Genomic DNA, 56,309 nt, shown 5'->3' on the forward strand with positions numbered 1-56,309 from the left:
ATGGTGGGCTGCCACCGGCTCAGGCCGAGAAAAAACTTAACGTCGTGTCCGGGATCAGTTGACCACTACAAACCCCTCCATCGCGGCGCGGGTCAGTAGAAGCACGTCATCCGTCAGGTAGGCGGATAGCACATCATGAGTTCGCGTACTTCGGCCGTCGCCAAACGGTGATGTGAGCACAGCAACCCGGAACATGGCGGTCAGGGACTGTTGCTTGCGAAGCTTCCGGGTCGCCCGGTGCATGTAGCTGACCACCGCCTCTCGAATGGCCTCAAGACTCGTCACACGCTCACCAAATATTCGGGACGTGCTGATGGCGTGTCGGTCAGACTCCGCTTCCTGCTGCTCATGCACGGCTCACCGGTGCGCTCGAGCACGACGCCGTACCGCTGGCGAATCGTCTTGGGATCAGTGTCTGGGGGCTGCCAAGCTGTCGTAACCCCATCAGCTCCAAGTGTCATTGAGATCCGGCGCCCAACGCCCCAAGTTTCTTGCGTCGGTATCCGTTTGAGGAGCCATTCGACCGCGAGGTCTGCGCGTAAGTCGACCGCCCCGCCGGGGCGTTCCTTGTACAGTTTGCTCGCGTGTTGCGCCGCCTTGGCCAGGGTCTTGGTGTGGCCAATACTGATGCCCACTGGCATACCCGTCCAGCTCCGGACACGTGCCTGGATCTGCCGCGCGAAGTCCTCAAGCGGCTCTGCAATGCCAGTGAGATCCGCGAAGCTCTCACGACTAAGTAGACCTCGACACGTGCCCGCCGACGACATGCTGTAGCCTTCAGTTTCACCCAACCAGACTTGCGGGGCTCTGAGGTCTACCAAGTCGTCCAGGGAGATCGGGGCTTCATAGTGATCGGCCGCAGGACTGGGAAAGCCGCCCGACGCGCGACCTGAGAGAACCTGGAGGAGGGTAGGCAGCTCGGATTCGGTGATTTGACGTAGGAAAATGAGGTTCATATAAGCGTTTCTTGTAACACTGGATGTATATACAGCAAATAGTAAAATCGCTACCCGTCATATCCGAAGGACGACGAGACGTCCTGGACTCCATACCACGTCACTTCTACTAAGGGGTTGTACCTCGGAAGTATGCTGGCGATCTGGCCAAACTCGACCAGTTCCCCCCCCCGGGTGCTTCTAGGGCCAATGTTCCCGGCAGATCGGGCGGCGCATGCTCACTGACGCCCCCGGAATCTCTGCCCTGAATTCTTGGAGCTTTAACGGGATTCAATCAGCCATGCGGATCGCATACGTGCATACACAGGTGACCAGAAGCACGGCAAGCAGGTGTGGTTGATTGGTGAAGGAGTACATTTGTACTCATCTGCATAACTCGCTACAAGCTGAGCTGATAACACCCGCTTAATCTGCGGGCCTTTCAGGTACCACAGGAGGCTTAACGCATCGCATGATACCGGGTAGAGTGAGATGCCGCACAACCCGTCACCAGCAGAAACACGCGCTAACCGATAAGCAATCGATGGCATCGGATAAAAATCTGCGGGCGCACACAACTCACGATTTATTTGGGGCCTGTCGCCGGCAGCAGCGCTCACCATAACCATGCTCTTTGCGGAGAGCATTTGTAGTGAAAGATCGACGACGACCTTGGTGCCGTTTCGGATAAGGTGATCCATTCCATCTGCCCACGAGATCAAGTCTGGCGTGCCGCTAGGCGTGACAGGGGCGTATACGACCCCGAGCACCGGTCGGTTGTTATGGAGCAGTCCCACCGACACCGCGGAGCCTTTCAGGCCTTTCAAAAAATCGCTTGTGCCGTCGTTGGGGTCGACTACCCAACACCATGGATTTCCCGTGAGTACACGTCCAGTATCTTCACCCCACCAGTCGCAATTCAGTATGGCCAGTAGCTCGGCTCGGAGTTGAATCTCAATTTCGACATCGATATCAGCTTTGTCTCCAAAGCCTCGTCGGCCGTCTGGGCGGACGCATTCAGCTGCAAGGAGCGCGCCGGCGCGTTCGACGGCGGCGATCATGGCTGGGAGGATCTGCAGAAGGTTTGGGATGTCCATTGCGGTACCGTCAGGTTTGTAGGTAGTGCGCAGGGAAGGGGCATCGCAACTATGCATCGTAGCATCTTGGCGAACGCTAGAGAGGCCCTTGGTGAGAGCGGCGGTTCGGCATTGCTGAATAGGGGGACTGCATAGGCCCCTACCAACAGTGGGCTACATGACCGCTGCCTTAGCCGAACAGGATGTTGATCGATTTCTGTTGCAGCGGTACAACTGGCAACGGCCGCATCAGTTCAACAAAGGACTAGCGCCTGCGGTTGCTGAAGAAAAACTTAAAGGAGTGTCCGGGGTCTCTCAGGGTCAGAGCACCGGGCCAGCCTGGTCTTGCATGCTAATCCTGAACATCGTGTAGAGCAGGCCCACGAAGCGAACTTGCGATTAACATAAGCCAAATATTGTCTTCAGCGATGCAGTCATCTCGCGTCCTTTTCCCATAAGCACGTACACCGTGTTTCGCGTCTCGAAAAGGCAAACACCGTCGAACGATTTGCACAGGGTTGAGCGCACCCAGCCGCCTGGAGGAAACCGTCCCTGCTCGTCATAGACGACGCAGTGCGCGTACATGAACATCGGCTCCAAGCCTGTTGCTCGTACTTTCGCCAGCGATTCGGGAGACTCATCAACGTGAAAAATCAGCCAGTCTTCAACCAAGCAGTAGGCTTTATGGGGGAATCGCTCGGCCACCAATGCTTCTATCTCGACTCGAGTCAGGTCTGCACCGAACGACGAGGCCTGGCCCTCTCGATGCACTTCATGCTCAAAGGAATTACCCATAAATTGCAGCTCCTAAAGACAGCGGAGAGAACTGGAACGTCCTCCGGTGGCTAATCAGCCAGCGATTACGGCTAAACGGCCATTGCCATGACTATATACATTTGTTTGGCCTCAATCAAACCCGGCATACCGTCCTCTTTTTGGGAGGGAGTGGTCTGATGTCATTGCGCAAGGCTTACGCGGCGACGTTGCAGTTGCTGAGGGTGAGGCGTGGTTTATCGCAGGCTGATTTTCAGGATAAAGCTGATCAAGGTCACATCAGTCGGCTGGAAGCCTCGTCGGTCTCAGCCAGCGTCGATCTCAGTGCAGATCTAGCTCAGGCTCTGGGCCTTCGACCTCTGTCGTTTCTCACGCTTGTTGCTGCAGCGCATGAAGGTAAGACAGCGCGTTCCGCCCTGGACGAAGTGCTTGCCGAGTTGAACCAGCTCGGCATATTGGACGAGGTGCTGCCATGTGAGCCTCAATCGCTCGTTCCTCCCCAGACAACAGCGGTGGTAGAGAAGCTGCGACAGGTACAGGAACTGAAACGCGCAGGGCTCTCGCAAACTGAAATTAGCGAGCAGCTAGGAATGCCCAGAACTACCGTCCGGCGTCTTTGGCATGCTAGCGATTGATTGATGGGGGGCCAAATACATTCAGCTTGTCACTCCGTATCAAGGGGATGGGTACGACTGATGAGTGCGGGCAAAGACCTGTCACATCCTCCCAGGCGCCGTTGGATCCACTTTGTCGTTCCGATGAGCATCTGATCAAGAAACCTCTGTCCCGCCAGCCCGAGTGGGGATCGTCGAGCTCAGGCAACATCAATGTTCACGCTACACGGGTACCCGATGATGCCGAGTTGCACAAGATCTTTGCCAAAGCGTTCCAGCATCGCGCGGGGTAGTTCTGCCCATCCAAAACCTCGGCCAGCACATCGCTGCTTGGGATCGTCTGCCTTATCAGGTAGCTTAAGCGCCAGTTGATAGGTCAACGTCACCCAGGGATGAAAGATGGTCAAGTTAGCGTTCGTTATGGTTGCCGCACTCGGGTTAATGGCTTGTGCATCGCAGCCTGAACAGGCATTGCAAAGAGATCCAAACGCACCAAGGACTCTGCCAGGGAAGGACAACCCATACGCTCCTAATACCGTAATTGTGATTGCAACTCCTGGCTTCCTTTGGGCAGCGAAACACGTTGCGGACGTCGTGAGCGCAAACGCCGTATCACTTGACATCTCTTATTTCGCAGCGCGGAATCTTGTGATGTACAACGACAACGTAGTTGGACTCATGGAGGTCAACGTCGATGTGGACAACCTTTACGAGTCTGTCTCTGCAGTTTGCAGAGACAAGGAAACCAGAACGGTATGGCAAGAAACGCGGGTGCTCAATTTTGCTGGTGGACGCGAATCACTCGCACGCAGCATGGTAGGGGCGCTGGTAACGAAAGTGGTCGGAAAGACCTGTCCCTGAGCCTAGCGACTCCGCCATAAATGAAAACACTCCCTGACAATTCCGTCTGGCAAATCGGCAAGGCTGGCGATCAGCCAAACCATTGGCTTACCCGGTGTTTCGAGCTTCTTAAGCGACGAGAAGCTGCTTCCAGTATTCGTTCACATCATCGGCGGTCAACCGTACTCGATCGCACAATCGATGTATGTCGATGAGTTGAATAATTTTTTCTCTGATAACTACGGCCGAGATGCGCCGTTGAAGGTAACCTATATTCGGCGCCGTCTGGTGACAAGCATGTCTTCGTTCTCACGCTCGCTCAAGGCAAAGACTTATTCGCGAAAGACGGGAGCTTGCAGCACGACTGGTTCATCGCAAACTGGAAGGCTTGGGACAAGCGGGCAATGGCTCAAGCGTCCTCTTGTGACGATATCGTGAGGCATGATTGGTAACCATTGCCCAGCTAGGCATCGATAAATATCCCACAGCTGCCTTGTACTACCTAGGCTATCGGTGGTGTCGCGCTGGGCGGCCAATCTGAGCGCGCAGGCCTCGGGCCGCAGGCGTGAGGATAAAAATTCAGAGGTCGAAGGCGCCTAGCTGGGCTCGCGACAGCCTGTTCGTAGGCCACGCATTAAAACGACAGTAGCCTCACAGCGCTTTCAGTAGCCGCTCCAATGTGCTCCCACGTGCTGAGCAGTGCCACTGGATCAGTACCCATCCGATCACCTATGCCGAATGACCATCGCCTGCCATCGGGGCTGAAACATTCTTCGCAGTAATCGAGCTCATCACAATCGTTGTACAGAGTGATGCGCCAACCTTCCACATCGACGATGAAGTGACAGGCATAGACCTCATCCCACGTCTGCTTGCCGACCTTGGCAATTGTCCGACGCTCGAAGACGACTTCTCGAAGTATCTGGCACACGTCCCTAGCGGTAAGCGCGAGCACAGGCCTTTCCCATCCTTCGGCTTCATCCATTGGAGCCCCTCCGTATATCTCTCGCTCCATACCAATACCTCGTTTTCGTCGAGCTTTCCCATCACTGCCCGTAATGAACGCTATGATCCACATCAACCCATCAGCAAGGAGAGCCTCATGGATACGCTAGAAACGCTTGGAAGCACTGAGTTCGCAATGACCCGCGCCTTGATCCGAATAGACTCGATCAGCTCAGCCGGAACTGCCGCTGACGCCGTTTTTCGTTTTGCTTCCGCAGTAGGCTACGTCAACGCGTGCGCGGATATCAAAGCGATAAACGAGAATGCCTGGGCAAGGCTGCTTGATCTTGCTGACAAGGCCTATGACGCTCACCCCTTGGCCACGGGCCGGGCCGACGACTTCCAAGTATGAGCACAGACAGCCCCAGGGAGTGACGACGAAGCTGTTCTTAGATTGCGAGTTCACTCAGGTTGACCAAAATACAAAGCTGATCTCGGTTGCCTTGGTGTCTTAAGCCGGCGACGAGTTCTACGTAGAGCTCACAGAAACGTATCAAGTCGAGGACTGCAGTGACTTCGTCATCGAGAACGTGTTGCCACAACTGGATCTGCCAGAGCATGGGAAAACTATGGCCGAATCCTAGGAGTCGTTACTAACCTTCTTGGGCAACCTCAATGGTCACCTCGAGATCTGCTCGGACGCGCCAGGCACTGGAGTTTTTTCTGCCAGCTAGCGTGCGTAGATCACCGCTGGCCTTCAAATGTGATTAACCAGACCACGAATCTACCCCCGCTTGTTTCGGGATCTTGAAGCAGACGATATAGGCGACATGACCACTCCAGAGCTGCCGCACTACGCTGTGCTGGATGCGAGGCTGCTTAAGGGTCTTTATCGCGAGCTCGCACCTACTTTCGAACAATAAGGAACCATTGCCCTGGAAGGAAACAACGACATTCACAAGCGCGAAACCCATAGGAGGAGGGCGCTGTGGCGTCTCGCCACGCTAGCACCAATTGATACTGCTGCGTTCGAGCTGATCCAAGTTCTTGATAATATTCACCAAGCAGAGCTTGATGATGACTCTTTGGGAACGGACATTCTCGGTGTGGAGGAGGTTCTAGTTCAGGTACCAGTGGAACCCCATCCTTCGACCATCAGCATCGTCAGAGTTGAGAATATTCCGCAGCCTTAGCGGTCTCGATTTTAGGCTGCGAGCATTGGCTCGACAAGGGCGGCTGAAGGGTTCTACACGCACGACTGGCATAGTTTTCTCAAAAAATGGCAGGCAGAAATGCGACACGTCGTGGAGCATCGTACTGCTCGCGGTAAATAGTTGCTCGTTCACTGCGGGAAGGTACTCTGATTTAAGCTTCGGCTATGACGAAGCCAATCTGGCAGATGCGCACGGGATCGTCTGGTCGCAAGGTAACCTACCCCGGGCAAGCGAAGTGCCCGCTTCTATGACGGCTATCAATCGTCCAGTGGGGTACGTTTAACTCCACATCATCGCTCACGATGTTGATCATGCGAAGAATCTGCACGCTCAGCCTCAGGATCGCTAGCTGAAATCCGAACCGCACACAGCCCACGCTATCACCAAGAATAATCAACGCAAGGACAATCAGATGCTCCAAGCATTTTCTCGGCGTAAAAGCCGACTCTACGAACGCTATCAAGGTCACCGTGAGCCTGGTGAGCGCAAAGTATCTGAAGAAGACGAGATCACTGCGCTGATTATGGGCCCACTTGAGTATCTAGCAGCTGAAGCTCAAGCATTGGTGTGGCGCACCGTCCTCGAATCGAACCAGTCCGATGCTTCACTCCCATTCCCCGGTACGTTAGTGAAAGACGTTCAAATGCATTTTTGGCCACGTTGTACCGTCGAACCTGACTTACTCGTCGAGCTTGAGTGGGTTTGCGGCACTCGCAGGATCATTCTGATTGAGTTCAAATGGAATGCGCCGCTAAGTGGGCAGGATCAACTCCATCGACAGTGGAACGAATTCCTGTCAGACGAGCAGCGTAAGCACGCGATACATCTTTTTATTGCGCCCGAGACCAGCTCCGCTATCAACGCCATATCAGATTCAGACATCTGGTGCGGAAGGCTTATCCGCAGGTCATGGCCGAACATCATCTCGAGTTTGCTTGATCTAAGGTTTAGCCCTCACCGCGGTGTCAGCGTATGGAGCGTCCACGTCATCCATTTTCTCAAGCTGTTGCGGTTGGACGGTTTTCAGGGATTCAACCATCTGCAGGCGCCACCAAAAATCGACCAGGACAGCACCACCATTTTCTTCAGGGGGAAACGCGAATGACCAACCCGGCAGACCTCGGCGCATCCATAGCCGAAAGCTTCAAGTTCGTATCGAACGTTTCCACAGAATGTGAAGCCTTGCTCAAGCTCACTAAGGAGCAAGTGAGCCAGATGCTTTCGCAGCCTGACGTCAAACAGATTCACTCTGCTGCTGGGGAGTGGATGCTGAGTTACCAAGAGAACGATACGGGTTGGTTGAACACGGAGTTTGCAGCCTCGCTCGCGCTGAAACAGGGCCGAAAAAAGAAGCCCTCTGGCCACGTGTTCGTGCAGATCAGCCTGATGGGATGCGGGATCGACGCATTGAACAACTTCGAACCCTTGATTCACGTTGGTTGGTGGCACGACCCTATAGTTTTTGGCGAGACCTACATGGGGTTTCCGATCGAGTCTGGCGGAGACTATCAGCTCGAATTGGAAGATGGTGTGCTGTTTCGATGGACTCATCGGGCTGCCACGGACGAATGGTGCTACAGCCTCCGTCTAACAAACATAAGCTCCGTCAAGGACGTTCAGGATCTTATAGTAGTGCCCCTGAAACGATTGCTGATGGGTGAGACGGTGCTACGCGTACTGGGGAATCTACCCGTTGTGCGTTATTCGACCGTTGAAGGTCTCTCAGGTCAGTTCTCGTTAACGCCTGCCTAGGTCAAGTACACTGAGGTGGGCGGGACTTCTCAGATCCTGCATGATCGACCGCAGCTGCGATTGTCGGGATGGTATGGACTGCGTGTAGGAGGCGTAGGCTATAAAATCATAGGGAGGAATGATACGAGACCAAGTCTGGCTGCCCCCCAGCGCACCTAGCTACGGATCAGCATCGCATGCTGACCAGCTCACGCCACAGACCGTTTAAAGGTCTCGACCGCTTGTCCAAACGCGCGGCTGTAACCTTCACTGGAAAAGTGGTAAAGCTCATCCACGTCCCACCCCTTAATTCGCAGCTTGCCGTACCTGGCTATTGGGATCTGGTAATTGTCGATAAAACGCCGATCTGGTGAACCATCGTTGTTCTCTCTAAGCCAGCTGAATCCCTCAATGCTGGCGTCGCGAGGTACTGCAAGGGTCTCAACGAAGCGTGACGTACCCGTTGCAATGGTGAAGTCTTTGAGCGACAGAACCTTGAGGCCAGCCATTCCTTCGAGCACCAAAATTCCTGGGAAAAGGTAGAGCGCTTCACCATTACCCGTTGGAAGCTGAGGAACCGTAGAGTAGGGATCATCATCGCGGTAAAGGAAACAGGGCTTGGCCATCTCAAAACGTACTGGAGAACGTTCCACTGCATTCTGTGCGTTGGAGCGTTCTTTGAGTTGATCGACGGGGCTGGAGTTGGTGATGTTCCAGATCATCTCGCTGAGCGCAACGTCACGAAAGGTCTTCAGCAAGGTGTCATACGTCTGCTTCACCCCTGGGGGCAATGACCACTCTAGTCGCAGCTCATGGATGCAAATCTTGGCCTGGAGTTTTTTGATCTCGATAAGCTCCTGAGCTAGTCTATGGTCGAGTCGCGCTTTAGCTTTTCGCTGAAGTAGAACGGTGAGAATTGGCCGCAGCCACTCCGAACGCTTGCGCAGCAAGCTAATGTTACCTTGACGCTGAGTGAGCTCACCACGGAGTGCGATTCGCAGTTTGACGATGTAATTGATAATGTCCTGGAGATCTCGGACGGTGATCTCATCCGGCTCCATCCCTCGTCGATTAAGGTTTCTGACTACATTTCCCGAGATCTTGAATGTTGGACATAAGCAGTCGCTTGATACGAACAGGTATAAACCGCTCACAATCGTTATCCGCTTACGGTACCGCAACGACATAGCTCCCTCCCTCTGATTAATAACATTGCAGTCGACATTTACCCGTTTCTCGGAACATCCTTGTAGTAATTCCCACGGCCACGCCAGAGACCTCATCGATCTAAACACTAGAACTCGTCCTCGGAGATATTGTACGTGGCCATGTTGCCGTTCCTTACCTTATAAAGTGTAAGCGTGATCGTGCTGTACTCGATGCCTAGTGAGCTAGCGGTCTCGGTGAGAGTCATAGCCTCGGAGCGTGAGCGCCCACCCGAGAGCAAGTCTTGGTACCGAACATCGTACGGGCCTTGCTCCAGACTCTTCATCGTGAATTTGCCGTGTGCGGGGATAAAGATCTGGCGCGCTGGCCTTGCCACATTCCCAGAAAGCGAAACGAGCTTCACGAAAACGTCCGAGCTATTCTGGCTGTTGTCGACGGTGACCTCAGAACGGCCAGCTGTCCGGGCTTGCGGGACGCCCTTGAGGTAGCCAGCCGTTACTGGCCACGGTTTTCCATTGGGAGCATTCTTAGGCCGTACGTACACAGGTTGTTGAGCCACCTGCTCAGCTTTGGCCTGAGCAGGCAAGGTCTTCGGCGCATCTTCTGCGATGGGCTCAGCGGAATACGGCATCGGCTCCTTAGGCGGCGGGGAGCGATGAGATGAGACGTTGACTACCGCCAATGCGATAGCGAATCCAGCGACTGCAATCGCACCGAGATGAAAGGGGAACAGCTCATTTGTAAACCTCCAAGAATTCTTCAGCTTCACGAAGGAATCGCCGGGACGCTCCGCATCCAGGAAAGCTTTGAGCCTTTTTGCCAGGTCATCGCGCTCATTCATTAGCGCTGTTTGACGAGATGTCGGGCGAATTTTCTCACAAAACTTCAGCGCATCTGTGGCGATTGCGAATGCGATCTCACGACGTCCCATCGTGTAAAAACAGTAAGCTTGATAAGCCAGCAGCCGAGTATTTTCGAGGGGAGGATGGGTTCCACCGAACATGTTGTGCAGCAGTGCTTGGACTGTGTAAACCGGCCCCCAAGGGAAGCCCCACCATCCGAGCAGCCAAGTCGTTGCAGAGGCCTTCAACGACTTTTTATGGGCGCATTCACTGCAGAATACACCCGCAATTGGCTTGCGCAGTGTCACCAGAAGAAAGCTTTTAACAGATCGATAGACGGCCAGCCGTGGCTGAGCGGAGACTTTGCCACAGCTTGAACATTTTATCGGTTCCGGCGGTGGCTCATCGGGCTGCTCGGACGCCGCCTCGGGTGCGTTATGGTTATCGTATGCCGCACGGGCGATAGGATCGGATAGCACTTCAAAGGCCTCATTGAGCGCCTTAAATTGCTCCGTTGTGTCCAGATTTTGATTCCTATCTGGATGTAGAGCCATCGCCCTGCGCCGATAGGAGGTCTTGATATCCTGTTCAGATGCGCCCGGGGGCAGCTCAAGGATGGCGTAATACCCCAATGGATCGTGTTTCATCAAACTTCCTTGTCAGACCGTTCACGGCACGACTGATTGCTTAGCAGGCGGAGGGTGGTGGTGGAAAGTCTGCCACTCGGAGTATTGGCGCAAAAACCGCCGGATACCGGATAATAGCCATACGCCACCCATGTCGTCTATGAGACGAATCTTAGCGAGAGTGCTACAGCGCTCCTGTCTTGTGGGCGTAGGAGGTCGAAGCCCTTAGCCCCATATCGTGGATCACCACCCGCGATGTTGGCTCACGTTTTTGCCTAAGGATCTTGTGACTGATCAACCGCTCAAATTCGGTGGGGTGATTTGAAAGCCAAGGTTTGCCACGGGTTAGAAAATTGCCGCCCCACAAAAGGGAGATTGCGCATTTGGTGGAGCTTCACAAAAAGCTCAGTTCTGCCAATTGCTGCGGCAAGATGACTTTCGACATTGCACTACATGCTGTCGTCCTGTGCCCATTTCACAATCGTGTCCGCAGCAGCCCTGGAGTGGTCAGCCATAAACAGACGCCGGTCTTGAACTGTCCAGCTACGCTCACCTGGCTGGTTTGTGACTCCGATAATGCCAAGGTTGCCGAAGTATCTTGTGGTGTCAGGATAATGGATGCCTGCCAATGACACTTTTGCCACGCCCCTCTCCCGATCAAAATAGGAAAGGAAATGCCACCCACTCGTGGTGCTGCGCGGATGGGGGAAATTGATGGCAGCCTTACCTGTGATGTAATTCACGTGAAACACGTGCTTGAGGTCAAAGTCTAGGGGGTCAGAATCATGGCAAGCTCCCTGGATGGCATTCAAGCTCGGTCGAAACGGTTGGGCGCAGATAGATTTTTGAGCAAGCATTGATAAAACAGCAACAGTTTGAGAATCAGGATATCTCTTTCGAACGGCATTCTTGAATGTTGGACGAATCAACAGTGCTTCGTCTATAGTCGTTGGATAAGATGTGCCACTCAGAGCGCAGCTCTGGGTGCAATGAGCTGATGATCTACCCGGCCTGTACTGCATCCAGGACGCCCACCAAAACACTGAGTACACGGTCTGACCGGTCTGCAAGGGAGAGCATTGTGATCAAAGGCCTGAAACAGCTTCAACGTGATTTGAAAGACGCGGAAGTCGCGCTCAATGAGTTGAGCGGCAAGCTGTGCACTGTCAATTTCGACCCGTACGATCCTGGCAGCATCGAGCAAGCGATACAACTCGTCCACAAAACCATTGATGACCGTGTAGGTGGGTATGAATCCAATCCGGTAATTCGACCTCTAATTGAGGAAATGAAGGAGTACTATCGAACTCATATTCTTAACGAAGCGGCTGAGAAACGGTTGGTGGGGGACAGTGAATGAATTCGCCCGATATTTTTACGCAAATCAATAGCTGCATCCTCGACCTTCAGAACTCGCAACAACAGACATTTGAAGTACCTCTTAAAAAACTCGGGCGATTGCTAGCCAGTCAAGAGCTTGAAGCGGTGAACCGTAAGCTGACCGATAGCGCCAATCTAGAGGTGTTTTTGTTCGAAAGCGCTGATACTGGCGGGAGCTTTGCCGGCAGCCACAGCTTAGCTTGGCCCGAGGATGACTCAGTCAGGCTAGGCCTTACGATACTGCTTATTCACAAGCTCGCAGCAGAGCCGAGCTATGCGCTTAACTTTGGATATCACTATTTCAGCACCGGCAGCAGGAAAGTAATTGCAGGCTTTCATGCCTTCGTTTCTCAAGTACTGATTCCTTTCGCCCGAGATTACAAAGCTCATATCAAAATAGGGGACGCCGCATCCACAAATTCTTTGACGCCATCGAACAGGGTCTTCATTGTTCACGGGCACGATGAGGGGGCCCGGCACATGCTGGCAAGATTTTTGGATCGACTTGGGCTGGAGTCAATCGTGCTGCAGGAACAACCAGACCGCGGCAGGACGATCATAGAGAAATTTGAGCAGGCTGCTGAGGTGGGATATGCAGTCGTCCTGCTGACTCCTGACGATGTCGGTGCGTCGGCGAAGGTTGACGCTCCTGCGGCAAGAGCTCGCCAGAATGTAATTTTTGAGCTGGGATATTTCGCAGGAAAGCTTGGGAGGGGTCGGGTTTGCTTGCTTAGAAAAGGTGATGTTGAAATCCCATCAGATCTTTTTGGTGTGGTCTATACGGAGCTCGACCCTCATGATGGATGGCAGATGCGACTGGTGCGGGAGATGAAAGAGGCCGGGCTAGACTTTGATGCTTCAAAGCTATATTCCTAATCCTATGGACTGTGAAACGACTTTGATCCATGTACCTGTTGGGCGGAAAATGTTCGAGGTTATGGTAGAAGATCACTGCTAAGTTTGTGGCCATTTGTCTGGATTTTCGCCTGAGAGCGCCCCGTCGAGTGTTGGTGTTCTGAACGTATCGGTTACCACGGGCTTTGCAGGGTACCCCTGCAAACGGAGCGCTGGACGCGAGGATGGAAGCCAGAAGGGCGAAGGCGCCTGCGGCTTGGTTTACGACAGCCGGCCCCAATAAGGGCAGGCACAAGTAGTAATCTGCAGGTCTAAACTAATTGATGCTGAGAATCGGTATGGGCATACAAGATGATGACGACACAGTGTACTGCGACGTCCGGATGCCGCTGGCGGAAGGTCTTGAACTCTTCAGTCTTATCAGCACACTACGAGATTCTGGCTCTCATCCAGGCTTGGATCAGGTATTCAAAGACATCGAAGATGAGCTCAAAGCTTCGATAGACTGCATCGAGAATCCGTGCGGATGGTTCGGGCCGGGGCGTTTGAAGCACTGAGCGCTCAGCCCTCCGTGGCGAAAAGGTAGAAGCTACTGATGAAGCCTACGCACCAAATCCTTGTACTCCTCCCGGGCGGCGATGATCTGATCTCGAAACTCATCAGAGTCTGTCGACATGCCGCCATGATCGGTCACCCGCAATGTCCTGAGCTATTTAGTTGCCTGGATGAAATCCTTTTCCCCGGCGTATATCGCTCTCCGGCCTTCTGTCCATGAAGAGCTCATTTAGCATCGCGTTCAATCAGCGCATATTCCACCTTCGAAGATTCTAGACGCCGTGCATTGACGCAGTTCCTAGCCGTGAGCCTACAGCTTTTGTGGTGGAGTAATCCGATCCAGTAATCGCGGGGCGAAGGTCGCTGCCGAGTGGCCGGTTCGGTTGGGGACACTCCTGGTCGGCATAGTGGTTAGCCGAGTAGCCGGGTAGGTGCGGTACTCCTTAAAAGGAACAGTGGCTGTGCAAGCGGAGCGCGCAGGCCAAGGGCCGTAGGCACGAGGATGGAAGCCCTACGGGCCAAGACGCTTCGCGGCTTGGTTTACGACAGCCGGCCCCCTGGGGCGTGCCACTTGTGCCTGCGAGTCAATTCCCATAATAACCGGAGACTTCCATAAGCTTCTCAGCGAGCGCCATCGCTTGAGCCTGCGTAAACCTGAGCCGTATACCGTTAACTTTCATAGATACGACGTTACCCACCTCTCTGTCCATCATGATGGCGTAGCTGTTGTCATCTTCTATGGGATCAGTTTCAACCCACCCTGGATGGGTAAAGGTAGCAAACGACGTTTCGCATGGCCCATTCCGGAGCACAAAGAATTTATTAGGTTCGAGTTCTGTATCCACTGTTGGCGCACCCCGTTAAATTATCTACCTTGTAGTTAACTAAACGGAAGAAAATCGAGAAGCTTGAGGCTCAAAACAAAGATTTTTCACGAATACAATTCGTCGATCATTGCAGCTCTTGAAGGCGCGAATTCCAGATAGGCAAGAACGAGACCATCAAATGGCCCTAGCGGGGCGACTTCTCCGATCGATGCACCAAGGTCTTGTACTCCTCGCGCGCAGCGATGATTTGATCTCGAAGCTCCTCTGGGTCAATCGACATGCCGCCGCGATCGGTTACACGCAATGTCTTGAGCTTGTTAGCCGCCTGTATAAATTCGTTTTCTCTGCGTAGCTCGCTCTCCGGCCTCACGTCGGGAAAAAGACGTACCCACATCCCGCGTAGCCAATGCATGACACCTCCTGAAGAAATTCGCCGAAGCGCATGGAAACATCTGATACCCGTAGCTTACCTCACCGGCACGGCCACATGGATTCCCCAGTATCGCGTCAACGCTCGACCCCGCTTAGGTACGACGGAGCTGTCGGGGGGGTGACCCCCGAGCCCGGCAGCTTCCTTGTCCGCAAAAAGGCCGTATCGACAATCTTGTCCTAGCACTTGTAGCATCGCACCATGATGCCGCTACGGCAGCCGCCCGCAGAACTCGACAAAGGAATGCCGATCTTGATCACCAAAATACGTATCCGTGGCTACCGCATCTACAAGGATTTCGTGCTGCAGCCGAACCCAGGACTCAACATCCTTGTGGGCAACAACGATGCCGGTAAATCGACGTTGCTGGAAGCTATCTCGCTAGCCCTCAATGGTCGTACAGGCGGGCGAGGGGTACTTGAAGAACTCAACCCTTACTGGTTCAACACTGAGGTCGTTGCCGATTTCCTAGCGCGCCGCAAGTCCGGTGAGAGAGCGGCCTTGCCCCAAATTCTCATCGAGATCTATCTGCAGGATGAAGCAGAGTTAGCTGGCCTGCTCGGAGCGGTCAACGCTGACGTTCCCACCAACGCTTGCCCAGGTGTGTCGCTGGCGATTTTTCCTAATGAGGAATACCGGGACGAACTAGACGAGTGGCTTAGAAATCCGTCAGAGCTGCTTCCGGTCGAGTACTACACCTGCGAATGGCGATCGTTTGCTGACAAAGAGCTCACCAAACGGCCTCGCTCGTTGTCGGTAGCCACAATTGATTCGCGTACCGTCAGGTCTGCTGCAGGTGTCGACTACCACCTGCGCCAGATTCTAAGCGACCACTTGGAACCGCCGGAGAAGGCAGCTATCTCTTTGGGCTTTCGCGATATCAAAGCGACGATGACAGGTGGAGCCTTGGCGCCGGTCAATGGGCGGCTGGCCACGCTAGGCGCCGCGCTTCTGGAAGAACCGATGGCGCTCGCGATGGATCAGACGTCACGAACGTCTTGGGAAAGCGTGATCACCCCACATGTGGACGGCCTTCCGTTCACAATGGCTGGCTACGGTCAGCAGGCTGCAATAAAAATCTCACTTGCGATGAAGCGTCACGCTTCAAAAGTAAAAATCGTGATGATCGAGGAGCCGGAGAACCATCTATCTCACACTAGCCTCACGACCTTACTCAATCGCATCGAGACCCTTGCGACAGACGAGCAACAGCTGTTCATCTCGACGCACAGCACCTACGTGCTGAATAGGCTAGGGCTAGGTTCTCTGCTCCTGTTACACCGCAGCAGCGCTTCCAAAATCACGGAGCTTGAACCTTCGACGGTCAGCTACTTTCAGCGACTGCCTGGCTACGACACGCTCCGGATGGTATTGGCCAAGAAAGTCGTCCTGGTCGAAGGGCCGTCTGATGAAATCATCTTCGAACGTGTCTATAAGGACTGTTTCGGTCGCACGCCAATGTCCGACGGTATCGATGTCATCAGCATGCGCGGCTTGGCACTCGCTCGGTGCCTGGAGCTTTGTGCGGCAATCAGCAAGCCAGTGGCCGTGATGCGGGACAACGATGGTTTCAAACCGGTGGAGCTTCGTGAAACCGTTGATAAATGGCTTGATGGGTCAATTCGAGATCTATTCATTGGGCCGGTGGACGACGGCTATACACTTGAACCGCAGTTGATCACAGCCAACGGCGAAGCTCACCTACGGGAAATGCTCGAGATTACCGAGACGGCAGTACTGAAGACATGGATGGCGCGCGAGAAAACAGAAGGGGCGTTGCGGCTCGCGGAATCCAAGAAAGCTCTGACTCCACCAGCCTACATGAAGGCTGCGGCAGAGTTTATTCACCATGCCTAATCATCTTACCCTGGCCGTTGCCGGCGGCCGGAAGACTCAAGGATTAGTCGAGCACTGCAAGACTCTGCCTGCAGAGCGGCGTGTGGCGATTGTCACGTTCACCCAAACCAACCAACAGGAGCTTCTACATCGAGTGGGGGCACAGGTCGGTGATCGCCACGACCTCGAGGTGATGGGCTGGTACACATTCCTGCTGCGACATTTTGCGAAGCCTTTCTTGCCGTTCAAGTTTCCAGGAGAGCGGGTAGGGGGGTTCAACTTCGACGGCCGGCCTGGGCTATTCGCTAAGGCCCGGCATCGGTTCATGGACGGTGCTAACCAACTCTATGCCTGCGAGCTCGGCCGGCTCGCAAGGGAGCTGATGAACGAGACACCTGCGTTGCTGCGCAGGTTGGAGTGCCTCTTCGATGAAATATTGATCGATGAAGTACAAGACCTCAGTGCCCACGATTGGGAAATCGTCCATGAGTTACTGAAGTCGCGCATCGATGTGCGCATGGTAGGGGATGTGCGCCAGGCTGTGCTGTCTACAAACCCCCGGAGCTCGAAGAACAAAAAGTATGGCTACGCGGAGGCGCTCGACTGGTTTCTCCAGCGCGAAAAGGAAGGACTCCTGAGCATTCACTACGCCACAAAGACTTACCGTTGCCGCACAGAGATTGCTACATTTTCGGACACGATCTTTGACCAAACCTGGGCGTTCCCAAAAACAACCTCCGAAAACCATGTCGTGTCCGAACACGACGGGGTGTTCCTGGTGCACACCAAGCACGTACCAGAGTACGTCGAACGTTTTCAGCCGCAGTGCCTGCGAAATACGAAAGCCTCGGGTAAAGCATTCCCCATGGAGTTCTTGAATTTCAAGGTATCAAAAGGAGCCACCTTCGAACGTGTGCTGATTATCCCCACGGCGCCAATCGAAGCTTTCATCAGGAGCACCACGTATCTGGAGTCGACGTCCGCGGCAGCTTTCTATGTGGCGGTGACAAGAGCGAAGCAAAGTCTGGCGATTGTGATCGACAAGCCGGGCGGATCGGGGTTGCCGGTGTGGGTTCCCTAGCGAAGTTCCCAGCGTCGAAAGCGCCTGCAGGGTAATATTATCTCGCCCTGAAGGTTGGCATCGCAGTCGGGTCATCCACGATCTCTCATGCCCAGACGCTTGATGGAATATACCCGCTCTTGGTCATGGGAGTGATAGTAGGTATCTTGGGTCGTGCTCAAATTACTATGCCGAAGATCCAGCTGCAGATCTTTTGCTTTTCGGAAAGGAGCATCGAAAGTCGCTGAAGTATGCCTAAGCCAGTGCGCAGACGCTGCCCGCAAGCTATTTGTTTCATAACCTTCCCGACCTTCAGTCTTCATCTTGGCCAGCGCATTATCAAAGACAGATTGGAGGAGGGTGCGAACCTGCCTGCCTGAAAGTCCTGCCCGGCCGTCTAGAGTACACAGTAAAGGAGTTCTCTCATTTTCAGAGGGTAATTCAGATAGTCCAAGGAACACTCGATAGCGCTTTAAATATTGATCAATGTACTCATTCCGCACCGCAATCTTGCCGACCTTATCCCCTTTACCAATGACGTGATACCACCAGTTACCTTCTGGGTCTTGGCGAAAATCTCCCATGGTTGGCTGCCAATTAGCCCTTCCAACGAGGTCAGATATTCGTAGGTACATTGCGAAAAGGGTCGATAGCACGAAGAGAGTGCGTCGATGCTTCGACGGTTCGAGCGAAGCCATTTCCTCAGCGGTCTCAAGAACATAGTCCCACTGCAGAGGTGTAAGTGCCCGGTTTTGGATATCACCACCAGCGTTGCCTGTGTAGTGCTGCTTGTTCTTTACCATCCTGAATGGGTTGAGACTGACAAGACAACCTTCAGCCAAGAACTCATAAAAGCTGCTACATACCGAAAACACTTGGTTCATCGTTCCGGTCGAAGCTGAGTATGGTAAGTCTACATTTGAAAATGCCGGATTTTTCGGGCGCTTTTGGCTAAACGGTTTCCATTTCTCATTGGGCACCAGAGGGAAGTCGATCGCGGTCTCAGCATCTTTATTCGGAACAAACCGGCTACGAGTGACCGATCCAACCCAATTTATTGGCGGATTTCGGCAAAAACTCAGGTAAGCCTCGGCATCCTGGCGGCGCAGTTCAAATATTGATTTTTTCTGAACAATAGTAGCCCATAGCAGAAGCCGTTCCACATGAGTTCTATAGGAGGTATAGGTTTGTTCGCTTTGATCATAAGCGCGCAAGAAGGATCTAACCGCCTCATAGCCGGCCCCAGCCCTGAGCTCGGCCGGGAAAGCGTTAATATAATCTTGAACGTAATTAACAGATGACCCGGCACACAAGAAATCTTGATCAACAAATGACTCGAAGGTTTCGAAGAGCGGCTTAGGTTCACAAGTCATATAAAAGGTACCGTATTCAAGGAAGCTAGATTTCCAGTTCTGGGAGTTACTGGAAGTTGGACAGGGTAGCCGCTCGGCTTATTGCATTTTGATTGTGTGCATTTCATTCATCCCCCTCTGCCCAATTCGTTGACGATTGTCGATGGTAGCCCTCAGCGAACAGTGTTGCAACTACCCCTGGTTAACGTTTAAATTTTCGCAGTTAGCTTGACAACACCCTGCGGCATAAACTAAGGGTACTCCCATTGGTTTTTCCATTCATTTTTCAGTTAAACATTTCCGTGGGGGCGCGTAGGCGCTATTTATTTTGCCATAAATTGCCAAGGTACTTTTTGGGTTTCTTGGCATAGCCGGCCAGGTAGCTTGATTGCCCTTTATAAGAGTATTGCCGATCAACGTTAACACTTAGGTTTAGGGGTTTGTATCGGAGGTCGTTAGGAATCCGAATTGGCGTTCTTGGGAAAGGTTTTTCCCGGCCCAGGTTGCGCTTTCATGGACGGCTTGTTGTGGTTGATGGGTCTAGGGTTTCTGTTCAGGACGAATCGCAATTGCTAAGTAATTCGCAACTGGGAGCGCTCTGGGACACATGGACTGCTCAGGGTAAAGCCACACAACGCCTCAACGGCGGGCTCGCACCAAACCTTTACTTGAAGCGTGCAGTCACTCGCGACGACCAACCGAGCGCCTTAACTCTCAGCAAGCGATCCGCTGCGGTTTTTCCATTTAAATCTTTAAGTGGAAAAACACTCTGGAATGTCCACCTGTTTCTTAGAAAATCCTCTGATGCCCGGTTTTATCGGGTTTCACGGCGTTTGTGAAGGGATTCGAGATCGGAATTTCCATTCATTGTTTATCAGCAGGACTCGCAATCTCATGACTCTTCAGCCTGCGTCCAAGCCTCTCAGGCGCCGCCAAGTACGGTGCTGGGGCTTTACGGTTGAGTTGAATCAGAGACTCTCAGCCGAGCCTGGCCAGGGATTACAGGGGCCTCAACGGGGCCGGTGGTTCTTAGCACTCTCGGTTGACAGTTTTCTATCGACATTGGCTTGGGGGTCATACGGTTCCCACCGGGGCTGTGCCTTCGTGGATTTTCCACCCGTTTCGCCTCGGGGAAAGGCGGAGCGGAATGTCCACTCAATTCCTCAAAAAGGCTGAGGCCCTTGTTCTGTATGGGGTTGGAGCCGGTTGATGGTGCGTCCCCTGAAATATGATTCCACTGATTTCTCCTTGGCTGCGGGAGCTGTTCCGTTTAGACGTAACTTTTTAGATTCTTATAAATCAATAGGTTATAGATTGTTGCGTCGCACAGCGTTCCACTCATTTCGTCAAAAGCTGCGTCGAATCAAGGTGCCAGATAAGCTGGAGCCCGCGGAAAGCAAGGGGGTGAGGAGAAAATAGAGCGCTTTCCACTTAAAACGCGATTGGCGCAACAGGAGACTCATGACAAGTGGGCGCTGGACGGTAAGCCAGTTCCTCATAGAATGCCTACACTTAGTAGATTTAACATAATATACATTATGCGTAATGCCGTGTTGGGTGTGCCGGGTAGCCAGGGTTGGTGCTGCAAGCTGGGGATTCGGCCTTGGACTGGTAATCCTTCGGCCAGGTACATAGAACCTTGCCACCTCAGCACTTGGACTCGCGCCGCGTCAGCTTTTCCTCCTCACTGGTGCTCGGCTCGAATTCCTCGACGAAGACCTGATTGTCCGAAACGCTAGTGTTCACGTCTACGACGTTCATCAGCTTGATTGACTCGATCACTACCAAACCAAACCAAACCACATCGCGATCCGTCATCCAGAGCTCGACGTTCCACCACACCAGGTCGGCATGATCGCGTAGTCATCTACAAAATCAGCCTTTTTGGGGGGCTTACGATGCTCTGACGAACGTGCCCGTTGGCGATCGACGGAGCTGCGTTAGACTAGCATGACTCGGCAATTGCCGAATGAAGACCGCGCTGGAGAAATGCATCGCGCACGAGTAAGCGTGTGCCGTTATTCATCTGATTGTCAGGTACGCGATGGGTCCCGATGGGCACTGTTTGGCTGGAAAACTGCCTTGAGTGCTTGTCTGCAAGCTACTAGATCGATAGTCGTAGGCAGCATAACCCCAATACCGAAAACAGCCCTACTTATTCGCGAACGTCGCTCAAAATACGATAACTATACTAAATAAGCATTTAGTATAGTTATGCGGCCTGGTTGGATTTACCCAACGGCCTGTTGGTCTACTCCTACCTCCAAAATGCAGGTGCGACATGCAGTGCTAGACTCAACGCGAGTCAGTTGTTTGGATATCTGCTCAGCCGATTCTCTGGGCATGTCAGTAGTGCGTTGTTGATAATGTTGTCTCCACTGCAAATGGCTCATACCTTTTTCGAAGAGAGGAATGACTCATGAAAGTAATCTGCACCGCTGCATTAACTGCTTTATTGCTGGGCTGCGCCACTAGCGGAAGCAACCCGGCAATGGACGCGCACTCGCCCGCGCCGCCCAGCGCTGCAAAACTCAGCGGTAACGACGTTGCAAGCCAATTCATAGGACGCTCACATCAAAGTGTAACGTCAAGTGGGCAATCTTTTTCCGAGATTCTCACAGCCGATGGAGCAGCCAAAATCAATATAACTGGAATGCCTGAAGCTAAAGGGAGTTGGAAGATCACGGGCGATGTGATTTGCGTGACCTATTCGGCGTATGGCGAGGAATGCAACATTGTCAAAGCCGATGAACGATGGTTTTGGTTTGTCGACAGTGTCAAAGGGACAACGAATAATCGTTTTGCTCGCTGATAATGCCGAAAACCAGCTACCTCTGTGAAAAAAGGCCAAGTGCGAATGCGCGCTTACGTTATCCATCCTGCCTGGTGCGTCCTGGCACCGGGCATCCACCCTCCTACACGCTCAGCTTCCGGCTGAACTTGGTCTCCATCACGATGTGCGACGCCGTGTGCGCCACGCCCTTGATCATGTTGATCCGGGTCAGCTCAGCGTTGAGTTCGCCCAGCGTCCCGGTGGCCAGGTGAATGATGAAGTCCGACTCCCCGGACACCGCGTACACGGCCTGCACTGCCTCGATCTTGCGCAAGGTGGTCATGACGTCGGTGTAGCTCTTGTTGGTGCAAGAGGTCATGGTGAAGCAGTTGATGGTGGGCTGTATCCGGTCGTGGTCGATGCGCACGCTGTAGCCGGTGATGACACCGGCTTTCTCCAGCCGCTGGATGCGCTCCTGTACCGAAGAGCGCGACACTCCGAGCCTGCGCGCGAGTGACGCGGTCGGCTCGCGGGCGTTGGCTTGCAATAACGCCAGCAATTGCCGGTCGTTCTCGGTGAGGTTGAACAATGTGCCGGGTGGGTGTGCGTCCATGCCGTGTCGACCTTGCCTGTAAAAGAGTTAGCGCGGCCCTGCGCCGGCGTGTCGTTCCTGGAACCTGTCCATCATCTTCAACCCGGTATACACCAATTGTGCCGCCGGAGGGCCGAATGGGCCCCCGTTCCACTGCAGCCCGTAGCGGTCGAACAAACGGTAGCGGTCCGATTCGCCGCAGATGGCCTCGGCAATCACCCTCCCCCCGGCCGGCGCGGTGTTCATGCCGTGCCCGCCGAACGATGCGCAAGACCACAGTCCAGGGCCCAGGGGGCCGATGTGGGGCATTTTGTGCCGGGCGTAGCCCATCAGTCCAGACCAGGCCTTGTCGATTTTCAAGCCTTGCAGTTGTGGGTAGACATCGAGGATATCGGCGCTGAGCAGTTGCGCCAGACGTTGCTCGTCCTGCAGATTGTGGGTGGTGATGTGGCCGCCCCACAGCAGCCGATCGCCATCCACGATACGGTAATAGTCCGAGGCCCGCCGGGAATCACCGACGGCTTCAGAGGTGCGGACGGCCTGCTGCAGGCGCGTACCCAATGGCTCGGTGAGCACCACGTAGGTGGCGATGGGCAGAAAGGCACGGTGCAGTTTGCCGAATTCAGGACCGCCGTAGCCGCCGCAGCAGTACACCACATCGACACAATCGACGCTGCCGTGGGCCGTTGACACCTGGGAGCGCCCGGCTCGGCTGTCGACCTCGAGCATGGCGCACTGCTCATGGATCACCCCACCTTTTTGCTCGATCAGGTCGGCCAGGCCCAGGCAATAGTTCAGTGGGTGGAAATGGAAACCGTGGGTATCACGCAGCCCCTGGTGGTAACGCTCGGTGTCGAGCAGCGTGCGCAGGGTGTCGCGGTCGAGATACTCCAAGTTGAAACCGAAATCACGGTCCATGCGCTCGCTGAACCGCTTGAGGCTGTCGGCGTTGTCGAAGCGGCTGACGCTCAGCTTGCCCCGGCTGGGTGCGCAACCCGGCAGTGAATGCCGCTCTATGGTCTCGCGCACGCTGTCCACGCCTTCCAGTGACAGCTTGAACAAGGCTGCGGCGGTGTCCTTGCCGCAGCGCTGCTCGATGGCCGAAAGGCCTTCGGACCAGCCTTGCAGGACAAACCCGCCGTTGCGCCCGGAAGCGCCCCAGGCCACCCGCGCCGCCTCCAGCACCACCACCGATTTGCCCCGCGAAACCAGTTCCCAGGCGGTGCTTAGCCCCGCCAGGCCACCGCCCACGACGCACACGTCGACGCAGACCTTGCCGGCGAGCGGCGGCCGCACGGGTGCCTCGCGCATGGTCGCGGTGTAATAGTTGTCGATATAGCTGAACATGAGGTCCGTCATCCTTCATCGGGCGGGTGCGCCCCGTGTGCACGATCGAGCACACGGGGCGCTGGCAGGTCACTGCACCTTGGTGAGGTCGGCGCCGTACCATTTTTCGGAAAGCTGCTTGAGGGTGCCGTCGGTTTTCATCTCATCGACGATCTTGGTCAGCGCACCGTTGAAGGCGTCGTCGCCCTTGTCGACGGCGATGGCCAGGGGTTCGTAATAGGCCGGCTTGCCCTCGACCTGTACGATCGGGTAGCCATTCTTGATGGCGGCACTGATGGTCGGCAGCGCGGACAAGGTAGCGTTGAGGCGCACCCCGTTGCCCATGCGCAGGTCGTCCAGCGGGCCCATGCTGTCGCCGTAGGTTTTCACCTCGCCCGGCTCGACGTCGTAGGTGAACGACGGCACGTCGGCCGCATCGATGGTCAGCCGGCGGTTGATGTAGTCCTCGGACGTGGTACCAGCCTCGACGCCGATGATCTTGCCGTTGAGGTCGGCGGTCTTGGTGCCGGCGGCGGCCTTGTGCACTGCGAACACGTACGGCGTGTAGTAGTAGACCGCAGGGAAGTCGAGCACCCTGCCCCGCTCGCGGGTCGGCGTCATCGACCCTACCGAAATGTCCCAGCGGTTGGACCAGCGCCCGGCGGTGATGATGCCATACTCGGGTGTGACGAACGCCACCTTGCTGCCCAGGCGCTTGCCGATTTCGGTGGCCACGTCGATGTCGAAGCCCTGCAGGGCATTGTCCGGCCCCAGAAACGATTGCGGTGGCCAGTTGGCCGCTGTGGCCACTTTCATGACCTTGGTCGAGTTGATGCGGTCCAGGGTGGTGCCTGCCCAGGCAACCCCGGCTCCGGCCGTGAAGACGCCGGCCAGTGCGGCGGCGGTGAACAAGCGGGTCAGCGACGTCATGGTGAACCTCCAGAGAGCAGCGGTACGCGGTTATCGTTCTTGTGGCGTGTGCAGCATGGGTGAATCCGTGACAGGTTCCGGCACGTGGCTCAGGCGATCAGTGGCTGAGAATCTGCGAGAGGAACTCGCGCGCACGTTCGTGTCGGGGGTGGTCGAAGAAGTCCTGCGGTTTGGCCTCTTCGATGATGCAGCCCTGGTCCATGAAGATGATCCGGTCGGCCACGCGGCGGGCGAAACCCATTTCATGGGTCACGCAGAGCATGGTGATGCCGTCCTGGGCCAGCTCGCCCATCACGTCGAGCACCTCCTTGACCATCTCCGGATCGAGCGCCGAGGTGGGTTCGTCGAAGAGCATGATGCGCGGGCGCATGCACAGCGCCCGGGCAATGGCCACGCGCTGTTGCTGGCCACCGGACAACTGGCCCGGGTACTTGTCGGCTTGGTTGCCGATGCGCACCCGCTCCAGGTATTCATGGGCCAGGGCACGGGCGTCGGCGTCGCTCAACCGGCTGACCAGCCGCGGCCCCAGCATCAGGTTGTCGAGCACGGTCAGGTGCGGAAACAGGTTGAATTGCTGAAAGACCATGCCGACCTGGCGGCGTATGCCGGCCACGCAGGCGGCACTGCGGGTGAGCGTGGTCTCGCCGATGATCACCTCGCCCTGCTGAAAGTCTTCCAGCAGGTTCAGGCAGCGGATCAGCGTCGACTTGCCCGAGCCCGAGGGCCCGCAGACGACCACGATCTCGCCGCTGGCGATGTGCAGGTCGATGTCCTTGAGCACATGGAACTCGCCATACCATTTGTTCAGCTTGCGTACGCGAACACCGGCCTGCTGGGGGAGATCGTGGGCAACGGTCGATCGATTCATCTCAAGCTCCTGGACGGCTCAGCGGTGCGCGCGGTTGAAGTGTTTTTCCAGGCGGGCCTGGACCGTTTCCAGAACGATCGACAGCAACCAGTACAGCACCGCGGCGGTGATCAGCATCTCCAGATGGCGAAACTCCGCACGGCCCTGGGTGCGTGCCAGGAACATCAACTCCCAGACGCCGATCACCGACACCAGCGAGCTGTCCTTGAGCATGGAGATGAACTGGTTGCCGGTCGGCGGGATGATCAGGCGCATGGACTGCGGCAGAATCACCCGCAACATGGTTTGCAATGGCGACAGGCCGATGGCCCTGGACGCCTCCCATTGCCCGCGCGGAATGCTGCTGATGCCGGCGCGGAAGATTTCGGTCATGTACGCGCCGTAGCACAGCGACAGCGCCAGGATGCCCGCCGGCACGGCACCGACCACATAGCCCAGCTGCGGGATGCCCAGATAGATGAGGTAGATCTGGATCAGCAGCGGCACGCCACGGAAGAAAGAGGTGTAGAAGCTGGCGATCGCGATGGCGAAACCGTTGGACGACAGGCGCGCGGTGGCGCCCAGCAAGGCGAGTACGAACGCGATGGCAATGGAGATGGCCGACACGTACACCGTCGTGAACACCCCTTGGGTAATCATGAAACCGACTTTGGTGGCGATGAACGCGTAGGAAAGGTCGAAGGTGTCGAAGAACAGCAGGAACATCAGTAACAGTTCGCACCACACCGTGATGATCTGCGCCCGCAAGGGGAACCGCCCCAACACGAACAGATTCAGCACCAGCGTCAGGGTGAAGGTGACTGCCACGGCCACGTCACGGGCCAGCGGTGCGTGCAGGTCCAGCAGGATCGGCGCCATCAGACTGCCCAGGCCGCTCTCGCCAAGGCCGGCGAACAGTGTGACGGCGAAGGTGACGGCAGCCACGGTACCCATGAACGTCAGGTTGTCGGTGGCGCGGGGCTTGACGATGTGGTCCTTGAACATGGCATGGACACCTTTGTTGTTGTGTTTTCATTATGGGCGCGCAAAACGCTGGCGAGCACCCTGCGCTATGCGTTGATTCGATAGTAAATCCGCCAGATTTGGCGGGCAGCCCCTGACAAACGCAGGAAAGCGCGGACGATTCGCCGCTACGGTGGCGTTTTCCACGTCACTGGTGGGGCTTGGTTAAGCGCCGTTCGGGCCAACCCCATCGAGGATGAGGCTGCGATAGTGGCCGGGGCTTGCGCCGGTCCACTTGCGAAAGGCCTTGTAGAAGGAACTGGCGTCGGCGAAGCCCAGGCGCTCGGCGATGTCTTCGAAGGTCGCTTGCGGCTCGGCCAGCCAGAGCACAGCCCGCTCGCGGCGCACACTGTCCTTGAGCGCCTGGTAGCCGGCGCCCTCCTCGGCCAGGCGCCGACGCAGCGTGGCCACCGAAGCGCCGCACTGGCTGGCCATGGTTTCGATGGCTGGAAACTCTGCGGCCGGCAGATTGCGCAGCCTCTGGCGGATGCGCCAGCCCAGGCTGTGCGGATCGCGGTAGCGCACCAGGATGTTGGCCGGCGCGCGGGCGAGAAAACGCCTCAGCTCGGTCGCGCTGCGCCGTACCGGAATGTCCAGGTGCTCGGCGGCGAAGATCAGCCGGGTGCGTGGTCGCTCGAAGCGCAGGTTGGGCGAGAACATCACCTGATAATCGCCTACGTAGCGAGGCGCCGGGCCCCGCAGTTCCATGGCCAGAATCGGAATGCGCCGTCCCGCCAGCCAGCAGGCGATGCCATGCACGATCATCCAATAGGTGAAGCAGGAAAACGCCCGTTTGGGTTCGGCGCTGCGCTCGTGAATGACGATCTCGGCCAGCGATTGCTGGGTCGCCAGGCGACCGTCGTAGTCGGCCAGCATCAATGCGAGGAACTCCAGGGCACGCTGCAGTGCCGCGCCGACCGTGGGCTGGTGCATGCAGGCCCGGCACAGGAACGCAAAGCTGCCGCGCCGCAGAGGCCGCGCGTCCATGCCGAAGAATTCGTCGTCGAGCGCTCTGGCCAGTTGTCGCCAGAGCCGAGCGTAGCTGTGCACGGGAATCCGAGCCTGATCATTGCCCAGCAGCATGGGCTCGATGCCCGCCGACTGCAGCAAGGGCTGCAGGGGCAGATGACAGTCACGCACGGCTTCGCGCACCAGGTGGATCGAGATCGTATCGCGCAGCGATGGAGCGTCGAGCGGGTTTCGGGTCAGGTTCACTCATCCTCGCTAACCGCTTCTGGGCGAAACGGACCGAACGGCCTGTAGGGCACTCATTGCCCTACCCTTGCGGTCGTCAGTTCTAATCCATCCGTTGGCGCCGAGCAAGCGTCCTGACCAAAGACCTCCCTAGTAGACGCATTCGACGGCAATGGCCGTCGCTTCACCGCCGCCGATACAGATCGCGGCGATGCCGCGGCGCAGGTTGCGTTGGCGCAGTGCCGCCAGCAGCGTGACGACGATACGGGCACCCGACGCACCGATGGGATGACCGAGTGCGCAGGCGCCGCCATTGACGTTGACCTTGTGCGCCGGCAGTTCAAGGGCCTGCATGGCGGCCAGGGTAACCACGGCGAAGGCCTCGTTGATTTCGAACAGATCGACCTCGTCCAATGCCCACCCGGTGCTTTCCACCAGCTTGCGGATGGCGCCGATGGGCGCGACCGGAAACAGGTGCGGCGCATCGGCGAACGCTGCGTGCCCGTGGATGATCGCCAGCGGTTCGAGGCCACGTGCCTGCGCCTCGCTGCGCCGCATCAACACCAGCGCGGCGGCACCATCGGAAATAGAACTGGAATTGGCCGCCGTTACCGTGCCGCCCTCGCGAAACACGGGCCTGAGCGAGGCGATCTTCTCAGGATTGGCCTTGGGCGGTTGCTCGTCGTCGCTGATCAGCAGCGGCTGTTTGTTGCGCATCACCTGCACCGGCACGATCTGCGCAGCGAAGCTGCCATCGGCGATGGCCTGGCGCGCGCGGGTCAACGACGTCAAGGCGAATTCATCCTGCGCCTGGCGACTGAAACCGTGAGCCTGGGCACAGTCCTCGGCGAAGGTGCCCATCAGTCGCCCGGGTTCGTAGGCGTCCTCCAGGCCATCGAGGAACATGTGGTCGAGTACCCGGCCGTGTCCCATACGATAGCCATCGCGCGCGCGGTCGAGCAGATACGGCGCGTTGGACATGCTTTCCATGCCACCAGCCACGACTACACGGGCACTGCCCGCCAACAATGCGTCATGCCCCATGATCATGGCCTGCATGCCTGACCCGCACATCTTGTTCAAGGTGGTGCAGGTGGTTGCGTGGGACAGCCCGGCACCGAGTGCCGCCTGCCGCGCCGGTGCCTGGCCGAGCCCTGCCGGCAGCACACAGCCGAACAGCACCTGGTCGACGGCATGGGCATCGACACCGGCGCGCTCGACGGCGGCGGCGATGGCGGCGGAGCCCAATTGCGGTGCGGTCAGGCTGCGCAAATCGCCCTGGAACCCGCCCATGGGCGTGCGTACGGCACTGACGATAACCATCGGATCTTCATTCATGGGTGTTCTCCCTTGATCTGCCCTGCCCCGGTTCACTTGGCCGCCATGCGCAGCGCGCCGTCGAGACGGATCACCTCGCCGTTGAGCATGCTGTTTTCAATGATGTGACACACGAGTGCCGCGTATTCGTCCGGTTTGCCCAGGCGCGGCGGAAACGGCACGTCGGCGCTCAGCGCGGCGCGCACCTCGTCGCTCATGCCGGCCATCATCGGCGTCTCGAAAATGCCCGGCGCAATGGTCATCACGCGAATGCCGTAACGGGCCAGCTCGCGCGCTGCCGGCAAAGTCATGCTGGCCACTGCGCCCTTGGAAGCGGCGTAGGCCGCCTGCCCGACCTGGCCATCGAACGCGGCCACCGAGGCGGTATTGATGATCACGCCCCGTTCACCCTCGGCGTTCGCGGTGCTCTTGGCGATGGCCTCGGCCGCCAGGCGCAGCAGGTTGAAGGTGCCGATCAGGTTGATATTGATGATGCGGCTGAAGCTGTCCAGCGAATGGGCACCCTGCTTGCCGAGGATCTTCTCGCCGGCGACCACGCCGGCGCAATTGACCAGCCCGTGCAGTTCGCCATAGCTGTGCAGGGCCATGTCCACGGCCGCCTGGGCGGCGTCGGCCTGGGTGATATCGGCCACTGCGAACGCTGCTTCCAGCTCGCTCGCCTGTGCCTGCAGCGCCTCGGCGTTGAGGTCCACCAGCAGCAAACGGGCGCCAGCCCGGGCGAGCATCCGCGCGGTGGCGGCGCCCAGGCCGGAGGCGGCGCCGCTGACCATGAAAACCTTGTCTTGAATGTGCATGAAGCTGTCTCCCTGTCAGGCGCTGGGCGCCTGCTGCTTGGCGATTTCCTGGTTGCGCAGGATGAAGCGCTGCAATTTGCCACTCGGCGTTTTCGGCAGCTGCTCGACGAATTCGATTTCCCGCGGATAGGCATGGGCGGCCAGCCGCTGACGGACGTGCAGGCGCAGGGTCTCGGCCAACTCGGGGCCGGCTTCGAAACCCGCCTGCAACACCACGAACGCCTTGATCACTTCGGTGCGCTCGGCATCCGGTTTGCCGACCACTGCAGCCTCGACCACGGCAGAGTGTTCGATCAGCGCGCTTTCCACGTCGAACGGCCCCACCCGATAGCCTGAAGTGGTGATGACATCGTCATTGCGGCCGACGAAGCTGATGCTGCCGTCCGCATTGAGCTCTACCGTGTCACCGCTCAGGTAATACTTGCCTTTGAACGCCTTGGTCGGCATGCCCAGGTAGCCGCCGAACCAGCACAGCGGCGAACGCTCGCGATCCACGGCGAGCACGCCTGGTTGTCCGGCTGTCAGCTCCTGCAACTGAGCGTCGAGCACCACGATGCGATGGCCGGGCACGGCAAAGCCGGCGGAGCCCTCGCGCACCGGATGCTCGAGCCCGTGATGGTTGCACAGAACCATGCCCAACTCGGTCTGGCCATAGTGGTCGTGGACTACCACACCCAACTGCTCGGCGAACCAGCGGATCACCTGTGGATTGAGCGGCTCGCCCGCACTGCTGGCGATGCGCAGACGCCCGCGCACCCCGGCTGCGAATCGTTGACCGGCAGCGATCAGCATGCGGTACGCGGTGGGCGACCCGGCGAGGTTGGTGATCGCGTACTTGTCGATCACCCGGCAGGTACTGTCCACGGTGAAGCCGCCGTCGTAGAACACCGTGGCATGCCCCAGGGCCAGCGGACCGGCGACCGCATAGTAAAGCCCGTAGGCCCAGCCCGGGTCGGCCAGGTTCCAGAAGCGATCTTCGGCGCGCAGTTGCACGGCGTCGCGCAGGTAACCCTTGAACGCCAGCAGCGCCCGCAGTGGCACTTCCAGGGGTTTGGCGGGACCGGTGGTACCCGAGGTACACATCAGCATGAACGGCGCATTGCCATCGAGCAGCGTCGGCGGGCACTCGTCGCTGTGCTGCCGGAGGGCGGTCCAGAAATCCTGTTCATCCGCAGTCGGCGAAGCGCAGCCCACGGTCAACACGCTGGGTCGGCATTCGACCTCATCGAGCTTGGGGCGATTGTGCAGGTCGGTGACGACCCAGCGCGCCTGCGAACACTGCAGGCGCTGTTCGATGGCCTTGGGGCCGAAGGCGGTGAACAAGGGCTGATAGACGGCGCCGATGCGCCAGGTGCCCAGGATGGCAATCAGCAGTTCGACGGTGCGAGGCATCAACCCGGCAATGCGATCACCGGGCTTGACGCCCTGGCTGCGCAGAAAATTGCCGAACTGCGCTGCATGGGCCTGGAGTTGTTCGAAGGTGTACTGGGTGGCAACGCCGTGCTGCGACTCGCAATACAGGGCCACGGCCTGCTGGCCAAGGTGGCGGTCGCAGCATTCGACGCAGGCGTTGAGCTGATCGAGGGTGCCGTGCAGATCCTGCGCGGCGGTGTCCAGGTAATCGAAGGCCTGGGCGGTACTGGAATAATCGCGCATCACATGTCCCTGCTTGTTGTTATGGGATCTTGTTGATCTGGGCTCAAAGCGGCCTGAAGGGCGCCGCTCGATAGTGATCCGCAGACGGCTTGGCGACAATGTTGTCAGCGCTCAGGCTGACTGAGCGGTTTAGCCACCAGGGGCCGGATCAGGTTTTTTGGCTCTGCTGCGCCTTGGCTTGAGCGCGAGCTGCTGGATCAGCTGTTGCTCCAGGGTGTCGGCGCGCGCCTGCTGCGCGGTGGCGGCCTGCAACGCCGCCTCCTGCGCCTCGCGGGCACTTCGCAGCTGGGTTTCGAGCTGCTGCAGCGCGTGTTGCCCCTGCTCGGCAGCCAGCTGCGACCGTGCTTCCCTGGCGGCTGCCTGAAGTTGCGCGTCACCGAGCGCGCTGCGGGTTTGCTCCAGACGCTTTTGCAAGGCTTCGAGCTGTTTCTGTTGCTCGCGAGCTTCGAGGTTGCGCGTTTTCAGGTCTTCACGGGCGCGGTCGACCTCACGGTGCGAGCGCTCCTCGACGCCGCGCACATAGGCCTCCTGAGCCAGGCGATTGTGCTCGGCTTGCTGTTGCTGATCGCGCAACGCTTGTTGCAAGGAAGCGATATCGGCCTGCAACTCACTGCGCGCACCTTGCAGCTCGATCCGCTGCTGTTGCAGGTCTTCGATCTGCACCTGGCGCTGCGCCAGCAGCTTGTCCAGGTCGTCCAGCCGGGTTTCGGCGTTTCCCCGCGCCGTTTCCGCTTCGATCACCTGCCGCCGGGCCAGTGCGATATCGCGACGGACCTGTTCTTCCACCCCCGCAACCCGCTCGTATTCGGCCGCCAATACTTCGCGCTGGGCCGCGACCGAGTGTTCGACCACCCCTTGGGCGAGCACGCTTGCCTGTTGCCAGACGGCCACGAATGCCTGCGCCACCTCGGCAGGCAGCCCCGGCAGGCGGGTCTCGCCTCGCAGCCGTTGCGCCAGTTGCTCCCACCACTGATCGAGCAAGGTGCCCACTCGCGCCGGGCTGCCCCGGCCCAGTTCGAGGCGCACGCGCTCGACTGTCGGCCGCTCGCCGCGGGCCAGCACGGCGTCCGCTGCGGCAAATACGTCGGTTTCCGGTACGCCCACTGCCATGCCACACACTCCGCTGGATTAGGTATGATAATGAAGGATTATCCGACTCTAAATAACGAATCCCTAAAATATAATACGTTGAACGTAATGAAAAATACATTTGATGTTGCGCTAATCGAAATCCAGCCCCTGCATCTGCACTTTCTGGCAGAAAACACTGCACACGCGGCTCAAGCGTTCATCGCAGCAGGAACCGCTGCCAACACGGTCCGCAGCTATCGCAGCGCACTGGGTTATTGGTCAGCGTGGTTGAAGTTGCGCTATGGACAGGTGTTGGGAGATGCGCCGCTGCCTGCGGCCGTGGCGATTCAGTTCGTCCTCGATCATCTGGCGCGACCTGTCGAGGACGGCAGCTGGAGTCACTTGCTGCCGGTTGCCATCGACCAGGCACTGGTCGATGGCAGGGCCAAGTCCCGCCTGGGTCCTTTGGCCTACAGCACCGTTCAGCATCGGCTGGCGGTGCTGGGCAAGTGGCACCGGGTCAAGAGCTGGGACAGCCCGACCGATACGCCTGCACTGAAAACGCTGCTGCGCAGCGCGCAGAAGGCCCAGGTACGTCAGGGCGTGACCGTGCGCAAGAAAACCGCCATGGCCCTGGAGCCCCTGCAGGCCATGCTGGCCACCTGCACGGACGGCGTGCGCGGCATACGTGACCGCGCCCTGCTCTTGCTGGCCTGGAGTGGCGGCGGCAGACGCCGCTCCGAAGTGGTCGCGCTGCAGGTGGGCGACGTGCGTCGGCTGGATGTAGACACTTGGGTCTATAGCCTGGGCGCGACCAAGACCGATACAGCCGGCGCACGGCGCGAGAAACCCTTGCGCGGCCCTGCCGCCCATGCGCTGGCCGCGTGGTTGGCCGCCGCGCCAGCGGCTACAGGTCCGCTGTTCCGACGTCTGTACCGTGGCGATAAAGTGGCCAGCCATGGGCTTGGCGGCGACCAGGTGGCCCGCATCGTCAAGCGGCGGGCCCAACTCGCAGGCCTGGAGGGGGATTGGGCGGCACACAGCTTGCGCTCGGGCTTCGTCACCGAGGCCGGTCGCCAGGGCGTGCCGTTGGGAGACGTGATGGCGATGACCGAGCACCGCAGCGTGGCGACGGTGATGGGTTACTTCCAGGCCGGGTCGCTGCTGGGGAGCAAGGCGGCGGACCTGATCAAGGGCGACGACTAGCTTCGGGCCAAGACAAGGATGTCGCAACCGGATGTTGAAACTTCTGCGGAAACATCGGCTCCGGCGCCGGTCAATAGCATGTCAACGCTGACATTTTGGCTGAACCAGAGCCTTATTCGACCATCAAGGATAATTATCATGACCACTTCCAAGCTGCTGCCCCGCCTCGCTCTTGCTGCCCTGTGCGCACTGAGTGTGCCTGCCTTCGCAGCCCAGACCGACACCAAGGAAGAAAGCGTGACCCTGGATCGTCCGGGCAATGGCATGCACGAAATCAAGGAAGGCGACAAAGTCCCCGATTCCTACAAGCGCAAAGAGCTGGCGATCGACCCGGCCAAGCATGGTTTGATGCAGCCTGAAGAGAATGAGCAGTGGGTCGAGATCAAGGACAAGTACGTGCGGGTGAACATCCCGAACGGCACCATCGTGGAGATGATCGACAAGTCTTCGGTCAAGAAGTGATATTCGGCTTTTAGGCTGGGTCTTCCGGCCTAGGTGGGTCAGGAGTACCGCGTTGCCCATTCGCGGCCGATGACCGCTCCCACAAATGACCGCTCCCACAGGAGGTCCTACTTCACCTGTGGGAGCGGTCCGTGGCCGCGAACCAGGCGACGCGGTCTATCAGGCGTTATGCGCTAGTTGCGTCTGGCATAGTGCAACGGTAGCAGCGTGGTCGACTTGATGCGCTCCATGGCAAAGGTCGAACTGATGTCGCTGATGCCTTCTACCTGGATCAGGCGCTTGTAAACGGCATCATAGCCCGCGATGTCCGGTACCACGATGCGCAGCATGTAGTCCGTGTCCCCCGCCATTCGGTAGCACTCCACGACCTCGGGCAGCTCGCCGATCACGGCGTGGAAATCCGCCAGCCACTGGGCATTGTGGCGCTGCGTGCGCAGTTCGGCGAACACTGTCACAGCCACATTCAACTCGCCCGCATCGAGCAGCGCGACCCGCCGGGTGATCACGCCCTGCTGTTCCATCTTCTGAATGCGGCGCCAGCAAGCGGTACCACCCAGTCCAATCTGCTCGGCGATGTCAGCCAGCGGGCGGGTGCAATCGGTCTGAAGCATCTCCAGGATTGCCATATCGAACTTGTCCATGGTGCCTGAGGCCTGCCTGGAAAACGGTGATTGCAATAATATTCTCTTTAAACGACACAGGATGCAAAATCTTTGCGCCTAGTGCCGCAAAGCTAGCGTAGAAGTCAAATTTTTTCCTCCTATCCGTCGTTAGCATAGACAGCACCGAATCAGCTCTGGTCGAGACGCTATGCCTACCCTCCCCGTATACCTGGATTACGCTGCCACCACGCCCATCGACGATCACGTCATCAAGGCGATGCTCGCCTGTATGGGGCGCGAAGCATTGTTCGGCAATCCTGCGTCGAGTGCCCACGCCTATGGCCATCAAGCGCGCCAGGCGGTCGAACTGGCCAGGCGGCAAGTGGCTGAACTGCTCAATGCCACCGCCGAAGACATCGTCTGGACTTCAGGCGCGACCGAATCCAACAACCTGGCGCTCAAGGGCTGCACCCGTCCGGGCGACCATATCGTCACCAGCGTGCTGGAGCACAAGGCCGTCATCGATACCGTACGCGAGCAGCAGGCCGCCGGTTGCGACGTTACCTGGCTGACCCCGGACGCCCAGGGACTGATCCAACCCGAGGCCGTGAGCCAGGCGTTGCGAGCCAACACCCGGGTGGTGTCGCTGATGTGGGTCAACAACGAGCTGGGCACCCTGACCGATATCGCCCGAGTCGCGCAGTTGGTAAAAGACCACGGCGCCCTGCTGCATGTGGACGCCGCGCAGGCGGCCGGCAAGGTCGCCATCGACTTGTCCAGCGGGGGCATAGACCTGCTGTCCCTGTCCGCTCACAAGCTCTATGGCCCGAAAGGCATCGGTGCCTTGTACGTCGGTCCACGGGCGCGGCCGCTATTGCGCGCGCAGATGCATGGCGGCGGCCATGAGCAGGGCCTGCGCTCGGGCACCTTGCCTACCCACCAGATCGTTGGCATGGGTGCGGCATTTGCCCAAGCCTCGGCGCAGATGCAGGCCGACAATGAGCATATCGCGCAACTGGCCATGGGCTTGCGCGAAGGGTTGCTGGCGTTGGCCGGTGTGACGCTCAATGGCTGCGCCCAGCAACGGATTCCACACACCCTGAACGTCTGCATCGCCAGCCCGTCCTTCTCCATGCAGGCCATTGCCGGCCGTATTGCGGTGTCGTCGACTTCGGCGTGCAATTCTGCAAGTACGGCAGCGTCCCATGTATTGCTGGCATTGGGATTGAGCCAGGCGCAGGCACTGAGCAGCTTGCGCGTGAGTCTGGGCCGCTACAGCACCCACGAAGATGTCGACCAGGCCATTGCCGTGATAGCCGACGCCATGCGTGCCCCCGCGCCATTCTGGTGAAATCGAAGCCGCGTTAACGGCGGCGCTCCTTTCGCGGCCACAGACCGCTCCCACAGGACACTCATGCACCGTTGGAAACGCTGAACCCCGGCAACGGCGGTGCTCCCACAGGACACTCGCTCACTGTGGGAGCGGTCATAGGCCGCGAAAAGGGCGCCGCGCAGTGACTGACTTCCCACGATGAAGGGTTCGTAGCCATCAACCCGCCCTAGGAGCGTCAGAAGGTCTCCAAACTACCGTTCGTCGGCTTCACGGCACCGACGATGGCAATCCGCTGCCCAAATCTTCGTACCGATTCCTATAACGGAGAAATACCATGGTCACTCGCACGATCACTCGCTTTGCCCTTGTTGGCCTGCTGTCTGCCACCAGTATGTATGCGTTGGCCGGTTCGGTGCCTCCAGGCAAGGAACCTACCCCTTCGACTCCAAGCACCAGCACCGACACCCGCACTGGCAACCAGATGGGCAACGGCCGCGCAAACGATGCCAACAGCAGCAGCGGCAGCACCACGTCGGGTACCCCGAACGGCCAGGGCACATTCAGCAACGGCACCGGCAACAGCAGCGGCGCCAACAGTGGCTCAATGGGTTCGGGTTCCGGTAACGGCGCAAGCTCGGGCAAAGGTGCAGGCAGCGGCGCAGGCGGCACGAGCGGTAACTGATCCTGAGGCAGACGGGCATCAGCTGCCCCTGCCGTCAGCGTTACCGAAATCGAAGGCGGGTGGGTGTCACAAGGTGCGTACAACCGCATCAGGACATGCCACCCGTTTTCACATCCCTCACATACAGCGTCTTTTTCGGTATTCTTCCGGTCCCATCGCCCCAGTGCGGCGCCCTGCCCGCACGGCTCGATCCCATCTGACCAGGAAGCCTCATGTCCCAGATCATCCTCGTACTCAACGGCCCCAATCTCAACATGCTGGGTTTGCGCGAACCTGCGGTCTACGGCCATGAAACCCTGGCCGATGTCGAAGCCATGGCCGTGCAGAGCGGACAGGAACTGGGCTTTGCGGTCGAATGCCGCCAGACCAATCATGAAGGACAGATGATCGACTGGATCCATCAGGCCCGCCAGCGCGTTGCCGGCATCGTCATCAACCCGGGCGCCTGGACCCATACCTCGATCGCCATTCATGACGCCCTGATTGCCTGCGAAGTGCCAGTGCTGGAAGTGCATATTTCCAACGTTCATCGGCGCGAGGAATTTCGCCATCAATCATTCGTATCGAAGGTAGCGGTGGGCGTCATTGCCGGCTTCGGTACCCACGGCTACAAGCTGGCCATTGCCCACTTCGGCAAACTGCTCGGCGGCAAGACGGCCATCTGATCCGGTTTTTTTACCGCTTTCTGAATCTGTTTTTACTTGCCTCCAACGCTCATAGTCACCTGAACGAAATTTCATTTTCTGGAGGTGTGTCATGGACGGTGTGATCATGTTGACCATCATAACCGCGACCCTGGGTTCGTTCGGTTACGTCATGTACCTGATCCATAAAGAGAGCAAGGAAAACAAATAGGCCGCCGAGTCTGACTCGGCGGCCTGGTCACACTCGCTCGCGAGCGTCTACTTGATGAAGTTGTCGACCAGCATGTGCGCCACATCGTCGGCGCGACCGCTGAGCATGGCCTTGGCCGAATACAGGGCCATGTTGGACACCTGCGAGAACTCGATCTTCGGTGGCATCACCAGTTCTTCGGGATTGACCTTTACATCCAGCAGCGCCGGGCCAGGATGGTTCAGGAAGCGCTGCACCGCCGCTTCGAGGCTGGCGCCATCGGACACCTGCTCACCGTAGAAGCCCATGACTTCAGCCAATTTGGCGAAGTCCGGGTTGTGCAGGTCGGTGAAGTTATCCAGCAAGCCTTCAACCTTCTGTTCGATCTGGACGAAGTTCAGTGAACTGTTGTTGAACACTACCACCTTGATCGGCAGCTTTTCCTGAACGGCTGTGAGCAGATCACCCAGCAGCATGGCCAAGCCACCGTCGCCCGACAGCGAAATGACCTGGCGTTGCGGGTAGGCTTTCTGCAGGCCCAGTGCCTGGGGCATGGCATTGGCCATGGTGCCGTGGCGCAGGCTGGTGAGCGTACGGCGCTGACCGTTGGTGTTGATGTGACGCAGCACCCAGACCATGGGTGAGCCACCGTCGGCGGTGAACAGCGCGTCTTCGCTGGCGTGTTTGTCCAACAGGTGGGTCAGGTACTGCGGGTGAATCAGATGCCCGTCGGTATGGCGCTGGTCATGGGCCAGGGTCTTCAAGGTTTTCTGCCGCACCTTCAAGCAGTCTTCCAGAAAGCTGTGTTCGCTACGCTCGGCCAGCAGTGGCAACAACGCCTGCAAGGTCGGCAAGACGTCGCCCACCACCCCCAGTTCGATCGGGTGGCGACGACCCAAGTGAGCGCCTTTGCGGTCGACCTGAACGATCCGTGCATTCTGCGGATAGAACTGGCCCCAGGCGAAGTCGGCGCCCAGCAGCAGCAGGGTGTCGCACTCCATCATCGCGTGGTAGCCGGATTCGACCCCGAACACGCCGGTCATGCCCATGTTGTATGGGTTGTCGTATTCGACGAAGTCCTTGGCCCGTGAGGTGTGGGCAATGGGCGCCTTGAGTCGGTGAGCCAGCTCGATCAGCTCGTCGTGGGCACCTTCACAGCCGACCCCGGCGTAGATTGCGATCTTCTTGCCTTCGGCAAGAATGGCGGCGATCCCAGCCAGTTCGTCGGGGCTGGGTTGCAGTACCGGACGAGGCTGGTGAACGCTGAACGGGCGGTCATTCTTGACCTCCGCAGCACTGATGTCCGATGGCAGGATGATCACCGCCACTCCCCCTTCGTTCAAGGCGGTTTGCGCGGCCAGGGTAGTCACTCGGCGCGCCTGCTCCGGCGTGTACACCTGTTCGCAGAACACCGTGCAACTGCCGTAGATGGCCTTGAAGTCCACTTCCTGCGGAAAGTCCATGCCCAGCTCGCTGGTCACGATCTGGCTGGCAATCAGCACCATGGGCGCCTTGTTGCGCTGGGCTTCGAAGATACCGTTGATGAAATGCAGGCCACCGGGGCCGCAGGAACCGGCGCAGGCCGTCAGTCGACCGCTGATGAACGACTCGGCGCCCGCGGCGAATGCCGCAGCTTCTTCATGGCGCACGTGGACCCATTCGATCTCGCTGCGCTTGATCGCATCGGTGACGTGGTTGAGCGTGTCGCCGACGATGCCGTAACAGTTGCGAACCCCGGCCTGCTGCAGGGTCTGGATCACGATGTCGGCTACTTTCTTGCTGGCCATGAAGGCCTCCTGGTCAGAGAGTCATGCTGCTTAGGCTTGAGCTCGCGCAGGGAGTTCAGCCCGGCTGGTGCCGCCGAGCCGCAACCACATGACCGGTCGACGACGTTGCCCGGCGCGCAGGATCATGCTTTATTGGCGGCCTTTTTCAGTGTTCAAGGCCATTGCCATGTCTGCTCGCAAGTTGCTCAGCACCGCCCTGCTCGTTCTCGTATCGCCCCTGGCCATGGCACACGCCCATCTGACCCACCCTGTGCCCGCCGCGGATACCACCGTCGTTGCCCCGGCGCAATTGAGCCTGGGTTTTTCCGAAGCCATTGAACTGGGTTTCAGCCAGGTGAGCGTGACTGCGGCGGACGGCGACGCGGTAGCCATGCAGCCCTTGGCCAGTGCTGCGGACGATGGCAAGACCCTTGTGATCAAACCTGCGGCGCCCCTGGCAGCGGGTCAGTACACGGTGCACTGGCAGGTCGTGTCGGTGGATACCCACAAAAGTGCGGGTGAATACAGCTTCACCGTGAGTCCGTGACCATGAGTGTATTGATCGCTCTGCGTTTCCTGCATTTCACCAGCCTGATGCTGGTGTTCGGTGCGTGCATGTTTCGCCCGTTGCTGCTCGTGCACCCCAGCCAGATGGGCCGTTTGCGCAACCTGATCGACCCTTTGGTGTGCCTGCTGGCTGCACTGGCCCTGATCAGCGGCGTGGCCTGGCTGTTCGCCGTGGCTTATGAGCTGGGCGGCTCGCTGGACATGGCGCTGGTTCGACGGGTGCTGGCGGAAACCTTCTTCGGCAAGGTCTGGACGCTGCATCTGTTTGCCTGCGTGGCGGTCCTGGTGTGTCTGCGCCTTCCCCATCCGAAACTGCAAGTAGTGGCCAGGCCCTTGAGTGCACTGGCGCTGGCAACGCTCGCGCCGGTAGGTCACGCCGCCATGCTCGAAGGCGCCGCTGGCACCTGGCTGGTGATCAATCAACTGATCCACCTGCTGTGCGTCGGTGCCTGGCTGGGCGGGTTGATGTTGCTGATGTTCGTACTGGCTCGACCCGGCGACCAGGACTTGCGTGTGGTGCTCGGTCGCTTCAGTGGCGTGGGGTGTGTGATGGTGGCCGGGATGCTGATAACCGGACTCATCAACACTCGGGCGCTGACCGGGGCCTTCCTCCCGCTGCCCGGCCAGTCCGGGTTCGCCACAGTACTGGCGATCAAGCTGGCGCTGGTGCTGGCCATGCTCGGCCTGGCCCTGTGGCACCGGCGTCAATTGGCCCGAGGCCCGCTGGACATCCAATCGTTCAAGCGTACCGTCACGCTCGAATGGGCGTGCGGGCTGGGCGCCGTGGCTGCAGTGGCCCTGCTCGGCACCCTGGCGCCTACGCCGCTGACTTGAGCCATCCCTGGCGCAGATAAAAAAGGGTCGTGCTCCCCTGCAAGAGCACGACCCTCAAGATCTTTCCGGCTTCAAACTTGACAAGACACCACGGTATAAGACGTGAATGCGTAATCAGTATGCGACGTGTTTGTTACAGTTTGGCGATGGAAACCTCGGTGGATTTCACGAAGGCGATGACTTCGCTGCCGATCTGCAATTCCAGCTCGTGCACCGAGCGCGTGGTGATCACCGAGGTGACGATACCGGCGGGAGTCTGCACGTCGATTTCAGACACCACCGGCCCTTCGATGATTTCCTTGACGGTGCCTTTGAACTGGTTGCGTACGTTGATCGCTTTGATGGTCATGCAGTCATCCTCGTTAGACATTCGGTCGCACCGCAGTGCGTGAGGTAGAGATTGCACCCGCAATCGAATATTTAAAAAGAATAAATAATGCTTTTTATATGCCTCAAGGGAATAAGAAATATTGCCCCTGACGTGCGTACCTATTGCGGGTCGGTGAAGCGCAGCGCCTGCCGTATGCCCATGACCTCGGCTTCCAGTTGCGGATAGCCCACGGCAGAACCTGCATAGCTGAACCCGTAGGCCATGCCGGGCTGCACGGCTGCAACCAGGGTCTGGGTGATGGCGAGGGTTCCGTTGCGGGTGACCTTGCAGGTGGTCTGCGCAGCTGGCAGGTTGCCCAGCTGGGTCGCTTTGACCTTGGTGCACACGCTCTGGTAGCCGGAGCGGGAAAAGTTGATCTGGATCGCCTTGCGCATCTCCAGCAACACCGCCTCCAGGTTGACCGCGTGGTCCTGGGCCAGCGCGCCACGGGTCATCTCGACGATCATCAACGGATCACCATTGGCATCGGTCTTGGTGGCACGCTGGCGGCTACCGCTGGGCTGGCCCTGCGCATCGGCCGAGTCGGGCAGGATCTGCACATCCCAGTCGGCAGGCCAGACGATCAGGCTGTCGTCGGCCCACGCCGATGTGCCGATCAGCCAGCACAGCAGCAGGCAATGGGCGTGGCGCAGGTAGGGCATGGGGCTTCCTCCACAGCAAAAGGGCCATTAGTCTCGCAGACCCATGGCCACAGCACTACGCTAATATCCGCTGCGATCAGCGGCAATCCAGGGAGCAGGCAGCAATGACGCAACGGATTTTCAGCGGCGCCGGGCAAAGCAAGAACCTGCTGTACCTTGCCTCGGCCAACGGGCGCTTGCGCAACACCGACCAGTCAAGCCTGCGCGTGGGTTTCGTGCTGCTGGAGCATTTTTCCCTGGCCGCCTTCACCGCCAGCCTGGACACCTTGGTCACTGCCAATCTGATCAGCCCGGCGGCCTACGCGATTCGCTCCTATGGGCTGGCGCCCGGCCAGGTGATCAGTGATCTGGGCATACTGCTGCAGCCGGACGCGCCACTGATGCCAGGCATGCACGACGAAGTGGATCTGTTGATCATCTGTGGCGGCTTCCGCACGCCGCTGCGCCCTTCCCTGCTGCTCAGTCGAATACTGGCGGACTGCGCCCGTCGCGGCATTGCCCTGGGTGGGTTGTGGAACGGCGCCTGGTTTCTGGGTCAGGCAGGCCTGCTCGATGGCTATCGCTGCGCAGTGCATCCGGAGAACCGCGCTTCGCTGGCAGAACTCAGCCCGCAGATCACCGTCACCCCCGCCAGCCAGGTCATCGACCGCGACCGCGCCACTGCCGCCAGCCCCAACGGCGGCTTCGGCATGATGATGGAAATGATTCGCCAGCAGCGCGGTGACACCTTGGCCAGTGGCGTGGAACACATTCTTGCCTTCGAAGGGCTGCGCTTCAAGCGCACCGCTGGCCAGGCAAGCGGCAAGCTCAGTCAGCCGCTGCGCAACATCATCGACCTGATGGAGAGCAATCTGGAGGAACCGCTGTCGCTGGACCAACTGGCCGAGTTCGTCGGCCGCTCGCGGCGCCAGATCGACCGGCTGTTCCAGGATCAGCTCGGCACCTCGCCGCACCGCTACTACATGGAATTGCGGGTGACCGAAGCACGCCGTCTGCTGCAGCATTCGACGCTGTCGATCATGGACGTGGCAATTGCCTGTGGTTTCGTCTCGGTGAGCCATTTCAGCAAGTGCTACAGCGGCTATTTTGGCCACTCGCCCTCGCGTGAAACCCGCTTGGCAGAGTGATCGGCTGCGGATGACGGGGAACCGTGCCGAGCTTTGCCGGTCGACTCCAGTTCATGCCTCAAGCGAGCACCCGACCCATGGAATACGCTCTTCCCGATTCCTTGCTGGCCCGCGTGCCGATGCCCTGGCTCAGTACGCTGATCGCCGCCGCGCTGGCCGTATGCGTCATTCTGCTGATCCGCTGGATCGGCCTGATCATTCTGCGACGCGTTTCCAAGTCCTTTGTGCTGGCGCAGCAACTGGTCGCCCGCGCCGAGCAGCCGACCCTATGGCTGATGCCGTTGATGGCCCTGCAGGCGGTGTGGACCTCGGCGCCCGACGACCTGCTGATGATCAATACCGTGCGCCACCTCAACGGCATGCTGGTCACCGCCTGCCTGACCTGGCTCGGCCTGCGCTGTGTCAAGGCCGTGGCTACCACCATGACCATCAAGCATCCGCTGGACATCGAGGACAACCTCGCTGCCCGGCGCATCCAGACCCAGGTGCGGGTGCTGGTGCAGTGCCTCAACGTGCTGGTGCTGATTTTCGGTATCGCCCTGATCCTGATGACGTTTCCAGCGGTGCGCCAGATCGGCACCAGCCTGCTGGCGTCCGCAGGTCTTGCGGGACTGGCTGCCGGCTTTGCTGCCAAACCGGTGCTGGGCAACCTGATCGCTGGCCTGCAGATCGCCATTTCGCAGCCGATCCGCATCGACGACGTGGTCATCGTCGAGGGTGAATGGGGGCGTATCGAAGAGATCACCGGCACCTACGTGGTGGTGAAGATCTGGGACGAGCGGCGCATGGTCGTGCCTCTGCAGTACTTCATCGAGAAGCCGTTCCAGAACTGGACCCGCAGTACGTCCAGCATCATCGGCTCGGTGTTTCTCTGGGTCGACTACTCGGTGCCGCTGGAAGCGCTGCGCGCCGAGACCAAGCGTCTGTGCGAGGAAATTCCGCACCTGTGGGACGGCCGCGTGGTGGTCCTGCAGGTCACCGATACCAGCGACAAGGCGATGCAGTTGCGCATCCTGCTCAGCTCGCTGGATTCGTCGCGCAACTGGGATGCGCGCTGCCATGTGCGCGAGCGGCTGATCACCTTCGTCAACAACCGCTACCCCGAGTGCCTGCCGCAGCTGCGCGCCGAAATGTCGACGCGCACGCTGCACCCGGCCAACGAAGAAGGGCCGGCCGACGTCGCCCGCCAGCCGCCGGTTTGATTCTCAGCGCCGCGGCGCGCCCTTGGCGGCAGCCTTCTCGTCCTGGCGATCGGATTCGAACAGCCGGGCCAGCTCGGCGCGCGCTTCCTGGGCGGTCTGCATGACCTTGGCTTCATCGTCGTAGATCGCATGCTGGGCTTGCAGCACCTGTTCATCGTGGCGCTTGAAGCGGTTGATGCGTGCGTCGGCCTGGGACTGGCTCAGGCCCAGGCCGACCAGCGTTCGGCGGGTGATTTCCAGGCTTGAATAGTAGGTTTCGCGAACCGCCTGTGCGCCATGGTCGACCAGCCGGTGCACGTGCTGGCGGTTGCGCGCGCGGGCGATGATCTTCACGTGCGGGTACAGGCGGTTGACCAGTTCGGCGGTCTTGATATTGATTTCCGGATCGTCGGTGGCGATGACGAAATACTCGGCCTGCTCGACCTTGGCTGCGCGCAGGATCTCCGGCCGCAGCGGGTCGCCATAGAACACCGGCAGGTGGCCGAAGCTGCGCGAGAACTCGATGGACTCCACCGAGGTGTCCAACGCCACGAAGCTGATCTTCTGCGCACGCAGGATCCGCGCAACGATCTGCCCCATCCGGCCCATGCCGGCAATCACCACGCGCGGCGCGTCGCTTTCGATCTCGCGGTAGGCGTCCGGCACTTCCACCGGCGGGGTCTTGACCCGCAGCAAGCGTGCGCACAGCAGCAACAGCAATGGCGTGAGCGCCATCGACAGGGTGATGGTCAGCAGCAAGGTGTCGTACAGGCGCGCGTCGAACAGACCCTGCTCGCGGCCTATCTTGAACACCACGAAGGCGAACTCGCCGCCGGCGGCCAGCACGATACCCAGGCGTACGGCGCTGAGCCGGCCCAGGCCGCCGGCCAGACGCCCGATCAACACCAGCAGCGGCAGCTTGATGCCGATCAGCAGGACCGTCAGCCCCAACACCAGCGCCGGGCTTTCGAGCAGCAGGCCCAGATTGGCGCCCATGCCGACACTGATGAAGAACAGCCCCAGCAGCAGCCCCTTGAACGGCTCGATCTGCGACTCCAGCTCGTGCCGGTATTCCGAATCGGCCAGCAGCAAGCCAGCGAGAAAGGCGCCCAGGGCCATGGAGACACCGGCCAGCTCCATCAGCCAGGCGGTGCCGATCACCACCAGCAAGGCTGTGGCGGTGGACACCTCCTGCAGGCCAGTGCGGGCGACGATGCGAAACACCGGACGCAACAGATAGCGCCCGCCGACCACCACCACAGCGATGCTGCCCAAAACCCGCAGGCTGTGATCCAGCGTACTGCCCTCGCCTGCATCGCTGCCACTGCCGGCCAGCAACGGCACCATGGCGATCAGTGGGATCGCGGCAATGTCCTGGAACAGCAGGATGGCGAAGGCCAGGCGGCCGTGGGGAGCGTTGAGTTCCTTGCGTTCGGCCAGGCTTTGCAGGCCGAAGGCAGTGGACGACAAGGCCAGGCCCAGACCCAGCACCACGGCACTGTTCAACGGCTGGCCGAAGCCGAGCAATGCCACCGCGCCGATCACCACTGCGGTCAGCAGCACCTGCGCCAGGCCAACCCCAAACACGGCCTTGCGCATGACCCACAGCCGCTTGGGCGACAGCTCCAGGCCAATGATGAACAGCAGCAGAACTACGCCCAGTTCCGAAATGTGGCTGACGCTCTGTGGATCGCCGACCCAGCCCAGCACTTGCGGGCCAATGACCACCCCGGCGAACAGATAGCCCAGCACCGCGCCCAATTGCAGGCGCTTGGCCAATGGCACGGCAATCACTGCGGCCAGCAGGAACACCACGGCGGCTTGTAGCATGTTGCCTTCTTCGGGCATGGGGAACTCCTTGTCGGATGGGAAAGTGCGGACCGCGGCTGCATTCTACAGGCGCCGGCGCTCGCTGGCATGGGCGCGCATTGACGGCCCTGCGTCGACATGATTTGCTAGGCGCTTCGTTTGGGTGCCCTTCACAGGGTGAAACGGGAAACCGGTGAGTGCCAGCTTCGATTGGATGCTGGTGCAAGTCCGGTGCTGCCCCCGCAACGGTAAGCGAGAGAAGTGTCAGATCCACTGCGCCTGTCATGGGTGTGGGAAGGCGACGCTTTCAAGGCCGGCTCATGCCGCCCCTCGCAAGCCCGGAGACCGGCCCAGACTGTCTGTGATCGACAAACCCGCGGTGGGCGGGCGCTGTTGCGAGCACGGCGCGCCTGCGCCAGGCTTTCTGCGTGCGCGTGCCCGATTGTCGGAACCACATACCGTGGAGCCGCCACCGTCGGGACCACCAGAGGGAGCGCCATGTCCAGCACCGTCTCAACCAGCCCCGAACACGCCCAACCGCATGCCGCCACCCTCGCCCAGCGCATTGCGCTGGCGACCGGCATGTTCCTGCTGGGCTGCTGCCTGGTCGGCTTCGCCGGTTTCTCGCATATCGAAGCCGTGCACAACGCCGCTCACGACACCCGGCACAGCGCCGCCTTTCCGTGCCATTGAGGAATACCGAGATGATCAGGCACATCGTACGCACCGCCGGGTTCAGCGGGCTGCTGGCCGCTCTGTTGGTGACGCTTCTGCAAGCCCTCTGGGTCGCCCCGCTGATCCTTGAGGGCGAAACCTATGAAACACCTGCCGCGCAGCATGAGCACACGGATGCCGCAGGCGCCGCGCACGAACACGCCGAGGCCTGGGAACCAGAAAACGGCTGGCAGCGCGTGCTGTCCACGGCCGGGGGCAATCTGGTAGTGGCCGTCGGCTTCGCCCTGATGCTGGTCGCGCTCTATACGCTGCGGGCACCTGGTCGCAATGCCCAGGGACTGTTGTGGGGGTTGGGTGGATTCACGGTGTTCTGCCTGGCGCCGAACCTGGGCCTGCCGCCGGAACTGCCCGGCACGCAGGCGGCAGACCTGGCATTGCGGCAGACCTGGTGGATCGGCACGGCAGCGTCGACAGCTGCGGGCCTGGCGTTGCTGGTGTTCGGCCGCGGCATGCTGCTCAAGGTGCTGGGCCTGGCCATCGTGCTGGTACCGCACATCATCGGCGCGCCTCAACCCGAACAGCATACGAGCCTGGCGCCCGAAGCGCTGGAACAGCAGTTCGTGATTGCTTCGCTGCTAACCAATGCGGTGTTCTGGCTGGCCCTGGGTTTGATCAGTACCTGGTTGTTTCGCCGAGCCCGTGGCTGAATCCGATGACGGCGCTGTGGGTAGGGTTCGGTTGTCGCCGGGGTTGCAGCGCGCAGGCGCTGCACGAACTGCTGCAACAAACCCTGCTCGAACACCGGCTTGACTGGGCGGATGTGCAGGGGCTGGCCAGCATCGACCTCAAGGCCCACGAGCCAGGGCTGCTGCTGCTGGCCGAACGCCTTGGCTTGCCCTTCGCCACCTACAGCGCGCAGGCGCTGGCGCCCTTTGAGGATCGACTCAGCCATCGTTCCGCGCGCTCATTCGCAGCGACCGGTTGCCAGGGTGTTGCTGAAAGCGCCGCCATGGCCATGGCCGAGCACTGCACGGCGTCTGCGGCGATACTGCGTGTCAAACGGCGGCAAACGGCGATGGCGACCCTGGCCATCGCCAGCATGATGGAGCAGACCGGCTGCGCTGTGCGTTCAACTTGAATATCATTCACCCCTCCGCCTGTCAGGAATCCCCATGACCGTTTATTTCATCGGCGCCGGACCGGGCGATCCGGAGCTGATCACCGTCAAGGGCCAGCGCCTGATCCGGCGTTGCCCGGTAATCATCTACGCCGGATCGCTGGTACCCGACGCAGTGCTCGAAGGGCACACCGCGCACCAGGTGCACAACAGCGCCGAGCTGCACCTGCAACAGATCATCGAGCTGATGCGCCAAGCCCATGACCGCGGCGAAGACGTGGCGCGGGTGCACAGCGGCGATCCCGGCCTGTACGGCGCGATCGGCGAGCAGATTCGCTGCCTGCGCGAGCACGGTATCGACTACCAGATCATTCCTGGCGTGACCGCTACGGCCGCCTGTGCAGCGTTGCTGGGCGTGGAACTGACCCTGCCCGATGTAGCGCAGACGGTGATCCTCACCCGCTATGGCGACAAGTCGCCGATGCCGCTGGGTGAAAGCCTGGGCAGCCTGGCCCGGCACGGCGCAACGTTGGCCATTCACCTGGGGGTGAAAAATCTGGATCGGATCGTCGCCGAACTGCTGCCCAGCTACGGTGCGGATTGTCCGGTTGCCGTGATTCACAAGGCCAGCTGGCCGGATCAGGACTTCGTGCTGGGCACCCTGGCGGACATCCAGCTCAAGGTCGCAGCCAAGGACTTCCGGCGCAGTGCGCTGATTCTCGTGGGGCACGTGCTGCACACGGACAGTTTCGCCGACTCGGCGCTGTACCGTGCGGGCCATGCCCACCTGTACCGTTCTTGAACGCCATGCAAGGCACGGCTGATTCGAGAAAAGTGATCGCTTGCCTGGTCTATCCCGGGGTGATGAGCCTGGATGTGACCGGCCCGATGCAGGTGTTCGCCTCGGCCAACGTCGAGCTGGCCCGCCAGGGCATGGCGCCACACTACCAATTGCAACTGCTGGGGGAGGCAGCCGGCGCCGTGGCGACCTCCGCCGGATTGAAACTGCATGCCGACGCCAGCTGGCTGTCGGTGGACTGCAGCACGCTGGACACGGTGCTGCTGCCCGGCGGCAGCAGCGATGCCGAACAGTGCGCGAACGTCGCCCTGCTCGCCTGGTTGCGCAGCGCCGCGCCCGTGGTGCGACGCTTGGGTTCAGTGTGCTCGGGCGCGTTGATGCTGGCCAGTGCCGGCTTGCTGGACGGCTTGATCGCCACCACCCACTGGGACGATGTCGAAGCCCTGCAGACTTTCGCCAACGTTGAGGTGCAAGGCGATCGGCTGCACACCTACGACCCCTCGGACAAGAACGGGCACAGCCATATTTTCACCTCGGCCGGCGTCACCGCCGGGATCGATTTGGCGCTGGCGTTGATCGAGGCCGACCTGGGCAGACCCCTGGCTCTTGCTGTCGCCCGCCGCCTGGTGCTGTTTCTCAAGCGTTCGGGTGGACAGACGCAATTCAGCCCGCACCTGGCGCGCTGCAACGGACCGACGTCGAGGCTGACCGAGCTGCTGGAATGGATCGCACAGAACCTGAGCGCCGACCTGTCCCTGGAAGCGCTGGCACACAAGGCCAACATGACGCCGCGGACGTTGTACCGGGTTTTCTTCGCCGAGCTGAACATCACGCCGGCGCGGCATATCGAGCGGGTCCGCCTGGAAGCGGCCCGGGCGATGATCCAGGGCGGGCAGTTGTCGTTGCAGAGCGTGGCGCGCCTGTGCGGCTATGGCCATGCGGAAAACCTGCGGCGCAGTTTTCAGAAGGTGCTTGGGGTGAGTCCGCAGGGATACGCACAGCGCTTCGGCCAGTAGCCGCCCGCACCGTGCTGCTGGGGCGCAGCGAACCGGGTGCGGGCCTCTTGCCGTGGCGCGGGAGCAGCTTGCCTAGCTAGTAGTAGGCGTTTTCTTTCTGGGTGTGGTCGGTGACATCACGAACGCCCTTGAGCTCCGGGATGCGCTCGAGCAGGGTGCGCTCGATACCTTCCTTGAGCGTGACATCCGCCTGACCACAACCCTGGCAACCGCCGCCGAACTGCAGCACGGCAATGCCGTCCTCGACCACGTCGATCAGGCTGACCTGCCCGCCGTGGCTGGCCAGGCCGGGGTTGATCTCGGTTTGCAGATAGTAGTTGATGCGCTCGTTGACGGGGCTGTCCCCGTTGACCATCGGCACCTTGGCGTTGGGCGCCTTGATGGTGAGCTGCCCGCCCATGCGGTCGGTGGCGTAGTCGACCACGGCGTCGTCGAGGAAGGCTTCGCTGACGGCGTCGATCCAGGCGGTGAAGCTTTTCAGGCCCAGGGCGGTGTCTTCCGGCTTTTCTTCACCCGGCTTGCAGTAGGCAATGCACGTCTCTGCGTACTGGGTGCCTGGCTGGGTGATGAACACGCGAATGCCGATTCCGGGCGTGTTCTGCTTGCTCAGCAGATCGGCCAGGTAATCGTGCGCAGCGTCGGTAATCGTTATAGCGCTCATAGTGGTTCCTCACAGACTTGCCAGCAGTTTACGCGAATCCGGCGACGCTGACAAAGCCTGACTGTTTTGGTCGGGAATCACCCCGTACGGGCCATCGAGGTCGAATCCAGGCGAGCGTCGGTCCAGTGCTTGACCCGGTGGTACAGACGCTTTTCGATCCACACGTAGCTGGCCCACGACACCAGGGCGATAGTGGGCACGCAGAACGCAAACACCCAGTAGGGGTTCAGATGCCAGTGGACGCTGGCCAGCCAACCAGCGTAGAGCACCAGCACATGCACCAGGTACACCGAATACGAACAATCGCCGAGGGTCTTGAGCAGGCGGCTGCCCCGGAAGTGCGGTTCCATGGCCACGCAGGCCAGGACGATCAAGGCGCTGGGCAAGCCCCAGTGCAGCAGCCGGTCGCTGGAGTCCAGGTGATAGATCAGCAGCGCCGACACGATGATCACGGCCAGGGGTAGCCACAAGCCCTGGGCGATCCAGCCGCGGCGATAGAGCATGCCGATGCCGATGCCAAGCAAGAATTCGTAGATGATGTTGTTCTGATAGAAGCGGCTGACCACCCCATAGCGGCCGAGCACTTCGCTGACCGCGACCAGGGCGGCGGCGATGATCAGCGGGCGGTAACGCTGCGGCACGGTGAACACCAGAGAGAACAGCAGGTAGAAGAACATCTCATAGTTGAGTGTCCAGCCCACGTTCAGCGTCGGGTACAGGCCGTAGCCACCGGGATTTTCCGAAGGAATGAACAGCAGCGACAGGATGAAATGCGGCAGGTCGATCGCCGCGTGGGGCAGCCATTGGCCCAGGCTCACCAGCATCAGCCCCATCAAGGCGGTGTACAGCCAATAGGCCGGGACGATGCGAATGACGCGGTTGAGCAGGAAGCGCCCCGCGGGCATCTGCTTGTCCTGGGTCGACAGGTAGATGACCAACCCACTGATGACGAAAAAGATATCGACGCCCACCGCGCCCCGGTCAGTGAAGAACTGACCGATGGGGCCTGCGGCATGGAAGTCGAAGAATATCTGCATGAAGTGATGGCAGACCACGATCCAGGCGGCCAGGGCCCTTAAAGCTTGAAGCGAAATCAGCATGCGTACCGCCTTTTGAAACGAGAATTCGCGCCCCTTTTCAGGGCATTCCGAGGGGTGGGACTGCAAAAATCTCGAAAAGGTCGCGACACTCGTCAGTGACTGACCGACTTCAACCGTCCTCCAGAGTCTGGTGCAACGGTTGAGGGGCCATGGGACCGGTGCTCTCAACATGAGTGAAATTCATGGCAATCCTTGTGATGATCAAATAGCGCACAGGTTTGCTATCATCCGCCACCTGTCACAGTGTCCGAATTTTCTGAAAGAGTGGTTCCCATGTCCGACCGCAGTGCTCGCCTTCAAGCCCTCCAGCAAGCCCTCAAAGAGCGCATCCTGATTCTCGACGGCGGCATGGGCACGATGATCCAGAGCTACAAGCTCGAGGAAGAGGATTATCGGGGTGAGCGCTTCGCCGATTGGCCCAGCGACGTCAAGGGTAACAACGACCTGTTGCTGCTCAGCCGCCCGGATGTGATCGCCGCCATCGAGAAAGCCTATCTGGACGCGGGCGCCGACATTCTGGAAACCAACACCTTCAATGCCACCCAGGTGTCCCAGGCCGACTACGGCATGGAGTCACTGGTGTACGAGCTCAACGTCGAAGGTGCGCGGGTGGCCCGTCGCGTTGCCGACGCCAAGACCCTGGAAACCCCGGACAAACCGCGTTTCGTCGCCGGCGTGCTGGGCCCGACCAGCCGCACCTGCTCGCTGTCTCCCGACGTCAACAACCCCGGCTACCGCAACGTCACCTTCGACGAGTTGGTGGAAAACTACACCGAAGCCACCAAGGGCCTGATCGAGGGCGGCGCCGACCTGATCCTGATCGAGACCATCTTCGACACGCTCAACGCTAAGGCAGCCATCTTCGCCGTGCAGGGTGTGTACGAGGAACTGGGCTTCGAATTGCCGATCATGATTTCCGGGACCATCACCGATGCGTCCGGCCGCACCCTTTCCGGGCAGACCACCGAGGCCTTCTGGAACTCGGTGAGCCATGCCAGACCGATCTCGGTGGGCCTGAACTGCGCGCTGGGTGCCAGCGAGCTGCGTCCCTACCTGGAAGAGCTGTCGAACAAGGCCGGGACCTACGTTTCGGCGCACCCCAACGCCGGCTTGCCGAACGCCTTCGGTGAATACGACGAGCTGCCTTCGGAAACCGCGAAGATCATCGAAGAGTTTGCCCAGAGCGGCTTTCTCAACATCGTCGGCGGCTGCTGCGGCACCACCCCGGGGCATATCGAAGCCATCGCCAAGGCGGTGGCCGGCTATGCGCCGCGGGCGATCCCGGACATTCCCAAAGCCTGCCGCCTGTCGGGTCTGGAGCCGTTCACCATCGACCGCCAGTCGTTGTTCGTCAACGTCGGCGAGCGCACCAACATCACCGGTTCGGCGCGCTTCGCCCGACTGATCCGCGAGGACAACTACACCGAAGCCCTGGAAGTCGCCCTGCAGCAGGTGGAAGCCGGCGCGCAGGTGATCGACATCAACATGGACGAGGGCATGCTCGACTCGCAGAAGGCGATGGTCACCTTCCTCAACCTGATCGCTGGCGAGCCGGACATCTCGCGGGTGCCGATCATGATCGACTCCTCCAAGTGGGAAGTGATCGAAGCCGGGCTCAAATGCATCCAGGGCAAAGGCATCGTCAACTCGATCAGCATGAAGGAAGGCGTGGATGCCTTCATTCACCACGCCAAGCTGTGCAAGCGCTACGGCGCGGCGGTGGTGGTCATGGCCTTCGACGAGGCTGGCCAGGCCGACACCGAGGCGCGCAAGAAGGAAATCTGCAAGCGCTCCTACGACATTCTGGTCGACCAGGTCGGCTTCCCCCCGGAAGACATCATCTTCGACCCGAACATCTTTGCCGTGGCTACCGGCATCGAAGAACACAACAACTATGCGGTCGACTTCATCAATGCCTGCGCCTACATCCGCGACGAGCTGCCCCATGCATTGACCAGCGGCGGTGTGTCCAACGTGTCGTTCTCGTTCCGTGGCAACAATCCGGTACGCGAGGCGATCCACTCGGTGTTCCTGCTGCATGCCATCCGCAACGGCCTGACCATGGGTATCGTCAACGCCGGCCAGCTGGAGATCTATGACCAGATTCCGGCCGAGCTGCGTGACCGTGTCGAGGACGTGGTGCTCAACCGCACCCCGGAAGGCACCGATGCCCTGCTGGCCATCGCCGACAAGTTCAAGGGCGACGGCAGCGTCAAGGAAGCCGAGACCGAAGAATGGCGCGGCTGGCCGGTCAACCAGCGTCTGGAACATGCGCTGGTCAAGGGCATCACCACGCACATCGTCGAAGACACCGAGGAATCGCGGCAGTCGTTCAAGCGCCCGATCGAGGTCATCGAAGGCCCATTGATGTCGGGCATGAACATCGTTGGCGACCTGTTCGGCTCGGGCAAGATGTTCCTGCCCCAGGTGGTCAAGTCGGCGCGCGTGATGAAGCAGGCCGTGGCTCACTTGATTCCGTTCATCGAGCTGGAAAAAGGCGACAAGCCCGAAGCCAAGGGCAAGATCCTGATGGCGACAGTGAAAGGCGACGTCCACGATATCGGCAAGAACATCGTTGGCGTGGTGCTGGGCTGCAACGGCTACGACATCGTCGACCTGGGCGTGATGGTGCCCGCCGACAAGATCCTGCAGGTCGCCCGCGAGCAGAAGTGCGACATCATCGGCCTGTCTGGCCTGATCACGCCTTCGCTCGACGAGATGGTTCACGTCGCGCGGGAAATGCAGCGCCAGGGCTTCCACCTGCCGCTGATGATCGGCGGTGCCACCACCTCCAAGGCGCACACGGCGGTGAAGATCGAGCCCAAGTACAGCAATGACGCGGTCATCTATGTCACCGACGCCTCGCGGGCGGTGGGGGTTGCCACACAGTTGCTGTCCAAGGAACTCAAGCCGGCGTTCGTCGAGAAGACTCGCCTGGAATACATCGAGGTTCGCGAGCGTACGGCCAACCGCAGTGCCCGCACCGAGCGCTTGAGCTATGCCAACGCCATCGCGGCCAAGGCCACCTTCGACTGGAGTACCTACCACCCCGTGCAGCCGACCTTTACCGGCGCCAGGGTGCTGGATGACATCGACCTGAACGTACTGGCCGAGTACATCGACTGGACACCGTTCTTCATATCCTGGGACCTGGCCGGCAAGTACCCGCGCATTCTCACCGACGAGGTCGTGGGCGAAGCGGCCACTGCGTTGTTCGAGGACGCAAAGGTGATGCTGCGCAAGCTGATCGACGAGAAACTCATCCGCGCCCGCGCAGTGTTCGGTTTCTGGCCCGCCAACCAGGTGGATCATGACGATATCGAAGTGTATGGCGATGATGGCCAACCGCTCGCGCGCCTGCACCACCTGCGCCAACAGACCATCAAGACCGATGGCAAACCGAATTTCTCCCTGGCCGACTTCGTCGCACCCAAGGACAGTGGCGTGACCGACTACGTGGGCGGCTTCATCACCACCGCTGGCATCGGCGCCGAGGAAGTCGCCAAGGCCTATCAGGACAACGGCGACGACTACAACTCGATCATGGTCAAAGCCTTGGCCGACCGCCTGGCCGAGGCCTGCGCCGAGTGGTTGCACCAGCAGGTGCGCAAGGAGCATTGGGGCTACGACCCCGAAGAGACACTGGACAACGAGGCGTTGATCAAGGAGCAGTACAAAGGCATCCGCCCTGCCCCTGGCTACCCTGCGTGCCCGGACCATACCGAGAAAGGCACGCTGTTCGATTTGCTCGATCAGAACGGCCAGAGCGGCGTGACATTGACCGAGCACTACGCGATGTTCCCCGCGGCTGCGGTCAGCGGCTGGTACTTCGCCCACCCACAGGCGCAGTACTTTGCCGTGGGCAAGGTGGATCGCGATCAGGTGCAGGCCTACACCGAACGCAAGCAACAGGAGCTCGCAGTCAGCGAACGCTGGCTGGCGCCGAACCTGGGTTATGACAACTAACGCAGATTCCGTGGCGGGTACGGGTTCAGCCGCGACTGAACCAGTACATCGCCGTCGCCACGATAACAACGATCATGAAGCCTATGGCCCAGGCATCGACATGGCTGTCGCTTTTGCGAATCTTCACGGAATTGCTCATCAGCTTCGTCTCTTGTGATTTTTGTAGGACGCTGGTTCCAGTAAAGCCCAACGATGGCCTCTTCACAAGTAGGGTCAGTGCCTCACCAGGCGCAACCGAACACCCTCTTGAGTTCTTCGACGGCTGCCTGGCTCAAAGGCGCAGGTCGTGGCTCGGTCATCAGCCACAGCCGTGCGGTTTCCTCCAGTTCTTCCAGTGCATGGCTGGCCTTTGACACCGAGCTTTCCCAGACAACCGGTCCCAGCCGTTCCAGCATGACCCCCCTCACCTGATCGGCCAGTGCGGCAACTTGCGTCGCCACGTCGGGCGAGCCTGGACGCTGGTACTGGATCAATGGGATGCGGCCCACTTTCATGACCTGATAAGGCGTGAGCGGCGGCAAGATGTCCTGCGCGCTCCACACCCCAGCCAAAGTGAGGGCCACCAGATGAGTGGAGTGGGTGTGGACCACGCCGTTGACTCCTGGGTTTCGGTCGTAAACTTGCCGGTGCAGGGCCAGGGTCTTGGAAGGTTTGTCACCGCTGACCCATTCACCCGCCGTGGTGACCTTGGCAATGGCGTGGGGCTGCAGCCTTCCGAGACAGGCATCGGTAGGGGTGATCAGCCAACCGTCGTCAAGGCGTGCACTGATGTTGCCGGCGCTGCCGACGGTATAACCACGCCGGAACAGGCTCAGGCCGACTTCACAGATTTCTTCGCGCAGGTCGTTTTCATTTCTCACGAAAAATCTCCCGCCAGGCAAGCCAGCGCCTTGGCAAAAAAGTCCACGCTGCCAAAATTGCCCGACTTGAGCGTTAG

Annotated in this window: 54 protein-coding genes, 3 pseudogenes and 1 riboswitch (1 of these 58 running past the window's edge); of the genes and pseudogenes, 26 read left to right on the forward strand and 31 right to left on the reverse strand. The window is 59.3% G+C overall.

What is annotated here, in order from left to right:
* Positions 1–54 precede the first annotated feature (54 nt).
* The 3 genes from IFT98_RS19955 to IFT98_RS19970 all read right to left on the reverse strand — a co-directional run bounded on the left by IFT98_RS19955 (position 55) and on the right by IFT98_RS19970 (position 2,032).
* The gene (locus IFT98_RS19955; protein WP_192047024.1) at positions 55–354 is read right to left on the reverse strand and encodes a DinB/UmuC family translesion DNA polymerase; all 300 of its coding nucleotides are present in this window, start codon (positions 352–354) and stop codon (positions 55–57) included.
* Positions 282–956, reverse strand: a complete 675-nt coding sequence (locus IFT98_RS19960; RefSeq protein ID WP_244650777.1) for a Y-family DNA polymerase — start codon at positions 954–956, stop codon at positions 282–284. The genes IFT98_RS19955 and IFT98_RS19960 overlap by 73 nt, the downstream gene beginning before the upstream one ends.
* A 260-nt stretch (positions 957–1,216) precedes the next feature.
* A complete protein-coding gene (locus IFT98_RS19970) occupies positions 1,217–2,032 on the reverse strand; it encodes an inositol monophosphatase family protein (RefSeq protein ID WP_192047025.1) in 816 nt (271 codons plus the stop codon).
* Between the two features lie 139 nt (positions 2,033–2,171).
* On the opposite strand from IFT98_RS19970, the pseudogene IFT98_RS21025 reads away from it, so the two are divergent.
* Positions 2,172–2,384: pseudogene (locus IFT98_RS21025) on the forward strand (hypothetical protein); the annotation flags it as partial.
* 26 nt (positions 2,385–2,410) lie between these two features.
* On the opposite strand, the gene IFT98_RS19975 reads toward IFT98_RS21025, so the two are convergent.
* The gene (locus IFT98_RS19975; protein WP_192047026.1) at positions 2,411–2,806 is read right to left on the reverse strand and encodes a DUF6957 family protein; all 396 of its coding nucleotides are present in this window, start codon (positions 2,804–2,806) and stop codon (positions 2,411–2,413) included.
* Between the two features lie 158 nt (positions 2,807–2,964).
* Between IFT98_RS19975 and IFT98_RS19980 the strand changes: the two genes are divergently transcribed.
* The gene (locus IFT98_RS19980; protein ID WP_192047027.1) at positions 2,965–3,420 is read left to right on the forward strand and encodes a helix-turn-helix domain-containing protein; all 456 of its coding nucleotides are present in this window, start codon (positions 2,965–2,967) and stop codon (positions 3,418–3,420) included.
* A 182-nt stretch (positions 3,421–3,602) separates the two neighbouring features.
* Here IFT98_RS19980 and IFT98_RS21275 read toward each other — a convergent pair.
* Positions 3,603–3,719: pseudogene (locus IFT98_RS21275) on the reverse strand (LysR family transcriptional regulator); the annotation flags it as partial.
* 79 nt (positions 3,720–3,798) lie between these two features.
* Here IFT98_RS21275 and IFT98_RS19985 point away from each other — a divergent pair.
* Complete coding sequence (locus IFT98_RS19985) at positions 3,799–4,260, forward strand: hypothetical protein (protein WP_192047028.1); 462 nt, start codon at positions 3,799–3,801, stop codon at positions 4,258–4,260.
* A gap of 613 nt (positions 4,261–4,873) precedes the next feature.
* Here the strand turns inward: IFT98_RS19985 and IFT98_RS19990 are convergent.
* The gene (locus IFT98_RS19990; protein WP_244650779.1) at positions 4,874–5,224 is read right to left on the reverse strand and encodes a DUF7693 family protein; all 351 of its coding nucleotides are present in this window, start codon (positions 5,222–5,224) and stop codon (positions 4,874–4,876) included.
* A gap of 117 nt (positions 5,225–5,341) precedes the next feature.
* Here IFT98_RS19990 and IFT98_RS19995 point away from each other — a divergent pair, with 117 nt between their 5' ends.
* From IFT98_RS19995 to IFT98_RS20005, 3 genes are all read left to right on the forward strand, one after another.
* Complete coding sequence (locus tag IFT98_RS19995; protein WP_192047029.1) at positions 5,342–5,596, forward strand: hypothetical protein; 255 nt, start codon at positions 5,342–5,344, stop codon at positions 5,594–5,596.
* A 1,214-nt stretch (positions 5,597–6,810) separates the two neighbouring features.
* Positions 6,811–7,503, forward strand: a complete 693-nt coding sequence (locus tag IFT98_RS20000) for a hypothetical protein (protein ID WP_192047030.1) — start codon at positions 6,811–6,813, stop codon at positions 7,501–7,503.
* Positions 7,500–8,150, forward strand: a complete 651-nt coding sequence (locus IFT98_RS20005; protein ID WP_192047031.1) for a hypothetical protein — start codon at positions 7,500–7,502, stop codon at positions 8,148–8,150. The genes IFT98_RS20000 and IFT98_RS20005 overlap by 4 nt, the downstream gene beginning before the upstream one ends.
* Positions 8,151–8,338: 188 nt before the next feature.
* Here the strand turns inward: IFT98_RS20005 and IFT98_RS20010 are convergent, their stop codons facing one another.
* From IFT98_RS20010 to IFT98_RS20020, 3 genes and pseudogenes are all read right to left on the reverse strand, one after another.
* Entirely contained in the window at positions 8,339–9,190 is an 852-nt protein-coding gene (locus IFT98_RS20010) for a hypothetical protein (RefSeq protein ID WP_192047032.1), read from the reverse strand.
* 233 nt (positions 9,191–9,423) lie between these two features.
* On the reverse strand, positions 9,424–10,785 hold the full coding sequence (locus IFT98_RS20015; RefSeq protein ID WP_244650781.1) for a J domain-containing protein: 1,362 nt from the start codon (positions 10,783–10,785) through the stop codon (positions 9,424–9,426).
* Positions 10,786–11,219: 434 nt separating this feature from the next.
* Positions 11,220–11,567 (reverse strand): annotated as a pseudogene (locus IFT98_RS20020) (hypothetical protein); the annotation flags it as partial.
* A 278-nt stretch (positions 11,568–11,845) separates the two neighbouring features.
* Here IFT98_RS20020 and IFT98_RS20025 point away from each other — a divergent pair.
* Both IFT98_RS20025 and IFT98_RS20030 read left to right on the forward strand, forming a co-directional pair.
* Positions 11,846–12,124 (forward strand): hypothetical protein, encoded by a 279-nt coding sequence (locus IFT98_RS20025; protein WP_192047034.1) that lies wholly within the window; start codon positions 11,846–11,848, stop codon positions 12,122–12,124.
* A complete protein-coding gene (locus IFT98_RS20030; RefSeq protein ID WP_192047035.1) occupies positions 12,121–13,020 on the forward strand; it encodes a TIR domain-containing protein in 900 nt (299 codons plus the stop codon). Before IFT98_RS20025 ends, IFT98_RS20030 begins: the two co-directional genes overlap by 4 nt.
* 1,545 nt (positions 13,021–14,565) lie before the next feature.
* Here IFT98_RS20030 and IFT98_RS20035 read toward each other — a convergent pair.
* Positions 14,566–14,793 carry a hypothetical protein gene (locus tag IFT98_RS20035; protein ID WP_244650785.1) on the reverse strand — a complete coding sequence of 76 codons (228 nt, stop codon included), beginning with the start codon at positions 14,791–14,793 and terminating at the stop codon, positions 14,566–14,568.
* Positions 14,794–15,054: 261 nt separating this feature from the next.
* Between IFT98_RS20035 and IFT98_RS20040 the strand changes: the two genes are divergently transcribed.
* Entirely contained in the window at positions 15,055–16,668 is a 1,614-nt protein-coding gene (locus tag IFT98_RS20040; RefSeq protein ID WP_244650786.1) for an ATP-dependent nuclease, read from the forward strand.
* Positions 16,661–17,728, forward strand: coding sequence for a UvrD-helicase domain-containing protein (locus tag IFT98_RS20045; RefSeq protein WP_192047037.1), 1,068 nt, complete (start codon positions 16,661–16,663; stop codon positions 17,726–17,728). The genes IFT98_RS20040 and IFT98_RS20045 overlap by 8 nt, the downstream gene beginning before the upstream one ends.
* A 71-nt stretch (positions 17,729–17,799) precedes the next feature.
* Here IFT98_RS20045 and IFT98_RS20050 read toward each other — a convergent pair whose 3' ends face one another.
* Both IFT98_RS20050 and IFT98_RS20055 read right to left on the reverse strand, forming a co-directional pair.
* Positions 17,800–19,080 carry a tyrosine-type recombinase/integrase gene (locus IFT98_RS20050; protein ID WP_192047038.1) on the reverse strand — a complete coding sequence of 427 codons (1,281 nt, stop codon included), beginning with the start codon at positions 19,078–19,080 and terminating at the stop codon, positions 17,800–17,802.
* A gap of 1,626 nt (positions 19,081–20,706) precedes the next feature.
* On the reverse strand, positions 20,707–20,877 hold the full coding sequence (locus IFT98_RS20055) for a hypothetical protein (RefSeq protein WP_192047039.1): 171 nt from the start codon (positions 20,875–20,877) through the stop codon (positions 20,707–20,709).
* A 601-nt stretch (positions 20,878–21,478) separates the two neighbouring features.
* Here IFT98_RS20055 and IFT98_RS20060 point away from each other — a divergent pair.
* A complete protein-coding gene (locus IFT98_RS20060; RefSeq protein ID WP_192047040.1) occupies positions 21,479–21,871 on the forward strand; it encodes a hypothetical protein in 393 nt (130 codons plus the stop codon).
* Positions 21,872–21,974: 103 nt separating this feature from the next.
* Here IFT98_RS20060 and IFT98_RS20065 read toward each other — a convergent pair whose 3' ends face one another.
* The 10 genes from IFT98_RS20065 to IFT98_RS20110 form a co-directional block, all read right to left on the reverse strand.
* Entirely contained in the window at positions 21,975–22,445 is a 471-nt protein-coding gene (locus IFT98_RS20065) for an Lrp/AsnC family transcriptional regulator (protein ID WP_192047041.1), read from the reverse strand.
* Positions 22,446–22,472: 27 nt separating this feature from the next.
* A complete protein-coding gene (locus tag IFT98_RS20070; RefSeq protein ID WP_192047042.1) occupies positions 22,473–23,771 on the reverse strand; it encodes an NAD(P)/FAD-dependent oxidoreductase in 1,299 nt (432 codons plus the stop codon).
* 69 nt (positions 23,772–23,840) lie between these two features.
* Positions 23,841–24,680, reverse strand: a complete 840-nt coding sequence (locus IFT98_RS20075) for a transporter substrate-binding domain-containing protein (RefSeq protein ID WP_192047043.1) — start codon at positions 24,678–24,680, stop codon at positions 23,841–23,843.
* 97 nt (positions 24,681–24,777) lie between these two features.
* Positions 24,778–25,548 carry an amino acid ABC transporter ATP-binding protein gene (locus IFT98_RS20080; RefSeq protein WP_192047044.1) on the reverse strand — a complete coding sequence of 257 codons (771 nt, stop codon included), beginning with the start codon at positions 25,546–25,548 and terminating at the stop codon, positions 24,778–24,780.
* A gap of 18 nt (positions 25,549–25,566) precedes the next feature.
* Complete coding sequence (locus IFT98_RS20085; RefSeq protein ID WP_192047045.1) at positions 25,567–26,532, reverse strand: amino acid ABC transporter permease; 966 nt, start codon at positions 26,530–26,532, stop codon at positions 25,567–25,569.
* Positions 26,533–26,715: 183 nt separating this feature from the next.
* Positions 26,716–27,765, reverse strand: a complete 1,050-nt coding sequence (locus IFT98_RS20090; RefSeq protein WP_342214192.1) for an AraC family transcriptional regulator — start codon at positions 27,763–27,765, stop codon at positions 26,716–26,718.
* A gap of 129 nt (positions 27,766–27,894) precedes the next feature.
* Positions 27,895–29,082 (reverse strand): acetyl-CoA C-acyltransferase, encoded by a 1,188-nt coding sequence (locus IFT98_RS20095; RefSeq protein ID WP_192063061.1) that lies wholly within the window; start codon positions 29,080–29,082, stop codon positions 27,895–27,897.
* Positions 29,083–29,114: 32 nt separating this feature from the next.
* Positions 29,115–29,876 (reverse strand): SDR family NAD(P)-dependent oxidoreductase, encoded by a 762-nt coding sequence (locus tag IFT98_RS20100; RefSeq protein ID WP_192047047.1) that lies wholly within the window; start codon positions 29,874–29,876, stop codon positions 29,115–29,117.
* Between the two features lie 15 nt (positions 29,877–29,891).
* On the reverse strand, positions 29,892–31,532 hold the full coding sequence (locus tag IFT98_RS20105; RefSeq protein WP_192047048.1) for an AMP-binding protein: 1,641 nt from the start codon (positions 31,530–31,532) through the stop codon (positions 29,892–29,894).
* A 129-nt stretch (positions 31,533–31,661) separates the two neighbouring features.
* Positions 31,662–32,642 carry a DNA-binding protein gene (locus IFT98_RS20110; RefSeq protein ID WP_192047049.1) on the reverse strand — a complete coding sequence of 327 codons (981 nt, stop codon included), beginning with the start codon at positions 32,640–32,642 and terminating at the stop codon, positions 31,662–31,664.
* An 87-nt stretch (positions 32,643–32,729) separates the two neighbouring features.
* Here IFT98_RS20110 and IFT98_RS20115 point away from each other — a divergent pair, with 87 nt between their 5' ends.
* Entirely contained in the window at positions 32,730–33,809 is a 1,080-nt protein-coding gene (locus IFT98_RS20115) for a site-specific integrase (RefSeq protein WP_192047050.1), read from the forward strand.
* Positions 33,810–33,947: 138 nt separating this feature from the next.
* Positions 33,948–34,271: an RcnB family protein gene (locus tag IFT98_RS20120; protein WP_192047051.1), complete on the forward strand. Its 324-nt coding sequence runs from the start codon at positions 33,948–33,950 to the stop codon at positions 34,269–34,271.
* Between the two features lie 173 nt (positions 34,272–34,444).
* Here the strand turns inward: IFT98_RS20120 and IFT98_RS20125 are convergent, their stop codons facing one another.
* The gene (locus IFT98_RS20125; protein WP_192047052.1) at positions 34,445–34,912 is read right to left on the reverse strand and encodes an Lrp/AsnC family transcriptional regulator; all 468 of its coding nucleotides are present in this window, start codon (positions 34,910–34,912) and stop codon (positions 34,445–34,447) included.
* Positions 34,913–35,081: 169 nt separating this feature from the next.
* Between IFT98_RS20125 and IFT98_RS20130 the strand changes: the two genes are divergently transcribed.
* The 3 genes from IFT98_RS20130 to aroQ all read left to right on the forward strand — a co-directional run bounded on the left by IFT98_RS20130 (position 35,082) and on the right by aroQ (position 37,553).
* A complete protein-coding gene (locus IFT98_RS20130; RefSeq protein WP_192047053.1) occupies positions 35,082–36,224 on the forward strand; it encodes a cysteine desulfurase family protein in 1,143 nt (380 codons plus the stop codon).
* 316 nt (positions 36,225–36,540) lie between these two features.
* Entirely contained in the window at positions 36,541–36,888 is a 348-nt protein-coding gene (locus tag IFT98_RS20135; RefSeq protein WP_122478087.1) for a hypothetical protein, read from the forward strand.
* Positions 36,889–37,100: 212 nt separating this feature from the next.
* Positions 37,101–37,553 carry a type II 3-dehydroquinate dehydratase gene (aroQ, locus tag IFT98_RS20140; protein WP_122478089.1) on the forward strand — a complete coding sequence of 151 codons (453 nt, stop codon included), beginning with the start codon at positions 37,101–37,103 and terminating at the stop codon, positions 37,551–37,553.
* Between the two features lie 237 nt (positions 37,554–37,790).
* Here the strand turns inward: aroQ and IFT98_RS20145 are convergent, their stop codons facing one another.
* Positions 37,791–39,509: a thiamine pyrophosphate-dependent enzyme gene (locus IFT98_RS20145; RefSeq protein WP_122478091.1), complete on the reverse strand. Its 1,719-nt coding sequence runs from the start codon at positions 39,507–39,509 to the stop codon at positions 37,791–37,793.
* Between the two features lie 166 nt (positions 39,510–39,675).
* Between IFT98_RS20145 and copC the strand changes: the two genes are divergently transcribed.
* Together copC and copD are read left to right on the forward strand one after the other, a co-directional pair.
* Positions 39,676–40,035: a copper homeostasis periplasmic binding protein CopC gene (gene copC, locus IFT98_RS20150; protein WP_192047054.1), complete on the forward strand. Its 360-nt coding sequence runs from the start codon at positions 39,676–39,678 to the stop codon at positions 40,033–40,035.
* A 2-nt stretch (positions 40,036–40,037) separates the two neighbouring features.
* Positions 40,038–40,889, forward strand: a complete 852-nt coding sequence (gene copD / locus IFT98_RS20155) for a copper homeostasis membrane protein CopD (RefSeq protein WP_192047055.1) — start codon at positions 40,038–40,040, stop codon at positions 40,887–40,889.
* A 133-nt stretch (positions 40,890–41,022) separates the two neighbouring features.
* On the opposite strand, the gene IFT98_RS20160 is transcribed toward copD, so the two are convergent.
* Together IFT98_RS20160 and IFT98_RS20165 are read right to left on the reverse strand one after the other, a co-directional pair.
* Positions 41,023–41,238, reverse strand: coding sequence for a TOBE domain-containing protein (locus tag IFT98_RS20160; RefSeq protein ID WP_043189662.1), 216 nt, complete (start codon positions 41,236–41,238; stop codon positions 41,023–41,025).
* 140 nt (positions 41,239–41,378) lie between these two features.
* Positions 41,379–41,921 carry a DUF4946 domain-containing protein gene (locus IFT98_RS20165; protein ID WP_192047056.1) on the reverse strand — a complete coding sequence of 181 codons (543 nt, stop codon included), beginning with the start codon at positions 41,919–41,921 and terminating at the stop codon, positions 41,379–41,381.
* 104 nt (positions 41,922–42,025) lie between these two features.
* Between IFT98_RS20165 and IFT98_RS20170 the strand changes: the two genes are divergently transcribed.
* Both IFT98_RS20170 and IFT98_RS20175 read left to right on the forward strand, forming a co-directional pair.
* Positions 42,026–43,048: a GlxA family transcriptional regulator gene (locus IFT98_RS20170; protein ID WP_192047057.1), complete on the forward strand. Its 1,023-nt coding sequence runs from the start codon at positions 42,026–42,028 to the stop codon at positions 43,046–43,048.
* A 77-nt stretch (positions 43,049–43,125) separates the two neighbouring features.
* Positions 43,126–44,250 carry a mechanosensitive ion channel family protein gene (locus tag IFT98_RS20175; protein ID WP_192047058.1) on the forward strand — a complete coding sequence of 375 codons (1,125 nt, stop codon included), beginning with the start codon at positions 43,126–43,128 and terminating at the stop codon, positions 44,248–44,250.
* Between the two features lie 3 nt (positions 44,251–44,253).
* Here the strand turns inward: IFT98_RS20175 and IFT98_RS20180 are convergent, their stop codons facing one another.
* Positions 44,254–46,077 (reverse strand): monovalent cation:proton antiporter-2 (CPA2) family protein, encoded by a 1,824-nt coding sequence (locus IFT98_RS20180; RefSeq protein WP_192047059.1) that lies wholly within the window; start codon positions 46,075–46,077, stop codon positions 44,254–44,256.
* 105 nt (positions 46,078–46,182) lie between these two features.
* A riboswitch (cobalamin riboswitch) is annotated at positions 46,183–46,406 on the forward strand.
* Positions 46,407–46,536: 130 nt separating this feature from the next.
* Here IFT98_RS20180 and IFT98_RS20185 point away from each other — a divergent pair.
* Genes IFT98_RS20185 through IFT98_RS20205 form a run of 5 tightly spaced genes read left to right on the forward strand, consistent with a single transcriptional unit; the run spans position 46,537 to position 49,645 of the window.
* Positions 46,537–46,731 carry a CbtB domain-containing protein gene (locus IFT98_RS20185; RefSeq protein ID WP_192047060.1) on the forward strand — a complete coding sequence of 65 codons (195 nt, stop codon included), beginning with the start codon at positions 46,537–46,539 and terminating at the stop codon, positions 46,729–46,731.
* Positions 46,732–46,742: 11 nt separating this feature from the next.
* Positions 46,743–47,420: a CbtA family protein gene (locus IFT98_RS20190; protein ID WP_192047061.1), complete on the forward strand. Its 678-nt coding sequence runs from the start codon at positions 46,743–46,745 to the stop codon at positions 47,418–47,420.
* A 5-nt stretch (positions 47,421–47,425) separates the two neighbouring features.
* Complete coding sequence (locus IFT98_RS20195) at positions 47,426–47,851, forward strand: cobalamin biosynthesis protein (RefSeq protein ID WP_192047062.1); 426 nt, start codon at positions 47,426–47,428, stop codon at positions 47,849–47,851.
* Positions 47,852–47,885: 34 nt separating this feature from the next.
* Positions 47,886–48,632: a precorrin-4 C(11)-methyltransferase gene (gene cobM / locus IFT98_RS20200; RefSeq protein ID WP_192047063.1), complete on the forward strand. Its 747-nt coding sequence runs from the start codon at positions 47,886–47,888 to the stop codon at positions 48,630–48,632.
* A gap of 5 nt (positions 48,633–48,637) precedes the next feature.
* Positions 48,638–49,645 (forward strand): GlxA family transcriptional regulator, encoded by a 1,008-nt coding sequence (locus IFT98_RS20205; RefSeq protein ID WP_192047539.1) that lies wholly within the window; start codon positions 48,638–48,640, stop codon positions 49,643–49,645.
* A gap of 76 nt (positions 49,646–49,721) precedes the next feature.
* Here the strand turns inward: IFT98_RS20205 and nfuA are convergent, their stop codons facing one another.
* On the reverse strand, positions 49,722–50,306 hold the full coding sequence (gene nfuA / locus IFT98_RS20210) for a Fe-S biogenesis protein NfuA (RefSeq protein WP_122715364.1): 585 nt from the start codon (positions 50,304–50,306) through the stop codon (positions 49,722–49,724).
* Between the two features lie 77 nt (positions 50,307–50,383).
* Entirely contained in the window at positions 50,384–51,406 is a 1,023-nt protein-coding gene (locus IFT98_RS20215) for an acyltransferase family protein (protein ID WP_192047064.1), read from the reverse strand.
* A gap of 273 nt (positions 51,407–51,679) precedes the next feature.
* Between IFT98_RS20215 and metH the strand changes: the two genes are divergently transcribed.
* The gene (metH, locus tag IFT98_RS20220) at positions 51,680–55,372 is read left to right on the forward strand and encodes a methionine synthase (protein WP_192047065.1); all 3,693 of its coding nucleotides are present in this window, start codon (positions 51,680–51,682) and stop codon (positions 55,370–55,372) included.
* Positions 55,373–55,593: 221 nt separating this feature from the next.
* On the opposite strand, the gene otnC is transcribed toward metH, so the two are convergent.
* On the reverse strand, positions 55,594–56,232 hold the full coding sequence (gene otnC, locus IFT98_RS20225; protein ID WP_192047066.1) for a 3-oxo-tetronate 4-phosphate decarboxylase: 639 nt from the start codon (positions 56,230–56,232) through the stop codon (positions 55,594–55,596).
* On the reverse strand, positions 56,229–56,309 hold the 3' end of the coding sequence (gene otnK, locus IFT98_RS20230) for a 3-oxo-tetronate kinase (RefSeq protein ID WP_192047067.1). 1,209 nt of this gene lie beyond the right edge of the window; 81 of the gene's 1,290 nt are visible here — the last part of the coding sequence; its start codon lies off the right edge, out of view; its stop codon occupies positions 56,229–56,231. Before otnK ends, otnC begins: the two co-directional genes overlap by 4 nt.

This window comes from Pseudomonas sp. CFBP 8770 (assembly GCF_014841705.1).
Lineage (GTDB): Bacteria > Pseudomonadota > Gammaproteobacteria > Pseudomonadales > Pseudomonadaceae > Aquipseudomonas.

Coding starts and splice junctions, on each gene's coding strand:
- IFT98_RS19960 (WP_244650777.1), bottom strand. CDS start 956: ATGAACCTCATTTTCCTACGTCAAATCACCGAATCCGAGCTGCCTACC.
- IFT98_RS19970 (WP_192047025.1), bottom strand. CDS start 2,032: ATGGACATCCCAAACCTTCTGCAGATCCTCCCAGCCATGATCGCCGCC.
- IFT98_RS19975 (WP_192047026.1), bottom strand. CDS start 2,806: ATGGGTAATTCCTTTGAGCATGAAGTGCATCGAGAGGGCCAGGCCTCG.
- IFT98_RS19980 (WP_192047027.1), top strand. CDS start 2,965: ATGTCATTGCGCAAGGCTTACGCGGCGACGTTGCAGTTGCTGAGGGTG.
- IFT98_RS19985 (WP_192047028.1), top strand. CDS start 3,799: ATGGTCAAGTTAGCGTTCGTTATGGTTGCCGCACTCGGGTTAATGGCT.
- IFT98_RS19990 (WP_244650779.1), bottom strand. CDS start 5,224: ATGGATGAAGCCGAAGGATGGGAAAGGCCTGTGCTCGCGCTTACCGCT.
- IFT98_RS19995 (WP_192047029.1), top strand. CDS start 5,342: ATGGATACGCTAGAAACGCTTGGAAGCACTGAGTTCGCAATGACCCGC.
- IFT98_RS20000 (WP_192047030.1), top strand. CDS start 6,811: ATGCTCCAAGCATTTTCTCGGCGTAAAAGCCGACTCTACGAACGCTAT.
- IFT98_RS20005 (WP_192047031.1), top strand. CDS start 7,500: ATGACCAACCCGGCAGACCTCGGCGCATCCATAGCCGAAAGCTTCAAG.
- IFT98_RS20010 (WP_192047032.1), bottom strand. CDS start 9,190: ATGGAGCCGGATGAGATCACCGTCCGAGATCTCCAGGACATTATCAAT.
- IFT98_RS20015 (WP_244650781.1), bottom strand. CDS start 10,785: ATGAAACACGATCCATTGGGGTATTACGCCATCCTTGAGCTGCCCCCG.
- IFT98_RS20030 (WP_192047035.1), top strand. CDS start 12,121: ATGAATTCGCCCGATATTTTTACGCAAATCAATAGCTGCATCCTCGAC.
- IFT98_RS20035 (WP_244650785.1), bottom strand. CDS start 14,793: ATGCATTGGCTACGCGGGATGTGGGTACGTCTTTTTCCCGACGTGAGG.
- IFT98_RS20040 (WP_244650786.1), top strand. CDS start 15,055: ATGCCGATCTTGATCACCAAAATACGTATCCGTGGCTACCGCATCTAC.
- IFT98_RS20045 (WP_192047037.1), top strand. CDS start 16,661: ATGCCTAATCATCTTACCCTGGCCGTTGCCGGCGGCCGGAAGACTCAA.
- IFT98_RS20050 (WP_192047038.1), bottom strand. CDS start 19,080: ATGACTTGTGAACCTAAGCCGCTCTTCGAAACCTTCGAGTCATTTGTT.
- IFT98_RS20055 (WP_192047039.1), bottom strand. CDS start 20,877: ATGACGGATCGCGATGTGGTTTGGTTTGGTTTGGTAGTGATCGAGTCA.
- IFT98_RS20060 (WP_192047040.1), top strand. CDS start 21,479: ATGAAAGTAATCTGCACCGCTGCATTAACTGCTTTATTGCTGGGCTGC.
- IFT98_RS20065 (WP_192047041.1), bottom strand. CDS start 22,445: ATGGACGCACACCCACCCGGCACATTGTTCAACCTCACCGAGAACGAC.
- IFT98_RS20070 (WP_192047042.1), bottom strand. CDS start 23,771: ATGTTCAGCTATATCGACAACTATTACACCGCGACCATGCGCGAGGCA.
- IFT98_RS20075 (WP_192047043.1), bottom strand. CDS start 24,680: ATGACGTCGCTGACCCGCTTGTTCACCGCCGCCGCACTGGCCGGCGTC.
- IFT98_RS20080 (WP_192047044.1), bottom strand. CDS start 25,548: ATGAATCGATCGACCGTTGCCCACGATCTCCCCCAGCAGGCCGGTGTT.
- IFT98_RS20085 (WP_192047045.1), bottom strand. CDS start 26,532: ATGTTCAAGGACCACATCGTCAAGCCCCGCGCCACCGACAACCTGACG.
- IFT98_RS20095 (WP_192063061.1), bottom strand. CDS start 29,082: ATGAATGAAGATCCGATGGTTATCGTCAGTGCCGTACGCACGCCCATG.
- IFT98_RS20100 (WP_192047047.1), bottom strand. CDS start 29,876: ATGCACATTCAAGACAAGGTTTTCATGGTCAGCGGCGCCGCCTCCGGC.
- IFT98_RS20105 (WP_192047048.1), bottom strand. CDS start 31,532: ATGCGCGATTATTCCAGTACCGCCCAGGCCTTCGATTACCTGGACACC.
- IFT98_RS20110 (WP_192047049.1), bottom strand. CDS start 32,642: ATGGCAGTGGGCGTACCGGAAACCGACGTATTTGCCGCAGCGGACGCC.
- IFT98_RS20115 (WP_192047050.1), top strand. CDS start 32,730: ATGAAAAATACATTTGATGTTGCGCTAATCGAAATCCAGCCCCTGCAT.
- IFT98_RS20120 (WP_192047051.1), top strand. CDS start 33,948: ATGACCACTTCCAAGCTGCTGCCCCGCCTCGCTCTTGCTGCCCTGTGC.
- IFT98_RS20125 (WP_192047052.1), bottom strand. CDS start 34,912: ATGGACAAGTTCGATATGGCAATCCTGGAGATGCTTCAGACCGATTGC.
- IFT98_RS20130 (WP_192047053.1), top strand. CDS start 35,082: ATGCCTACCCTCCCCGTATACCTGGATTACGCTGCCACCACGCCCATC.
- IFT98_RS20135 (WP_122478087.1), top strand. CDS start 36,541: ATGGTCACTCGCACGATCACTCGCTTTGCCCTTGTTGGCCTGCTGTCT.
- aroQ (WP_122478089.1), top strand. CDS start 37,101: ATGTCCCAGATCATCCTCGTACTCAACGGCCCCAATCTCAACATGCTG.
- IFT98_RS20145 (WP_122478091.1), bottom strand. CDS start 39,509: ATGGCCAGCAAGAAAGTAGCCGACATCGTGATCCAGACCCTGCAGCAG.
- copC (WP_192047054.1), top strand. CDS start 39,676: ATGTCTGCTCGCAAGTTGCTCAGCACCGCCCTGCTCGTTCTCGTATCG.
- copD (WP_192047055.1), top strand. CDS start 40,038: ATGAGTGTATTGATCGCTCTGCGTTTCCTGCATTTCACCAGCCTGATG.
- IFT98_RS20160 (WP_043189662.1), bottom strand. CDS start 41,238: ATGACCATCAAAGCGATCAACGTACGCAACCAGTTCAAAGGCACCGTC.
- IFT98_RS20165 (WP_192047056.1), bottom strand. CDS start 41,921: ATGCCCTACCTGCGCCACGCCCATTGCCTGCTGCTGTGCTGGCTGATC.
- IFT98_RS20170 (WP_192047057.1), top strand. CDS start 42,026: ATGACGCAACGGATTTTCAGCGGCGCCGGGCAAAGCAAGAACCTGCTG.
- IFT98_RS20175 (WP_192047058.1), top strand. CDS start 43,126: ATGGAATACGCTCTTCCCGATTCCTTGCTGGCCCGCGTGCCGATGCCC.
- IFT98_RS20180 (WP_192047059.1), bottom strand. CDS start 46,077: ATGCCCGAAGAAGGCAACATGCTACAAGCCGCCGTGGTGTTCCTGCTG.
- IFT98_RS20185 (WP_192047060.1), top strand. CDS start 46,537: ATGTCCAGCACCGTCTCAACCAGCCCCGAACACGCCCAACCGCATGCC.
- IFT98_RS20190 (WP_192047061.1), top strand. CDS start 46,743: ATGATCAGGCACATCGTACGCACCGCCGGGTTCAGCGGGCTGCTGGCC.
- IFT98_RS20195 (WP_192047062.1), top strand. CDS start 47,426: ATGACGGCGCTGTGGGTAGGGTTCGGTTGTCGCCGGGGTTGCAGCGCG.
- cobM (WP_192047063.1), top strand. CDS start 47,886: ATGACCGTTTATTTCATCGGCGCCGGACCGGGCGATCCGGAGCTGATC.
- IFT98_RS20205 (WP_192047539.1), top strand. CDS start 48,638: ATGCAAGGCACGGCTGATTCGAGAAAAGTGATCGCTTGCCTGGTCTAT.
- nfuA (WP_122715364.1), bottom strand. CDS start 50,306: ATGAGCGCTATAACGATTACCGACGCTGCGCACGATTACCTGGCCGAT.
- IFT98_RS20215 (WP_192047064.1), bottom strand. CDS start 51,406: ATGCTGATTTCGCTTCAAGCTTTAAGGGCCCTGGCCGCCTGGATCGTG.
- metH (WP_192047065.1), top strand. CDS start 51,680: ATGTCCGACCGCAGTGCTCGCCTTCAAGCCCTCCAGCAAGCCCTCAAA.